Raw genomic sequence first — 57,671 nt, 5'->3', positions numbered from 1 at the left:
ATTTCCATAAGGAACATCAGTATCGCGGTGACCTGTTGCTTGCAAATAGCTGATATTAATATCAAATTCGCTCATCTCTGCTTGAAAAGCCTCAAAAGCAGATAAATGACCATTTACTGCCATTTTTTGAGCTTCGCGCATACAGTACATTTCATAGTCTGTTTTATATGAACGATGATAATGGTAAAAATCGATAATATTTTTAGGATTAATATTTTGCTGGCGAATGCCTAATGACTCCGCTCGTGCATGAGCGGAACCAATATAAGCAATATGTTCCTTAGATACATTTGCTAAAAATTCGCTAATATCATCTGCATTTTTTAAATGAATCAACTCAATTTCTTTAGTCCAAAAACTATTTGGCAAAGGTTCAACACGATGCCAATAGTCAACTGGTGAGTAAAACCATAACTTAGGTTTATTCACCCCGTCGACTAGTAACCATGAATGTGGAACATCAATTACAGGTACCCATGCTTTGAAATGAGGATTCACTTTGAAGGGATAATTACTATCATCAAGGAAAATACGTTGAGGTTCACCCGAATGAATCAGTATGGCATCTAGCTTGCTGCGTTGTAAGACTTGCTGAGTCGTTGTTTGCAAAGTTTTAATATGTTCAGCGTAGAGTGCAGTCAGTTTTTCCATTTCATTCAACCTTTCAGCTTTATTAGAAAATCCAAGCTTAACACGTTCTTTATTTTACGGGTATGCGTTCAAACAAACAACAGAATAACAATTTGATTTTTAAATAAAATACTATCCACCACCTAGATATAGCCTTTGATTGCTGTGATCAGCGTTACAGTTTTGTTATTGCTTATTTGCATTTTTTTAACATTCTAGTCACACTCAATTCATCTGGTCGTACCAGATGAGTAAATAATCATAAGGAGAGCGGCATGCTTTATCAAAGTGAAACGATCTATGTTCAATGGTTGAAAACAGGTATTGCAGAACTCGTTTTTAACTCACCTGCTTCAATAAATAAGTTGGATACTCATACCGTTACTTCACTTGATGAAGCGGTGACTGTTCTTGAACAACAATCAGAGTTGTTAGGCGTGATTTTAAGATCTGACAAACCCGCTTTTATTGTTGGCGCAGATATTAAAGAGTTTCTTTCTCTTTTTAACGCCCCAGTAGAAACTTTGCATGAATGGTTAGGTTATGCCAATAGTATTTTTAACCGTATTGAAGATTTGCCTGTTCCAACCCTCAGCGCAATTAATGGCTATGCCTTAGGGGGGGGTTGTGAATGTATCCTAGCAACTGATTTTCGTATTGCTACCCCAGATGCGCGTATCGGTTTACCTGAAACTAAACTCGGCATCATGCCTGGATTCGGTGGTACTGTTCGCTTACCAAGGTTAATAGGATTAGATAGCGCTTTAGAGATCATTACTGCCGGGAAAGATGTTAGCAGTGCTACTGCCTTAAAATTTGGCTTAATCGATGCAATTGTTGAGATAAATAAATTATCACAAGCAGCACTTGAACTTATCGAATCGGCTATCTCAGGTGCTATAAGTTGGCAAGAGAGACGTTTGCCTAAGCTACAGCAATTACAACTTAGCGCTTTAGAGCAAACTATGAGCTTCAATGTGGCTAAAGGCATGGTATATAAGGTTGCAGGAAAGCATTATCCCTCACCAATGGTTGCTGTAAATACTATTGAAAAAGCCGCGAATTGCACTCGTAATGAAGCGCTTAAACATGAAACAGAGGCATTCATTCCTCTGGCAAAGAGCGATGTAGCTCGTTCACTCGTCAGTATTTTTCTCAATGATCAGCAGATTAAATCAGCAAGTAAACAACTTTCGCGTAATGTTGAAACACCTCAATATGCTGCAGTACTTGGCGCAGGAATTATGGGTGGAGGTATTGCCTATCAATCTGCAAGTAAAGGTGTTCCAGTACTGATGAAGGATATTAATAATAGATCATTAGATTTAGGTATTGAGGAAGCGCATAAGCTATTAAATGGACAATTTGAACGAGGACGAATTAGCGCCTCAAAAATGGCTACAACACTCGCGTCAATCCGCCCTTCTCTTTCTTATTCAGGTATTGAAAATGCACAGATTATCATTGAAGCAGTCGTTGAAAACCCACAAATAAAATCAGCTGTATTGGCTGAGGTCGAGCCATTATTAAAACCAGATACTATCCTCGCATCAAATACATCAACAATTCCTATTACTTTGCTCGCTAAATTATTAAAACGTCCAGAAAATTTTTGCGGTATGCATTTTTTTAATCCAGTACACCGAATGCCGTTAGTAGAAATTATTCGTGGTGAAAAAACCTCTGAGGACACTATCGCTAAAGTGGTTGCCTATGCCAATAAAATGGGCAAAACCCCTATCGTTGTTAATGATTGTCCTGGTTTCTTTGTTAATAGAGTTCTTTTCCCTTATTTTGCAGGCTTTAATTTATTACTACAAGACGGAGCTGACTTTAGAGAAATAGATAAAATAATGGAAAAAGAGTTCGGTTGGCCTATGGGACCAGCTTACCTACTGGATGTTGTCGGTATCGATACCGCCTTTCATGCCGAACAAGTAATGGCAGAGGGCTTTCCAACCCGTATGAGTAAAAATTGCAAGAATGCTATCGATGTTATGTTTGAAGAACAACGCTTCGGCCAAAAAAATGGTAAGGGTTTTTATCAATATGAAAAAGATAAAAAAGGGAAACCTAAAAAAATTGATGACCCAGCAACAGATGAACTTTTAGCGTCGATTAGCAAAGAAAAACGAACGTTTACAAAAGAAGAGATCATTACACGAATGATGTCTCCAATGATCAATGAAGTTGTTCGTTGTTTAGAAGAAGGTATTGTTCAGAGTCCAGCAGATGCTGATATTGCTCTAGTATATGGTCTTGGCTTCCCTCCATTCCGTGGCGGTGTCTTCCATTATTTAGATACAATTGGCAGCCAATCTTATACCAAAAATACTGAAGCCTACGCTCATTTAAGTCCACTTTATCAGGTTCCTGCTGGTCTGAAAGTCAAATCAGAAATCAATGCCCGTTATTATGAACAGCCACCCGTAGTGGCTATCGATATTAAAAAAATTTCGAGAGGCTAATAGTATGGAAAATGTCGTTATTATCGATGGGATACGTACACCAATGGGTCGTTCAAAAGGTGGAGTTTTCCGCCATATTAGAGCGGAAGACCTCTCCGCACATCTCATGAATATTATTTTTGAACGTAACCCAAATGCCAGCAAAAAAGATCTAAATGATATTATCTGGGGATGTGTACAACAAACACTTGAGCAAGGGTTTAATATTGCAAAAAACGCAGCTCTACTGACAGATATTCCACATACGGTGCCCGCAATAACAGTTAATCGCTTATGCGGCTCATCTATGCAAGCGATTCATGATGCTAGCCGGCTTATTATGACCGGTGATGCAAACTCTGTATTAATAGGCGGTGTAGAACACATGGGCCATGTTCCAATGACTCATGGTATTGATTTCAATCCTAAATTGACATTACGTGTAGCCAAAGCTTCTGGAGCTATGGGGCTAACGGCGGAAATGCTCGCTAAAATGTATAAAATTAGCCGTGAAGAACAAGATGCTTTTGCATTCAGATCTCACCTACGGGCTGCTCAAGCAACTAACAATGGGCAGTTTAAGCATGAAATAGCGCCAATTGCAGGGCATGATAATAACGGTAATTTATTCGCTGTTGATTACGATGAGGTTATACGTTTAGGTGCCAGTATTGAAAGCTTAGCTTCACTACGCCCAGCCTTTGATCCAGTCAGTGGAACTGTTACGGCTGGCAACTCATCAGCCCTTTCTGATGGTGCATCAGCGATGTTGCTTACTAGCGAAACATATGCCAAAGAGCATGGTATAAAACCGCGAGCACGAGTACGCGCGATGGCTGTTGTCGGTTGTGCCCCATCAATTATGGGTTTTGGCCCAGTCCCTGCAACGGAATTAGCGCTTAAAAGAGCGGCTCTCTCATTAGCCGATATAGATATCATTGAATTAAATGAAGCCTTCGCTGCACAATCAATTGCCTGTTTGAAAGGATTAAAAATACCAGAAAGCCAAATTGATGAAAAAGTAAATCTTAATGGAGGAGCTATTGCATTAGGCCATCCTCTTGGCTGTTCAGGAGCGAGAATTACGACTTCATTATTGAATCAATTAGAGCGACAAGATAAGCAATTTGGATTAGCAACTATGTGTATTGGGTTTGGTCAAGGCATAGCTACAATCATAGAACGCATATAGATAAATTAATTCAAGAGGCATGCTGGCATTAAGTGAGGCTATCTCGATTTACACAGATAAAATATGTGATTAGGAAGCAGAACGAAGAATTATATTTACAAGACATTTCACGTAGCTTGAGTTCTGATGGGTATAACGCGTTTATTTCCATAGTTTTGTTGTATGTTGTCGTCATTCCCGCCTAGTCAGGGGCGGGCTTTTTATTTATTCAGCTTGTTTGAAAAGCTCAGATTGACTCTGTATTAAACCTTGTTGTTTATAGATAACAGTGAATATCATAAAGTAAGATATCACCATTTATAATTTAGGGGAGTTTATTCACTTATTATGTGAATCCGCGTAGTAAACATAACGCTTACGATGGAAAAGATTTTAAACAGGGAAAATCAAGTTATTCGGACTACTGAGTGCACTAAATTCACAACACCCCCCATGCAAATTTGAGTATTACGGGCATAAACCGTATTCAGTTAATGCCCTATATTCATACTTAGTTTAAATAAATTCGTAAGCATCACCAAAAAGCTGATCAGATTTTGCATTACGCTCAACACAAAAACGCTCTCGAGCAATTTTTGCCATCTCAAAACGACCTGCTATATAAATATCGTAGGAAGAAAGATCTCCAAAATCTTCCAATACAGCACTTAAAACTGTTCCCGACCGCCCTCTCCAAAGCTCATCCGGCTGCTCAACAATAGGAATAATTTTAAGGTTAGAATAACGCTCACTTAGGGCTTGAAGTTCCCCCAGATCATATAGATGCTCCAGCTGACGCCCCCCCCAATAGAAGGTGATGTCACGTGAAGGATTTTCCATTAAAGCCGCTAGTAATATGGAATGTGTATAAGAAAAACCAGTACCCCCAGCAACTAAGATCATCGGGTTTTGGCTATTTTCTCTAAACCAAGCTTTGCCATGTGGAATATCAATATTTATCCTGCGTTGATCTAAAATTCTGTCCATGACCGCCATCGCATACAGATTGATGTCTGAAGCACCAATATGAAGCTCGATTGTTTCATTATTTGCAGGCGTTGACGCCATAGAGAATGGACGTTTATCTCGCTCGTCCATTACAACCATGAGATACTGGCCCGCCTTAAAATGAAAAGGACCATCCGGCAACAAGATAACCCGATAAACTGTATCCGTTATAGACTCGACAGATGTGACTTTGCAGCTCAAAGTTGCCATGAATCCCTCTTATTTTTCAAAAATATTCAATTGTTCCCATATATCATCGATACGCGATTTTATTTTTTCATCCATAACTATTGGTTTGCCCCATTCCCTATTCGTCTCGCCGGGCCATTTATTCGTCGCATCCAGCCCCATTTTGGATCCCAAACCTGAAACAGGGGAGGCAAAATCGAGATAATCGATTGGCGTATTTTCCATCATAACAGTATCACGGGCAGGATCCATACGCGTGGTTATAGCCCAGATCACATCTTTCCAGTCGCGTGCATTAATATCATCATCACAAACAATGACAAATTTTGTATACATAAACTGACGAAGATAAGACCAGACCCCCATCATTACGCGTTTTGCGTGGCCTGCATATTGCTTTTTCATTGTTACAATAGCGAGGCGATATGAACACCCTTCTGGAGGTAAGTAAAAATCAACAATTTCAGGGAACTGCTTTTGTAAAATAGGCACCAATACTTCATTCAATGCTTCACCAAGTACAGCAGGCTCATCAGGGGGTCTACCTGTATAGGTAGAATGATAGATAGCATCACGACGTTGAGTTACATGAGTAACAGTAAATACAGGGAAGCTATCAATTTCATTATAGTAGCCAGTGTGGTCACCATATGGCCCTTCAGGGGCTAGTTCATCAGGTTCAATATATCCTTCGAGTATAATTTCCGCACCTGCTGGTACCTCAAGATCATTTGAGATACATTTTACAACTTCAGTTTTGTTACCACGCAGCAAACCTGCGAAGGCATATTCAGATAAGGTATCTGGTACTGGCGTAACAGCACCAAGAATGGTTGCTGGATCAGCGCCAAGTGCTACTGCGACAGGAAATTTTTCGCCCGGATGTTGCTGGCACCACTCTTGGAAATCGAGCGCGCCGCCACGATGTGATAGCCAACGCATGATAAGTTTATTTTTACCTAACACCTGCTGACGATAAATACCTAAATTTTGTCGCTCTTTACTTGGTCCTCTCGTGACCGTTAAGCCCCAAGTAATCAGTGGAGCAGCATCTTCTGGCCAACAATGCATCACAGGGATCTTCGTCAAATCGACATCATCGCCAGCCCAAATTTGTTCTTGGCAAGGCGCTGAGCTCAACCGTTTTACTGGCATATTCAGTACTTGCTTAAACTTAGGTAATTTATCAAATAAGTCGCGAAAACCTTTCGGAGGATCGGGTTCTTTTAAAAAGGCCAGTAACTTACCCACATCGTGTAGGGCTTTGATATCTTCTTGCCCCATCCCCATGGCAACCCGCTTAGTTGTACCAAACAAGTTGCATAAAACTGGCATGTTATAACCTTTTGGGTTTTCAAATAATAAAGCTGGGCCCCCTGCTCTAAGTGTGCGATCAGCTATTTCTGTCATTTCGAGATAAGGATCGACTTCCATCGTAATACGTTTTAGTTCGCCTTGCTTTTCAAGCTGAGCAACAAAGTCTCTTAGGTCACGGTATTTCATTATCATCTTTTACTATTACAGAGGGAGTCTCATTATAAGACGTCCGGCCAAGGTTACAAGTTACCGATAAAAACTATTGATGAACAATATATTTATATTTGTAAATATCTAATTTTACTGGCAATCAAAAGGAACAAGTTCTTTTAATGATAAAGTATCAAACTGTTCAGGAAATATTTGGTTATGCTTAAATAGTTTAAAGCCATCACCTTTACCGCTGAAATAATGCAGCTGATTGCCTTTAATTTGTAACCCACTACCTTCTCTCATAGCAACAACCACTTCATGAGGATTAATCACACAAAACTCTTGTAGTCTCTCATCTCGGGTTTCGCCCATGTGACCTGAGATATGAGCATCAATATAGTGTGGATTAATTTGTAGTGGAAACAATCCCAAAGATGGCATGATAGCGGCATTACTCACAGGCATATCATTAGTTGTACGAATACTTGGTGTTGCTACGTTACAACCCGCACTCCAACCAATATATGGCACATCCCGCTCTCTAACAGCACGTTGAATTGCAACAATAAGTCCATATTCATGTAAACACTTATTCAGCCACCAAGTATTCCCACCACTAACAAGAATACATTCCGCTTGCTCAATAGCTTCTACTGGGCTTGAAAAGTGTTCAATTGATGTCACTTTAATACCTAGCGCATCGCTAAGCTGCTCAGCTCGTTCATCATGAGAACCTCGAAGAACAGCATAAGGAACTAAAACTGCTGACTTAATATTTTTACGCTCAATCATTTCATTGATGCGAGGTAACGCATAGCTCAACCATACTGGGTTATCTGGCAGCTTACCATTACTCAATAAAAAAATTTCCATGCTGGCTCCTACATAATGAGTTGTTATACTATGATAAGCCATATATCAAATTACAATTGATTTGATATATGGCTCTGATTATCAATGATATTCTTACTTTAATGATTAGTCACATTTTTATGTATGAATTTGTTATCATAAGCATAATTTTGCTGTGTTGGATTTGAAAAATGGAAAAGTGGTATCTGCTGTATTGTAAACGTGGGCAAATTGATAGAGCTATTGAGCACTTAAATAGGCAAGATGTTACCTGCATAACCCCTATGGCTGATATAGAAAAAATTATTAGAGGAAAACGAGCAATAGTGCAAGAAGCTCTGTTTCCCAATTACCTATTTGTAAAATTTGATCATAATGAGATTCATACTACAACAATACAATCAACCCGAGGTGTAAGCCATTTTGTTCGTTTTGGCCAACTTCCTGCTGTTGTTCCCGATGAGATTATAGAATTACTACAGCAAGCTCAGCCCTTCCATATTGTTGCGCCAGAAACACCTATTCGCGGGGATAATGTGCTTATCACTGAAGGCATTTTTACAGGAATTCAAGCCATTTATAGTGAATCAAATGGTGAGGCACGCTCTATTTTATTACTTAACATTTTAAATAAAAGTGTAGCTAAAGTGCTTGATAATACACAATTTAAAAAAATAATTGAGTAACCCGATTTTAAGATAACCACATTATGGCAATATATGATTTTTCTATTAAAAAAATAATTAATAAAACTTAAAAATAATAAATACTCATTACATTTTCAAATAATTTACTTTTGAATATAAAAATATAATAAATTGAATTAAAAGGAATTTAATTTAACTAAACACATCGAAAAGTTGATTTATTTATTTTTATATCTGTATATAAGTATGGAGTGAGCAGCCTACTCTGATTACCACATAGCATCTGGCTTTATATATGTGGAGTAGATAGCAGTGGGGAGTAGACACATTCTTTTTGGAGAGTTTGGAGAAAAACATGTCCGGTTCAGTAGAACGCCCCCATTCTCGCCCAAACTATGGTAAAACTGTTCGAACCTCAGCTGAGCTCTTAGAATATTTTGGGCTTAGAATCATGCCTTCTGGTGCGACGAATCAAAGCTGGTGCCGTGCTTGCCGCTCCAAAGCGCAGAGGAAATAAATTATTTAGGACGGGTCATATTATGTAGAAAAGCCCACCTTAAGTAGGCTTTTTTCATCAACCAAGCATAAAACCTTAAGACTCTTCTTTCTCTTCATCATCTTCACGCCCACGCCTGCCTTTACCAACATAAAAGTTAGATAGAAGCACGCCGAGCTCAAAGAGTAAGTACATGGGAACTGCGAGCAAGGTTTGCGATAGAACATCTGGAGGGGTTAAGAACATCCCCACAATAAATGCGCCAACCAAAATATATGGTCGTTTACGTTTCAGTGACTCAGGTGTCGTTACACCAGTCCAGCATAGTAAAATAATGGCAATCGGAACTTCGAACGCGGCGCCAAATGCCATAAATAACGTCATGACGAAACTGAGATATTTAGTAATATCTGGGATAAAGTTAACACTCTCAGGTGTCGTTTTAACGAAAAAACCAAATGCTAGTGGGAAAACAACAAAGTAAGCGAATGCCATTCCTAAATAAAAAAGGAAACTGCTTGAAACAAGCAGAGGTAACATCAATTTACGTTCATGTTTATATAACGCTGGCGCAATAAAAGCCCAAATTTGATATAAAATCACGGGTATCGAAACGAAAACTGATACCATTAACGTTAATTTAATTGGAGTAAAAAATGTAGATGCCACATCTGTCGCACTCATTTGAGAACCAATAGGCAGCTTATCAATCAACGGTGCGGCAACTAACCGATAAATATCATTTGAAAAGTAAGCTAGAGCGGCGAAAACAATCAAAACCGTAACCAAACAGTTTAGCAGCCGCTTTCTGAGTTCGATGAGATGGCTAATCAGTGGTTGTGTATCATTTACAGCCATGTTTTATTTTTCGCTTTCTGTCTGATTAGGGTTTTTTTTCACTTTAGCGTTTTGTTGCTCGCTATCATTTTGTGCTGATGGCGTAGCAGGCTCGTCAACAATCGCGGCCATTTTAGCTGCATATTCAGGATCAGGATCTGACTCTTGCATTGGCGTTATATTACTTTGAGCATCTTTAACCGCGCTATCATAGCCTTCAGTTAACTCTTTTGCTTTTTGTAATTCACTTTCAACGCTATCTGTGGTCGATTGATAACCTGTTTTTAAAGATTGTGCGGCTTGGCGAAGCTCTTCCATAGATTGTTTGAGCTCAGGAGAAAGTGCTTCCATCCCTGCTTTTTCTTCGACTTTTTTCAAGGTATCTTGCAATTCTTGCAATTTAAGCTCTTGAGTCAATTCATTTTGCACATTCGCCGCTAAAGAGCGCATAGCACGTATCCAACCAGCAACAGTTCTCACTGCCACTGGTAGACGCTCGGGGCCTAATACCACCAGACCAATAACTGCAACAAGCAGCAGCTCACTGAAACCTATGTCAAACACGGTTTAACCCTGCTCTTTGTTTTTGCTCTCAACCGGGCTGTCTTTTTTCTCAGCAGCCTGTTGTTCTGTAATATTCTTAGTTGCAAAATCAGCATCTTGTTTTTCTTGCTCTTCTTTTGCAGCTTTGGCAGCTTCATCATCGTTCATTGCTTTTTTAAAGCCTTTCAATGACTCACCCAAATCAGAACCCAAAGAACGCAGTTTTTTGGTGCCAAAAATTAAAATAATAAGTAAGGCAATAATGATAAGTTGCCAAGGGCTACCAAATGCAGCCGTTACAATAGTTGATTCCATTATTTGTACCTCTGTGAAAGTGGGATCAATAGTTATTTATCTCATTATATACAACCTGCTTTAAATACGGAAATATTCACAGGCTTATAAACTTGTCGCAAAGCAATGTTTACTTAATTTTTTCCAGCTTTATACCAGCCAATGACCCATGATAACGCTCCTACAGCCATAAATGCTATAGCCATTCGAGTAGAATCGGAAATAAAGAATAAACTACCACAAAGAATAAATGTTGCGCCAATTCCTAATAAATATTGGGATTTGCGCTGTTTGCTACGTTGATTCTTTAATTCTTCTGCGAGCTGATCAATATTGGACTGTAAAAATTTATGTTGACGCAGAGCGCCATAAATCAGGTCTGGAATTTCAGGCATTTTCTCTGCCCAATACGGTGCTTTATCTTTAAACGATTGGATAATAGCAGGAATACCTATCTGACTCTGAACCCAATCTTCTAAAAATGGCTTAGCTGTTTTCCACAAATCAAGCTGAGGATAAAGCTGACGTCCTAAACCTTCAATGTAGAGTAACGTTTTTTGTAATAACACTAGCTGTGGTTGAACTTCCATATTGAAGCGACGAGCAGTATTAAACAAATTCAGTAAAACATGACCGAAAGAAATTTCGGCCAATGGTTTTTCAAAAATAGGTTCACAAACAGTTCTGATTGCAAACTCAAAATCCTCAACATTGGTATCTGGCGGCACCCAACCAGAGTCGACATGTAATTCAGCAACTTTGCGATAGTCACGATTAAAGAAAGCGATAAAATTTTCGGCAAGATAACGTTTATCTTCTTTATTTAATGAACCAACAATACCGCAGTCAATAGCAATATAACGTGGATCTTCTGGATGCTCATAACTAACAAAAATATTGCCCGGATGCATATCAGCATGAAAGAAACTGTCACGAAAAACTTGAGTAAAGAATACTTTTACGCCTCTTTCCGCTAAAATTTTCATATTAGTGCCCTGTGCTTTTAGAGCTGTAATATCAGAAACGGGAATTCCGTAAATACGTTCCATAACCATGACATTTTCACGGCAATAATCCGCATAAACTTCTGGGACATAGAGCATAGAACTGTTCTCAAAATTTCGGCGAAGCTGAATAGCATTCGCAGATTCACGTAAGAGATTCAATTCATCAATTAATGTTTTTTCATATTCACGAACAACTTCTTTAGGGCGTAAACGTCGCCCATCGGGTAATAAAGGCACCCAGTTAGCGAGGCGATACATCAATTTAACGTCAGCCTTGATAACAGGCAGAATGTCAGGCCGAATAACCTTTAAAACGATTTGTTTACCATTTTCTTTTAATTTTGCGGTGTGAACTTGAGCAATAGAAGCAGATGCAAGCGCATTTTCATCAAAATCATCAAACCATTGCTCTAATGGCCCACCTAATGATTCTTCAATATAGCGACGCGCTAACTTACCATCAAAACTGGCGACTTTGTCTTGCAACATCGATAGTTGATCGGCGATAGCAGGAGGGAATAGATCCCGACGAGTCGATAGCATTTGACCAAATTTTATCCAAACAGGTCCTAATTCTTGTAATGCCAAACGTAAGCGCTCGCCAACATCTTTACCTTTATGCTGGTTTTTAATCCAAAAGAAACCAAAACGGCCAATTCGTAAAGGTAACGTCAACTTAATTTTTGGGATTAATTCATCCAAACCATACGACAGGAATACCCGAATAATAAAGTAAAGACGTTTTATTTCACCGGGTGTCATTATTCTCCTCCAACTGATTAAGTCGTTTTTCTAGCTTGCTAATTGAGTCAGATACTTGCTCAACTTCATCACTAAAATAGGCGAGTTCAAGTGGGTTAGGAGCCATTTTCCACTCTTCAAGCAGAGTATCTTTAATGTAGTTTTTTTGGCGACAGACTAAATGGGAAGCAAGATTTGAGCTTTTCCGTAGTACTTGGCTGATCCCTTGTGCAGCTACATCACCTAAATAAGGTGATAAGTAATGTGCTGGATCCCAAATTGCCATATCCAATAGTGATGACCAATGTTGCACCACCTGCATATCACCTTCAATGACAATATCACCACTATTTATCAGCTGGGATAACTGCTGTTTGTCTTTTAGCTTAATTAGCGTAAAAAGCGATGTTTTTATCGTACAATCAGCAGGTTCAGACCATTGGCTTAACACATCAACATGGTTATCAGTAAAGATCAAAGTCAGTTTTTTATTGAACTCTTTAAGGTCAATAGACATGACTTTCCCCGCTAAACGAGCTCTAGCGGGTTTTAAGACTGATTCTTTAAATAACATATGATTCAAGGAGGTTTCCATGAATGCTGTCATTAAAGAATACAGTACTGTATTTTGACTTTCGGTCTGTGCTGAAGTGGCTTCCATTTTAAAATTTAAACCCTTTATGCAATGCGACAATACCACCGGTCATGTTGGTATAGGTGACTTGTTCTAGTCCTGCATTTTCCATCATCAGCTTCAGTGTTTCTTGATCTGGGTGCATACGGATAGATTCAGCGAGGTAACGATAACTATCAGGATCATTCACAATTGCCTGACCAATGCGTGGCAGAATATGGAATGAGTAAGCATCATATGCTTTGTTTAACGGCTCAAGCACAGGTTTCGAGAATTCAAGTACTAGCAAACGACCACCCGGCTTTAACACTCTAAACATAGAACGGAGCGCTTTATCTTTGTCTGTCACATTACGCAGGCCAAAAGAGATGGTGATGCAATCAAAATAGTTGTCGGGGAAAGGTAATTCTTCGGCATTAGCTTGAACATAACTTACGTTACCAACAATACCACGGTCGCGTAGTTTTTCGCGTCCCATTTTTAGCATCGAGTCATTGATATCAGCGAGAACGACTTCACCTTTTTCACCAACAAGGCGAGAAAATTTTGCAGTTAAGTCGCCGGTTCCACCAGCAAGATCAAGTACACGCTGATTACGACGCACACCACTCGCTTCGATCGTCAAACGTTTCCAAACCCGATGAATACCAAAAGACATTAAATCATTCATCAAGTCATATTTTGATGCTACAGAGTGAAAAACATTCGCCACTAGGCTGGCTTTATCGTCTTTGCCTACAGTGCGGAAACCAAAATCAATGGTTTCTTTAGATGGTTCTGTCATTTCTATTATGCCTGTTTATAATTCAAACTTTTGTGAGAAGTGTAACAGCCTTTGGTGTAAAACCCTATCAAGAAGTCTAAGAATCAGCACAATATGGCTTATCAGACTTTTCAACTAATTGAGGTGAAATTGGCTGCTTTATTTCGACCCCCATTTCTTTAAAACTTTCGGCCTGACTAATCAAATTACCACGACCTTCTGCAAGTCGTTTCATTGCAGATTGATATGCATTGTCGGCTTTATCAAGGCTAGTTCCTAAAAGCTGCATATCTTCGACAAAAAGACGCAATTTGTCATACATTTTTGCTGCTTTCGCTGCAATTTCTTGAGCATTTTGCCCTTGTCGCTCATAGCGCCATAAGTTATTGATGGTTCTTACAGCCACTAGCAAAGTGGAAGGACAAACTAACATGATATTCTGTTTAATTCCTTCATCAAGTAGCTCTGGAGATTCTTTTAAGGCTAGTAAATACGCAGGCTCAATTGGAATAAACATCAGGACATAATCCAATGAACGTAAACCCGGTAATTGATGATAATCTTTGCGGCTTAGTATCCGCATATGATTACGAATCGAAGCAACATGATTTTTAATCGCAATCGCTTGTTCATCGGGATCTTCACTATTGAAATAATGCTCATAAGCCACCAATGACATTTTTGCATCGATAACAACATCTTTGCCTTCAGGCAAGCGAATGATAACGTCTGGTTGATAACGGCTATTAAAGCTTGTGTTAATACTAACTTGCGTTTCAAACTCACTGCCTTTACGTAAACCAGAAGCTTCCAAAATACGGGTAAGAATAGTTTCCCCCCAATTACCTTGTATTTTGTTATCGCCTTTCAATGCTCGAGTGAGGTTGACGGCTTCTTTGGTCATCTGGTTATTCAGTTGCTGCAGTTGGCGTATTTCGTAGGCGAGTGTATGTCGTTCTTTCGCTTCTTCGCCGAAACTTTGCTGAACTTGTTGACGAAAACCTTCTAACTGTTCACGAAAGGGAGATAACATATTAATCAGACTTTTTTGCTGTTGTTCTGATGTACGGCGCTCATTTTGTTCAAAAATACGATTAGCAAGATTCTCAAATTGAGTCGTTAACCGCTGCTCACTATTTTGGAGCAAACGTTGCTTCTCTTCATTAGCAATTTGATTTTGCTCGAAACGCGTAGAAACTTCCCGTAATTCAGCCTCTTGTTCGCGATTGATATCTCTTTGTGTTCTCAGCTCCTGATCAAGCCGTTCATATTCGTTTTTCCACTCTGAGAGATGAATATTTTTTTCATCACTAGCAGCAAGTTGGCGACTAATTTGTTGAAAATCTTGTTCTTTTTGACTCAATTTTTGTGCAATAGAAAACCATACGGCTAAACCGCCGACTAAAACGCCGCCAAGCGCACCAATAACCCCATATAAAAGAGAGGTATCCACTGTTAAATCCTTACTTTATGAGATCGAGAGTAAAGTAATAGGATACTGTATATCTGTCCACAAGTAATTTGGCGTTCCATAATTTATTGCGAATAGCTTCGCAAATTAACCCATCCACTGTTCTAACCAGCGTATGCCAAATGCCCCAGGTGCCAATATACCAAATGCCCAAATCATTGCAGAAGCAATATTAGCGGCTTGAAAATAACGTTGAGGCATCTTACAAATACCCGCAACTAAAGGAACAACAGCACGGAATGGACCGAAGAAACGCCCAAAAAACACGCTCCAAATACCCCAACGATCAAAGAATTGTTGGCCTCGATCTATCATTTGTGGCTTACGGGAAATAGGCCACATTTTGCGTACATTGTCTTTATAATGAAAACCAAACCAATAAGAGAGCCAATCACCAAAGAATGCTCCGAGTGTTGCAGCAAGCCATATCGGCCAAAATGCCAAGCCACTTTCGCCTATTAATGCACCAAGACCCAATAAAATAACCGTCGCAGGGAGTAATAATGATAAAAAGGCTAAAGACTCACCAAAGGCGAGAAAGAAAATGATAGGTAGCGCCCATATTTCATGTTCACGAGTAAATTCGGTCACCGCAGTGACGATTTCATTAAGAGTCACAGTTATTTTTCTCTTAAAAATTAATTAGTTTAAACTCATCATACTTCAAGTTACATCACCATCGTGGCTAATTTTGTCTTGCTAACCGGATAACATAATTCTTTCTATGCTTCACAATAGATTCACTTATTGTTTAGATGCAACTCAAATTATTTTGGGCATAATGCATTATCTAATAATGCATTAAACCAATTTTAAACTAGCTGATTACTCCAGGAAATGGCTCTGTAATGAGTGACAACCGGCACTATCTAAACCAAAATCTTTAGCTAACCATTTATTAATACTACCATAATGTTTATTTATACTATTGATAGCCGTCATCAGGAATTCTTCACGCACAGAGTAAACATACTCAAATTTCTTCACCACACTTTCACTCATTGTTTTTGCATGCTCTTCCAATAAGTGTTTCCGATAAGGCGCAAGTGTTTCATTGGTGAGTAAGTAATCCTCCATTACAGTATCGAGATCTGCACCCAATGCAAATAACACTAATGCCGACCCCACTCCTGTACGGTCTTTACCCACCGCACAATGCTGAATAATTCCACCTTTCTCTGGTTGCTTTAGCATCGCCAATAGTTGGTGGTAAGCCGGATTATTCAGCGGCAACAATTCATAGAGTCGATTCATAAAGACTTGAGGATCAAAATGTTCCAACAGTTCTGGCGTTAACTTATCTAAGTCAGCGGTTACTTCTTTTGCCATTGGGTTTGCTGGAGCATTCACATAGTGAGCTCCCGCCCATATCAAATCAGGCTTTGCTTCGATTTCAACAACATCACGATAATCCAAAATTTGATAAAGATTTTGTGATTGTAAAATAGATAAATCATCTTCGGTCAAACGGTCTAATGCCCCTGAACGAAATAACAAGCCCGATTTTATTTTATTACCATTGGTGAGTTTTTTCCCACCAAGATCACGGAAGTTAATTCCACCTTTCAACGGTAGCACTGAAGGATGTAAGTAAGGTGTTTTTGTCATAATAATCCTATCTATATTCGTCATAGATCAAGTCAAATACAACTTGAATTATTTTAGTTATATAAAATTAATTACTATGAAAACCATAACAGATTATAACCAAAAAAGAATAAGAAAAAATGCCTGCGATTAAGCAGGCATTAATAAAAAAGTGATATACGTCAGGCTTTAAACTGTGGTTAACTGCATATACAGATAAGTCTTATAACTCAAATTATTTTGGTTGAGTACCCAAAATAAATAAAGAGGGATAAAACTGGCTCGCTTATTACTTATTCACAACCGAGTGAAAGCGATGGTAAGCGAGTCCGTAATTTGGAGACTAAATTAAACGACGAGCAGCTTCAACAACAATGCTTAACACATTGCCTTCTGTCTTTTTCAACAGTTCTTCGTTTGGAATTTCTTGTTGAGTACGATTGACGATAACGCCGGCAACCATACCTGCACGTAGCCCTTGAGTTGAGCACATGGTAAGTAATGTAGCGGATTCCATTTCATAGTTCATCACGCCCATTTCCTGCCACTCTTTCATCGACCCTTTAAAATGACGCAATACACGGCCAGAATAGGTGTCATAGCGTTCTTGGCCTGGGTAGAAAGTATCTGATGATGCAGTTACACCCACATGAACTGTTGCGCCTGCGTCTTTAGCGGCATCAAACAGTGCATTAGTACAAGTAAAATCAGCAACTGCTGGATATTCAAGAGGGGCAAAATGCTGGCTAGCACCATCTAATCTCACCGCGGCAGTCGTGACTAATACATCACCGACATTAATGTTGTCTTGAATAGCACCTGTTGTACCGATACGTAAGAATGTACGGATACCTAATTGCGCTAATTCTTCTACTGCGATAGAGGTTGAAGGACCACCAATACCGGTTGAGCAAACAATTACAGCTTTGCCATCAAGCTCACCACGCCAAGAAGTAAACTCACGTAAAGAAGCAAGATGTACCGGGTTATCCATCAGGCGTGCAATTTTCTCAACACGATTAGGATCACCGGGAACAATTGCAACTGTTGCACCCTGTAAGTCACTCTTTTTTAAACCTAAGTGGAATACGTCAGACATATCAAACTCCTTTACACAAAGCATCATTGAATTTATACGTTATCACTAATACTAGCGGCAAACTCATACAATTTTAGTGATGAGGGTCACTTTTACTGAAAATGTATTTATTACGCTTTCAGTAAAATGTGATTAACATCACAATAAAAGCCTATTTAGGCTTAGATATCAAATCAGTATAGACCAAGGTGGAGAAACTGACGAAAAAGGTGTCTGTAATTTCTAATCATGAGAAAAGCAATAGGTTACTCAGTTCTTGAACCAATATCTCGGTCAGATATTTCACCTTGAATTAGCCGCGAAACCTCATTCACGCCGATAATTTTTCCATTATAAATTTTGTAAAACGCTAAAACTTCCACTTTCATAGGCTGATCATCATTTTTCTTTATACGTACGATGTGGCGATCTGCCAAAGTAGACTGCGTATAAGCTGCATCCAAAACTTCAAAGTGCATTTCTTTGGTATCGCGTTTGAGGATCTGTAAGTGCTTGAGGAACTCTTCAAAATTTAGTGTCTTCCCATCAGCGACTTGGACGTAATCTGGTGAAAAACAATTTTTTACTGCTCCCTCATCCCCTAAGAGATTGTTATAAAAATTTTGCATGGCCACGCGAAGTTCACTTTCAGTTTTGAATTTCCAGTCACTATTAATTTGCATAGTCGATTTCTCTCACGGTTAACGAATGTGATCAGCATTGGTACTTTCAATATTATTGAAGCCAGTGTTGCTGAGTGTTCTTTCAATCTATGCCGATTGGGGGAAGCTCACTACCTCATTTAAGACAATGAATAGCGCATTGCAGCCATTAGATACGTTGATGTATTAAATTATCTAGGGAACAAGCAACAAATAGTCAGCAACGATGTAGCTTGAAGTATGACCGATATATTAAGAGGTGTATCTTCCAGGTGTAATCCCGAATGTCCTTTTGAATACAGCAATAAAAGCACTAATATTGTCATAGCCCAACTCTAACGAAATCGTCGTCACAGATTGCCCAAGCGCTAATTTTTCCAGTGCTTTAAGCAGGCGAATGCGTTGTCGCCATTCTGTAAACGTGAACCCAGTCTCTGTCACAAAACGTCGAGTCATACTACGTGGCGCTATGCCGACCCAGTCAGCCCATTCTTCTAAGGTGCGTTGATCAGCAGGATCACTAGACAAAGCTTGGGCGATTTTAAGTAACCTCACATCTTTAGGTAAAGATAGCCCGAGCGCTTCATGTGGAAGCCTTTGAATTTCATCTAAAATAACCTTCGCAATTCTTTGCTCAGCTGGATTCAACGGGCCAATTCCCCAAGTCAATGCCCGCAAAACAGCCTCTCGCAGCAATCCTGCTATCGAAATAATAAAAGTTTTTGATGGTATTTCAATGCAAGCGGACGGTGCGACGTAAATGCTCCAGCCTTCGAAAGATCCATAAGAACGAAACGCATGCGGCATATCTGGCGGGATCCACACAGCGTGAGTTGCGGGTACAACCCATTTATTATTGGGTGTCTCTACCGATAATAACCCCTTCATTGCGCCCAGTAACTGCCCGCGAGCGTGGCTGTGAATCCCTGTGATACGGACATCATCTTGTTGAGCGGCTACTGCAATTAACTGCCCATCCAACATTTCGGCATACTCAGGATTGATTAAGAATGAAGATGTCACTTTGGCCTCATTACGCTATTGATTGTCATCTATGCCGTAGTATAGCCTATCTAATCTATTTTATAATTCCTCTACATATTTACTATGAGGTGCAATTATGAAAGCTCAAGATCTTCTCCCTGATAATGTTAATAAAGGTCATTTCAACAATATCGAAGTGCGTAAAGGAACCGTTGGCGCATTTTTAATTAATGCAAAAGTCTGGCTGGATTCAACATCTAGTACAATCCAACGTCATGAGGCAGAACAGGACATCATAGAAGCAATCCCAGCATTGAGAGCTCTTGGGTTATTCGATATTCTTGATGTGCGTGAGCATGCGCTAAAAGCACTTATTCAATCACAGTAAAAGAACCGTTAACGCTATAACGTAGAAAAGCGCCCGTAGGCGCTTTTAATTAATGGCATAAATAAAAGAGATTTTACTATCAGAGAACTACATCAAGGACCAGGACGCCAACCAAACCAATTGCCCAGGCTATTGTTGTTGGAATAGACCAGACCATCATTTGCTGTTTAACATCCTTGATACCCATCATTCTGTTAACAACCCAGTACAGGCTGTCGTTAAAATAACCGAAGAATAGCGCCCCCATCGTAGCTGCTTGGGCAGCAACTAATAGGTTAATATCAGGGATCTGGCTGATAATTGGTGCAGAAATAGATGCTGCTGTGATCATTGCTACTGTACCAGAGCCTTGAATAACACGTACCAATGTCGCAATGATGAATGGAATTAACACCGGTGTAATTGGCAGGCTTGCTACATGCTCAGCTAAAATATTACCCGTTCCACTATCACGAAGCACCGCACCTAATGCACCACCAGCACCAGTTACTAATAAGATAATCCCAGCGGTCTGTAAGCCTTCTTCCATACGGTCGATGACTTCTTCTTTTGATGCTTTTGGCATCAGAGTATAGACAGCGATAAGAACACTAATCGATAACGCAATAATCGGTGCACCAAGGAATTCAAATGTTTGAAAATAAAAATTATTTTCCATTCCTTGGTATGATTCTGTTTTCAGAATCAGGCCATTTATCGCATTGATAAAAATTAGCAAAATTGGAACAACTATCGGTAATAACGATAATAAAAGGCTTGGTAACGGCTTGTTCGCCTTATCTTCCATATAGCGAGCGTGGATCTCTTTCAGATCTTCGCTACCTATCTCTTCAGGTATAAACTCAGGATATTTAACTGCTAGCCATTTTGCATACAGGACAATCCCGAATACACAAGGTATAGCCAGTACCATACCCGCAAGGATCATCGCACCAATATCGACACCAAAGATCCCAGCGACACCCAAAGGACCCGGTGTTGGTGGAACGGTATGGTGGGTTACCACCAAGCCACCAGCGAGAGCCACACCCAATGTCAGTAAGTTACGCTTACCATTTTTTGCTAACGCTTTTGCTAGTGGATAAAGAATGACAAATGCAGAGTCAACGAAGATAGGAATACTGACAATATAACCGGTAATTGCCAGTGCCCACTCTTCACGTTTTTTTCCTAACCAACGAATAAAGCTATAAGCTATCTGTTCAGCTGCGCCAGAAACTTCCAGCACCCTTCCCATCATTACCCCGAGACCGATAACAATACCGATACTGCCAAGCGTACTACCAAAACCTTTTGTAATTACACCCACTGTTTCTACAGCGGTTAATCCACCTGAAAGACCAGCAATTGCAGCTGCAATCAACATGGCTAATAACACATGAACACGTGTCCGTAATACCAAGAAGATCAAGACAAATATGGCCACCGCGAGGCCAATAATAGGAATATAGGACATCGCTTATCCCCTATTGCTGTGAGCCATGATGAGTGATGAATGAACGGATAGCATCATTGAATGAACCATCTGCACGAAAACCAAGACTTAATGCACGGCTGATATCAAACTTACCCGGCCAGCTTGCAACAATGCGGTTAATCGCTTCATCTGGTTCAAAGCGGATAAGATCAACTGCTTGTTGTCCTGCCACGTCACGCAAGGCATCAATCATTTCCTGAACTGTAACGGTAATCCCCGGTAAATTAACCGTGCGGGATTTACCAAATTTTGCAGCAGGAACAGTTGCTGCATGAATAAAGTTATTTACCACGGTTTCTGGACTAGAGAGCCACAGTGCTAACTCTGGTGATACAGGGCATACACTTTCGATGCCATTTAATGGCTCACGAATAATGCCACTCGCAAATGAAGATGCCGCTTTGTTAGGCACACCCGGACGAATACTGATTGTTGGTAAACGCATGACACGCCCATCAACATAGCCTTTACGTGAATAATCATTCACCATCAGCTCACACATAGCTTTTTGCGCGCCATAAGAGGATTGTGGATTGACGACACACAGATCGGTGATCACATCAGGCAGCTCGCCACCAAATACCGCCAGCGAACTAGTGAAGATAAACTTGATTGCCGGATTCTTTTCTCGAGCAGCTTCCAGCAATTTCTGGGTTGCTTCGAAATTCACTTTCATACCTAAATCAAAATCACTTTCAGCATGGCTACTCACGATAGCAGCAAGGTGATAGACAACGTCCGTTTGGGCGTCAATCAGTTTATCCGCAGCACCCGCTTGGGTTAAATCTAAGGCAACACAACTTACTCTCGCATCTTCAATCGGTGATGTAGGGCACTGAATATCAGCTAACACAAGTTGGTCAAATTTAAAGTCCTGGCTGTTTTTAAGCAAAGCAGTAGCTAGCTGTTGGCCCAGAAAACCGGCGCCACCAGTGATAATAACTTTCATTGTAGTTCTCCTTGAAATAGCCTTTTGCAGGCTATTCATCTTTAGGTAAGATTATTTCCCCTTGATACTTCAAGTTGTCGCGTATATGCAGCAAATAAAATTCTACATTTAGCGACTCGAATTATGTTGAGGATGTTTTTATTAGATGAAGTTTTATATTTTGTTCAGTTATTCGTTGCACAACATCGATAGGTAATTGATCATCACAAATGATGTCGTGTAATTGATTCAGTGGGCAGACACGAAACATGCCGTACTTACCGAATTTACTACTATCAGAGACCAGCACACAGCGCCGAGCTACATTTAATAATGTTTGTTTTATTTGTACTTTTTCTTCGTGTGGTGTTGAAACCCCATGTTGCAAATCCCAAGAGCTGGTGCTGATAAATGCTACATCGACATTTAACGTCTGTAACATCATCGCGGCAGTATTGCCGACACATGAGTGATTACGTTTATCCACCTGCCCTCCCGTGTGATACAAATTGAGCTGAGACTTAGCCATCAAATACTGCATAATTGAAAAATCATTCGTCACTATGGTTAAGTTGAAACGCTCACCAAGCACTCGAGCTATTTCAAAAGTCGTGGTACCCGCATCGAGATAAACCACTTGCCCATCTTCAACCAACGATGATGCAAATTTGCCGATATCACGCTTACTGAGATGATGTAAGCGCGCCTTTTCACTCCATGGAAGCTCTTGGCGTAATGCATCGTTTAACCTAACACCACCACTAATCGCGACGACCTTCCCTTCTTCTTCCAGCATGTGGATATCACGTCTTACCGTCATATGTGAAACATTCATTAAATCAACCAAATCACTGATCGATGCAGTTTGGTATTCATGAACATAACGGTAAATAAAATCACGACGTTCTGAAGGGATCATAGGTTCTCCTATTTATGACTGTGCTTGTTTCAACCAGCCCAAACCATCTTCTGTGCGACCCACAGGGTGGTATTCACACCCAAGCCAACCTTGGTAACCCATTTCATCTAATTGATTGAAAATCCATGGGTAGTTGACTTCTCCGCTATCAGGTTCATGGCGATATGGGACTGACGCTATCTGGATATGGCTAAATTTACCCCATAAACGCTCAATTGTTTTTAATAAATCACCTTCCATTATTTGGCAGTGATATAAATCTAACTGGATAAATACATTTTCACGTGCAATTTCAGGTAGTAACGCTTCTGCTTGTTTTTGCGTTGTCAGGAAATATCCCGGCATATCACGGGTATTGATGGGTTCAATCAGGATGCGAATACCGTGCTCTGCCATGATATCTGCTGCATATTGAATATTTTTAATAAAACAGGCTTGCTGCTGCTCTGGCGTAAAACGCACATCCAGCTTGCCTGCCATAGCATGAATTTGTTTACAACCTAATGCCTTGGCGTATTTAAGTGCTGTTTGTACACCTTGTGCGAACTCGTCTTCACGACCCGGAATTGATGCCATGCCACGTTCACCAGCTACCCAATCACCTGCTGGCATATTAAATAAGGCTTGTGTTAGGTTATATTTTGCTAATTCTGCGGCAATCGCTTCCGCTGTTTCTTCATAAGGGAACAAGTACTCAACACCAGAGAAACCTGCATTAGCTGCACGTTCAAATCGTTGAATAAAAGCAACTTCGTTAAACATCATACTGAGGTTTGCTGCAAATTTAGCCATTTTTAATTCCTCATTTCTGTGGATAACGACTTTCTAGCTCGTTAACTTGTTCTTGAGTCAATGTAGTAAAACCATGTGGTCGCAAAGTAATATATAAGCGAGCCGTATCTTCAAGTTCTTCAGCATTGAAGAAAGCTTGTCTTAATGTTTTACCGCCAACCACAGGGCCATGATTCGATAACAAAACTGCGTTATGGTTTGATGCAAGCCTTTCTATTTCCTCACCTATGCGGTCATCACCGGGTGGCAAATATTGAACTAATGGTAATTTCCCTACCCGCATCACATAGTAAGGTGTGATCGGCGGTAAGCAGTTAGTGCTATCAAGTCCGGGTAAACAGGATAGCGCAGTCAGCCAAGGCGAATGTAAATGTACAACTGCTCGGCAATCAGGACGTTGTCGGTACATTGCCATATGCATAGAAACTTCTTTCGTTGGCTTATCACCGTCAATCCAGCGACCTTCTTCATCCAACTTACTCAATTTTGCTGGGTCTAAATCACCAAAGCTTGAATTGGTTGGCGTGACAATAATGCTCCCATCGGAAAGTTTGGCACTAATATTTCCCGCACCACCGCTGCTATAACCCCGGTTAAACATTGATTTAGCCCAGTCAGCCAGCTCTTGCCGCAGCGCCTTCTCTTCACTCATTAAACATCTCCTGTGCATACTGGAAGAAATTCTCTTGGCCGAAATTACCCGATTTGAGTGCCAACCAGTGACTGCTTGTTAAATCCTGTACCCATGGAACTCCCGGTGCAATTGGCGCACCTATACTCAATTGCTGGGTTCCAAGGCTTTGAACGACTTTGCCGGATGTCTCACCACCAGCGATAATAAAGGTGTTATAGCCCTGAGCTTGCAATAGTTTCACAACTTCACCAAATACGTTTTCTACTGCGCTACTGGCGAGTTCTGCGCCATAAGTTTCTTGAATCTTTTTCAGAATTTCTGGTGGCTGAGTCGCATATAACAACGGAGCAAGGCCTGTTATTTTCTGCTGTTGAACCCAGTTAGCTAATTGCTGTGCATACTGTGGGTTATGTAAGCACTCCCCCACATCGAGCACTTTTGTAGGCGCGATTTGTTGGTAGTTTTGTACTTGCTTATTCGTCATCACCGAACAGCTACCGGATAAAATAATGGTTTTACGATCATGACCCGATGGTTTTCTACCGCGCCCCGCTCCTGCTCCCCACTCACAACCTGTATCAATATTCGCTAACGCCGCACCAAGGCCAGAACCGCCGGTTAATAGCGGCATACTCTTGACAGCGCTAGCAATAGGTAACAAATCGTCCATCGTCAATGAATCGACGATGACATAACTCACATCTTGCTCTGCTAACGTGGCTAAACGTTGCTCAATAACATCACGACCTAACTGAATATCAGCTAGCCAAATCAATCCCGCTTTTCCCTCGGATTGTTTTTCCATGACACGTAGTAGGTTAGCATCAGTCATTGGTGTTACCGGGTGATGTTGCATACCACTTTCATTCAGTAACTGACCATTAACGAATAAGTGGCCATGAACTACGGTTCTGCCATTGATTGGCAGTGCAGGACAAATCAGTGCCTTCTGAGTACCTAGCTGCTTCATGAGTGCATCGGTGACAGGTCCGATATTGCCTTTTTCAGTAGAATCAAACGTTGAGCAATACTTAAAGAAAATTTGCTCACACTTCGCTTGCTGTTTTAACCAATTGCAGGCATTAACCGATGCATTGATAGCTTCATCCACTGGGCATGAACGGCTTTTTAAGCTAATGACGATGGCATCAACATCTTGAGGCACAACGGTATTTTCATCTGGTTCATTCAATAACTGAACAACGCGCCAGCCGTTTTGTACCATAAATCCAGCGATGTCTGTCGCACCAGTAAAGTCATCGGCGATGACGCCTAATTTCACTGTCATGCTTTTTCTCCGGTAAAGAAATTCCTTTGAAGGTTTTGATCACTGCGCTGTCATCTTGAAGGCAAAATCCTTCATTGCTTGCAGAGATAAATACCTGATGAGCTGTTGCTGGGAATATCATTTTGAAAGGTTAATTTATTCCCTTAGAACCCAAACCAACAACACCGATATTCTTAACAAAATTTTTCATAACAATCCCTGATGTTGTTAATCCTTGTGATTGATGTGAATTCTTACATAACAAATTTCACAAACACATGACTATAATCACATTGCGAATAATATAAAATAGGTACGCTTTGTTATTATGTTATTGATTTTATATCATTTTTTATTTTTGATAACTCACAAATTCATTCACATCACGATGTGATAAAAAATGTGACATATGTACGACTCCTTTTTTCTTATGCTGTAACAATTAAATTTATCTGTATTTACATTCAGTTGAGAATAATTTCGTCATTTTTGATTGACGCCCTGTTGAAATTGACCAAAATAGCCGATTAATTAATTTTGATAGGTTTCTAGAGCCTCTAACAGGGATTAGATTCCACAGTAATAATCAATGAGGAGTCGTTTAATGGGTCTATTTGATCAACTGATCACCATGGTTGCCGGTGACAAAATGAGTCAATTTCAATCTGTCGTTAAATGGATTGAGCAGCAAGGCGGGCTAGTAGGCGTAGCAGATAAATTTAACCAACAAGGTTTAAGTAATATCATTCAGTCATGGATCAGCGACAGTGAAAACTTACCTATCAACGTTAATCAATTAGTTCAGGTATTTGGTAACTTAGATATCCAACAATTGGCACAAAGCGTCGGTTTTGATTCACAAGAAACGGCTGAGTTAATCGCTAAATATCTACCTAAGCTAGTTAATAAAGCCACTCCAGAAGGTGTTATTCCTGAGAATGTCGATTTAACCGCAGTCGGTATGGATATGCTGAAAGAGAAATTGTTTGGATAATTGTACAGTGTGACATGTCACGTTTTGTGACGATAAATCTTTATCGTCACTTTAAATCCTTATATGAAAATATAAAATTTTCACTATATTTCAACTAGTTATTTTTTTCCTTTGCAATTTATAATCTTATTTCATAATTCGATGCAAATAAAATGATTGGAATTATATTTATATGTCAATATTTCACATTAGACTATAAAACGAAAACGGTAAGTCAACCTATTGGCTAACCTACCGCTTTAAGTAATTTAATCTCTAATATTACTTAATTATTAAGCTTGAGATTCACTTCTCAGCTTCTTCGCTGCTTCTACCATGTTAGCTAGCGATTGACGAGTTTCTATCCAGCCTCGAGTTTTCAGACCACAGTCTGGATTGACCCATAGACGCTCAACAGGAACACGGTCTGCTGCTTTTCTCAGTAATGCCACAATCCACTCGACACTTGGCACGTTTGGTGAGTGAATATCATACACACCCGGCCCAATTCCATTTGGGTAATCAAAATCTTCGAATGCATCCAGCAGATCCATATCTGAACGAGAAGTTTCAATGGTAATAACATCCGCATCCAGTGCTGCGATTGAATCCATGATGTCATTGAACTCGCAATAACACATGTGAGTGTGGATCTGAGTATCATCTTCAGCAATAGCAGCACTTAATTTAAACGCATCAACAGCCCAGTCTAAGTATTCGGCCCACTCTTCTTTACGCAGTGGTAAGCCTTCACGTAGTGCTGGCTCATCAATTTGAATGATACCGATCCCTGCTTTTTGTAAATCGTCGACTTCATCACTCAGTGCCAATGCGATTTGCTTCGCAATAGTTTCACGGCTAACATCCTCACGAGGGAATGACCAACATAGAATAGTCACAGGCCCCGTTAACATCCCTTTGACAGGTTTTTCAGTTAAGGATTGCGCATACTTAGCCCACTCAACAGTAATCGCTTCAGGGCGGCTGATATCGCCGATAATGACAGGTGGTTTCACGCAGCGTGAACCATAGCTTTGTACCCAACCATTTTGGGTAAATACATAACCATCAAAGTGCTCACCAAAGTACTCAACCATATCGTTACGTTCAGCTTCGCCATGAACTAACACATCGATATCGAGGAGTTCTTGCTCTTTAATCGCTTGCTTAATATGTTCACTAATACTTGTACGATAATTGATTTTATCCACATTCCCTTTTTTGAAATCAAGACGTAGTGTTCTGATTTCGCTGGTTTGAGGGAAAGAACCAATGGTCGTTGTTGGCCATAAAGGCAAATTGAAACGCTCACGTTGACGCTGTGCACGAGCTGCGTATGGGCTATTACGCTCTGAATCCCCTTTACGAATTGCTCTTAAACGTTGTGCTACTGCGGCATTATTCACCCGTGTTGACGTCTTTCGAGCACGAATAGGTAGGCTGTATTTTTCTAGCTTAGTCACGTAGGCTTCTGTTGGCTCACCGAGTGCTTTTGACAATAGTGCTAACTCATCACATTTTTGTAGCGCAAAAGCAAACCAGCTTTTAACTTCTGCATCTAAACGCGTTTCATCATTCAGATCAATTGGGCTGTGCAATAATGAACAAGATGAACCCACCCACAGTGTACGTTGACCCAACAATGGCTTAACACGAGCAAATTTTTCACCTAAATCCGCTTTCCACACGTTACGACCATTTATAATTCCGAGTGATAATACCCACTCTGGCGGTAATGTTTGATGCAGTTGTTCAATATCATCATGACCCGCAACAACATCAACATGTAGGCCTTGAATAGGTAGTTGTTTTATTAAATCAAGGTGATGACTGATACCATCAAAATAAGTCGTCAGCAGTAATTTAGTTCTATCTGTCAGGGCTTGATATGCAGTTTTATAAGCTTCTTGCCACTCTTTAGGTAAATCAAGAACCAATGCTGGCTCATCAATTTGCACCCATTCAATGCCTTTCTCTGCTAAATGCGCAAGAATTTCTTGATAAACTGGCAGCAAATCATTCAGTAAAGATAAACGATCGAATGATTCACCTTTTACTTTACCTAGCCATAGATAAGTAATCGGACCGATAACTACAGGCTTGATATTATGGCCTAATGCTAATGCTTCATCGACTTCGTCGAACAGTTGTGTCCATGACAGTGAGAATTTTTGGCCCTTTTGAAATTCAGGCACAATGTAGTGATAATTGGTATTAAACCATTTTGTCATTTCACCCGCTGCCGCAGGTTGGCCTGTTGGAGCACGGCCACGAGCTACTCTAAACAGAGTATCTAAATCAATTGAACCATCTTCATTTTGATGGCGTGGTGGCACGTTACCTAACAATAAACTTGTCGTCAAAACTTGGTCATACCAAGCGAAATCACCAACAGGTAATAAATTCACTCCTGCATCTTTTTGCTGCTGCCAATGGCGAGCACGTAATTCACGTCCTGTCTCTAGAAGAGCAGCTTGGTCAATTTTGTCTGCCCAATAATCTTCTTGTGCACGTTTTAACTCTCTTTTCAGACCGATACGAGGAAACCCAAGTGTATGATTTATAACAGACATATTGACCCCTTAAAATATTTAGCCATCTAGATGTTTACACATCCATAATCAACAGGTACTGTATAAAGCACAAGCGCAAATTATTCATCTTCACCGTGAAGGTTTCTCATGATCGAATTAAAACATTTAAAAACATTGCAAGCACTCAGCCAGCACGGATCATTAGCTGCAACAGCAACATACTTGCATCAAACTCAGTCAGCTTTGTCACATCAGTTTAGTGACTTAGAACATCGTTTGGGCTTTAAGCTGTTTGTTCGTAAGAGCCAGCCATTACGCTTTACGCCACAAGGAGAAGTGCTATTACAGCTAGCACAGCAAGTACTACCAATGGTGAAAGATGCTATCCGTGTTTGCCATGAACCCGGCGTATCAGCCCTACGCATCGCTATTGAGTGCCATAGCTGTATTCAGTGGCTAACACCTGCATTGCAGCAATTTAGGCAAACGTGGTCACAAGTCTCTGTTGATTTTAAATCTGGTGTGACCTTTGAACCACAACCTGAATTGCTTTCACGTGAGCTAGATATCGTGATGACATCCGATATTTTGGCGGATCAGGAGATCCATTACACACCAATGTTTGATTATGAAGTGAAGCTGATTTTGGCAAATGATCATCCACTAGCAAAGAAACCTATCATTGAGCCACATGACCTTGCTGATGAAATTTTGATGATTTACCCAGTGCAACGCGATCGATTTGATGTTTGGCGCCATTTCTTGCAACCAGCAGGCGTTTCACCAACAGTCAAAACTGTTGATAATACGTTGATTTTAATTCAGATGGTCGCAGCTAAAATGGGCATTGCAGCATTACCACATTGGGCAGTTGATTCATTTGAAAAGCAAGGTTTGATCACGACAAAAACGTTGGGGAATGGTTTATGGAGCAGGTTGTACGCTGCATGCCGCGAAGGGGAACAGCGCCAACCTGCTATTGAAGCCTTTACAAAAACAGCGACTAATCACGCTGTAGAGAATTTGTCTTACGTGAAGCCGGTAAAAGTATCCAGTACTTATGCACCCACAGAGAAGCAACAATTAAGCTCGCTCCAATGGTAAAACTCACCCAATCAGGATGTTGTTGCCATATGGCGAAGTTAACTAATAAACCCGCTGGAACCATCATGTTATTCATAATAGCAAGGGTTCCGGCGTCTACCTTAGTTGCGCCATAGTTCCACATAAAATAGCCTATACCAGAAGCTGCGACTCCCAACCAAAGCAGGACCCCCCACTGTACATTGGTTGTCGGCAACATAGCCTTATTACCAAAGAGTAACCAGCCAATTAATGCAACTAGCGTGGCACCGATATAGAACCATGAAAAAGCTTGATGCTGTGGAATCGGGTGTATTTCCATCAAGCGTTTATAACCTACCTGCCCCACGGCAAAGAAGATATTCGCCAATTGAACGAACATCAATCCTACCCAGAAAGACTCACTCAAATGATCATACCGAATGATTGCTGCGCCGATGACGGCAAGCAACGAACTGAATAAATACCCCATTCGCAACCGTTGACGCTCTAACAAGTCATAAATCAATGTTACATAAAGTGGAGTTAATACAGTGAATAACAAAAATTCAGCGACTGTCAAATATTGATATGCTTGAAAAACAAACAAATACATAATACCTAGTTGGCATGCGCCGACTAACATATACAGCATAATAACTTTTGCGCTAAACCCTCGCCAACGCAAAAAAGGTAAAAACACCAATGCAGCCAAAGACACCCGAATTAAAACGGATAACCAGCTGTCAACTTGACCTGCAAGGTATTCACCTATCAGACTAAAAGACGCTGCCCAAAGCAGCGTCGTAATAACAAGTAACCACATTATTTGATTATCTCAGTTAATGATCTTTTTCAATCAATACAGCTTCCAATAAATCGAGATCAAGGAGTAAGGATTGCAGCGTTTCATTACTGATTTTACGCGTTGCACGGAGGTGATAAAGTTCTCCACGCTCAGCACGTAAAGCCGTTAACCTGAAACGTCTCTCAAGATCTTCAATCTGTAAATTATGTTCAATCTCATCCTGAGCAACAGTACGTCGCCTCAAGTGCCCTATGACCCTTGATGCCACCTCACTGATATCTTCTTGATCCAATTTTTCATCTACATCAGCAGATAACCGCTCTTCCATCTTGTTCAAGCTGACAATCGCAACTTCTGCCATAGCCGCTTTTGCCATACGTATTTCATTAATATCAGCTTCTTTATCACCTACTTTAAAGTTGCGTAACAACAGTGGTAGAGCAATAACACCAGCGAATATTGAGAATAAAATCACCCCTGCGGCAATAAAAACCAATTGATAACGTGCGGGGAATGGTGAGCCATCTGTTAAAAATAGTGGTACTGAAAGTACACCAGCGAGTGTAATTGTACCGCGTACCCCCGCAAAAGAAGCTAACCAAAGCTCTCGCACTGTATAATTAGCAAACTGTAAGGGTTTTTTCTTTAAAAATAGACGGCTGAACCTTTTCATCAGCCACAACCAACAAAAACGAAGAAACAGTAAGGCAATATAAATAACACCAACTGCCGCAAACAGCATCCAAGTTTCAACACTCGGATCCAATTCGGCTTGAATAACGGTCGTTTCCCAAATACCCGGTAATTGCAGACCAAGCATGATAAACACTAATCCGTTGAAAACAAATTCCAACATCGACCACACACTATCAGCTCGTAACCTCATAGCAAGTGGCGCATTGCGCATAACGCCAGATTTGGTGATAGTCATACCCGAGGCAACGGCCGCTAAAATACCTGAGAAGCCAATATGTTCGGCAATCATGTAGGAGGCAAATGGTAACAGCAACATAAATACGATCTGAGTTGCGGGATCATCCCCTGTCCAACGGCTCATCAAGCGTAATGATTTGCTATACACCCAAGTAACTGCAATACCTGATAATAAGCCCCCCACCGCCACGGTAAAGAACTCAACGGCAACACCAGATACAGAGAACACCATCGTGCCCATTGCAATTGCAACTGCAAATTTTAACGCAACAAGGCCGGAAGCATCATTCATCAATGCTTCACCTTCTAACACGCTCATCATTCGTTTAGGAATACGCCCTTTGCCCACTATAGAAGAAAGCGCAACCGCATCGGTTGGTGATAAAACCGCAGCAAGTGCAAATGCTGCAATCAAAGGGATCCCCGGCATCAACCAATAGATTAAATAGCCAATCCCAACAACTGTCACCAATACCAACACTAATACAAGAATAAAGATTTCTCGTCCGTTTTGAAAAAATTCACGGGTTGGCGTTTTCCATCCATCAGCAAATAACAACGGAGGGATCAATAACACCATAAATAATTCAGGATCAAACGAAACATGCAGCCCGAACTGCGGCCATGCAAGTAATGCACCAATAGCAATTTGAATTAAGGGTAATGGAATACGAATAGGAATGACTTTTGTCACTACCCCAGAAACTGAGACTGCTAAAATTAAGATGAGAATCGTAAAGAAAATTTCCATGTTGCCCTTACTGATTAACTAGACGAACCAAACACAAACATGGCCAGTCGCAGCAGAGTAAGAGTTAGCACGTCAGGCCATGAAATTTTTTTCAGTAAAGCCAGCAACTCGTGAAAACCCATAGGTTTCACTTCATTTACCGCCTTTTTTATCCTAAATAATTCAAGATGCATGCAAGAAATTAATAAAGCTATTGCCACAAAAAATACTTAGAGCCACAATCAACACTGTGGTTCTAGTCTCAAATTTCGATTGTATGCGCAGCCAATGACATCTTGAAATATGATGGATAGATATATTCTATCCCTAACTAACTACTAGACGGGAAAATAATTCAAACTTTAAGATTAATCGCGATAATTTATTAAAGGGGGGGATCAATACCCCCCCTTATAGAGTTATCGTTTTTAGATGGCTAATCCAGAAGCATAAAACGCCACCAGAAGGACAGCAATAATCACGGTACCAATATTCAGTTTACGCCATTCACCCGCAAAAATACGCCCAATGACTAATGCCGCGAAGCCCAACATAATACCGGTAACAATATTACAAGTCAGAACAATAAACACCGCACACAGTAAGCCTGACATTGAATCAACAAGATCATCAAAATTTAATTTAGAAACATTGCTCAACATCAGAAGACCAACATACATCAGTGCAGGTGCAGTAGCATAAGCAGGTACTAAGTATGATAGCGGTGATAAGAACAGAATAAATAAGAACAATACGCCAACAATCACCGCAGTTAAGCCAGTACGACCACCAGTAGCAGTCCCAGCAGCAGACTCAATATAAACTGCGGCTGGTGAGGCACCAATTGCTCCCGCAAAAATACTACTCACAGAGTCGGCTGTTAGCGCCTTGCCTCCATCAATAATTTGCCCGTCTTTATCGAGTAAATTAGCTTGCCCAGCAACAGCACGAATAGTGCCCGTTGCATCAAATACCGCCGTCATAACCAATGCGAGTAAGCTTGGCAAAATAACGGGCTGTAAAGCGCCCATAATATCCATATTGAACATTAAAGATAAACCATCTTCACCGAGTGAAGGTAGTTTAAAGAAACCTTGGTATTTAACTTCTGGGTCGAAAATCAAGCCAATGATTGAAATAGCGATTATCACCAACAATACGCCACCTGGGAAGCGACGTTTTTCTAAGCCAAAAATAACTGCAAGGCCAGCTAATGACATTAAAACAGGAAAAGAGGTAAATTCACCCAGCGTGACAGGTAGACCTGCATTTGGGTTTTTAATCACTAAACCAACGCCACTTGCAGCAATAAGCAGTAAAAATAAACCAATACCAATACCTGTACCGTGGGCGATCCCCATTGGCATGTTACGGAGAATCCAACTGCGGATCCCTGTTATTGAAATAATGGTAAATAAGCACCCCATTAAGAAAACAGCACCCAATGCGACAGGAATACTGATTTGCTGCCCAAGAACTAAGCTAAATGCAGTAAATGCCGTTAATGAAATAGCACAACCAATCGCCATTGGCAGATTAGCCCACAATCCCATTAATAATGAGCCGAAACCAGCCACTAAACAGGTAGCGATAAATACTGCTGTTGGGGGAAAACCAGCTTGCCCTAACATTCCAGGTACGACGATAACGGAATAGACCATCGCCAAAAATGTTGTTAATCCTGCAATAATTTCGCGACGAACGGATGAGCCACGTGCTGAAATTTTAAAGTATTTATCCAATTTACAATTGGTTGAAGCCTGCTGGCCAGACATGGAGTTACCCCTGCTAAACATGACTAAAAGCAACCAACTCCACTAACGAAAACGATTACGTTTTTAAAAATCTTGAAATTATTAAGTCATTTCCTTAATTAACATTAATAACGCAATCGTTTGGCTTTGATGGTGGAGAATGGCACATGATGAAGCGCGCAATTATCAGTCAAAATAGGCGAATTGATCAAGTGTTTTTAAATGAGGTCAATTCACAGACTATTTCCAATCAAGCTTAATTTAAATTTCAGTGATATTCTTCTTTAAAAATAGCGAAAATCGCCAGTAATTTGCTTGATACCTCTATTCTTAACATAAGTTAAATTACATACAAACATTGAGCGAGGACACCTTAGTAAGCATAGATAAATACAGTGATTCAAATTACTCAATTATAGCAAGTCGATCTCATTAAAATAATTTTACATATAAAGATACTTATTTTTGTTTAGTCACAGTTAATAAATAGTTTGCTAAAATTAAATCTTATCTAATTAAGAGAAATATAAATAAGGTAACTTAAGTTATTAATACTTGGATTATATTTACTTTACTTAGAACAAACTTATCATTAAATGTTAAAGCAGAACTTAACAAATCACCAATACAATGATTTAAAAGAAAAAAACAGAACTAATTTAATTAAATTAAACGTTTTATAAAAAACAAACTCGCTGACATATATTAATATGAAAAAAATACATAGTAAATTAACACCTACAGAAAATAATTTATTTATTCTATTTATAGGTTTTTTAATTATCTATCTTTTACCCGGAATATATGGGCACACACCGTGGAAGCAAGATGAAAATTATAGTTTTGGCATTATTCAAACCATGTTTGAGAGTGGAAATTGGTTAATACCCACTAATGCAGGTGAGCCATTTATGGAAAAACCGCCACTGTATTACTGGGTAGCGACTATCATGTCACATTTATTTTCTGATGTAATGCCGCTCTATGATGCAGCGCGTTGTGCTACGTTGTTTTTTTCTATTATTAATTTTTTGTTTTTCCTGCTATTAGCCCGCCGTGCTTTTAACGCAACTAGCTTTGAGGATAAACGTATCTGGATAGCACTCGCTCTCTATGCTTGTTCACCCGGTATTTTGCGGCACAGCCATGATATGTTTACTGATGTGGCACTTATGGCAGGGGCAACCATTGGCTTGTATGGCATTCTAGGGTTAATACAACAACAACAAATTAGAATGTCAGCGCTGTGGTTAGCACTGGGTACAGTGATCACCATGTTATCTAAAGGCGCTTTTGTTCCGGGTGTATTGTGGATTAGCTTACTACTAACCCCTATTTTCCACCCTCAGTGTCGTCAGAAAACTTTTTGGTTCCCAATAATAATGGCCGGCTCCGCCGCTCTCATTTTGATCTTACCTTGGCCAATCCTGCTCTATCACCAACAACCTGAACTCTTTATGGCTTGGCTTTGGGAAAATAATATTGGTCGCTTTTCAGGTTTTTCTGTAGAGAAACTTGGGGCTAAAGCTAACTTAACGCGTATTCCAGCCGCTGTTATCTTTTTTGCCTTACCTTCAGGTATATTGGCGGTAATCTATTTCCTCAAAAAACCATTACAAACACTTCATAGCACTAATGAATATTTACTAGTTATGTTCCCGCTACTCGCTATTATAATTTTGCAAATTTCAGCTACTGGCCGTGCACTCTATTTACTTCCTTTTATTGCTCCGTTCGCCATATTAGGTACACAAACGCTACTCAGTATTCCCGAAAAATCATTACGGTTGTTTTCAAGCTTCGCCACAGTTTTTTGGTCAATATTGATTATATTCCTTTGGGTTTGTTATTTTATCGCGCTTTCAGGCTATACCGAGACTTGGCTTTTCCCTTTTAGCCGCTGGCTACCTATGAACTATCAAATGCCATTTTCTGTTATTGCAATAACCTGTGCCGCTGCTCTAACTATAATCTGGTTTTTACGGAACCGATTATTGAGTACACAAATAGCTGTGCATGCAATACAAAATTGGGCGTTAGGTATGTGTATCGTATGGGGCATTATGTCAACTCTATTCTTAAGTTGGATCGATTACACAAAAGGATTTGAAAGTGTTTTTGTGGATTTAAACAAACAACTTGATGGGCTTTATCATGCAAATGACTGTATGGCATCATACGATATCGGTGAGTCTGAAGCGCCAATGTTGTATTATTACACAAAAATTCTGCATCAACGGCAAAAGTATTTTGCAAAACCACAACAATGTCGCTGGTTGATAGTGTTATCTAAACAAATAGAGCCAGCGCCACAAGGAATGGCATTATTTTGGACAAATCATCGCCCTCTACAGCTCAATGAAAACTTAGTGGTTTATAAAAATATTGAATAAAAAACTTGTCGTTCTGTGCCAGTTAATATTACTGGCACAGAACTTTTTTATGCTTGCCGCATAATTTGAGCGCTAAATTTATTACGGGTAAACCACAGAAATACAGCGGCAACTAAAATAAGTAACACTGGTAATCCAGTTGGTGAAATCGAGGTTGCAATCCCTGCTAATAAAGGCCCTGAAAGGTTACCAATCCCCCATAACATGGCAGCAGCAGCGTTTGCAATAATCAAATCATTACCTCGAAAATATTGGCCAATCTGCACTAGAGCAATTGTATAAATAGCGCCAGCTGTGGCCCCTAACACAAACAACAATATCCAGATAAAAATATGATGCGTGATCATGAAAGGTAATAGGCAACTCACTCCAAGCGTCAAAATACCACAGATGCGATACAATTTTTCACGATTCATATGGTCAGCTAGCCAACCAAATGGCATTTGCATTATTGCATCACCCGCTAAAATAGCGCTAATCATCATCGCAGCGATAGCTTCTGTGTGTCCCATTCCCATTCCATAAATCGGAAATATCGACAAAATGGTGCCATCAAAAAAAGCAAAAAAGAGAATTCCGGCACAAATCCCAGGCGCTACTTTAACAAATTGAATAATCGAGAAGCGAGACTCACTTGCCGTATCAGAAATACGATCACCTACTTTTTGATCCATCACTAAAAATAGCATTACAGAAATTAAGTGGATCAGTGTACAAATAAGTAGAGGCGATTTGTCTTCAACGCCGTAATAAGCAATAAAAGAAGGTCCGAGCAATTGGCTAACCGTAAAAACTGTCGTATAAATGGCTAAAATTCGACCTCGTCGATTTTCAGGACAAAGTTCATTAATCCATGTCTCACCTAAACAAATAAGCACACCACTCGCTAGCCCCGTGATTAAGCGAACTGGAAATAATAACCATAGTGGTAATGAACTAAGCAATGGGAGTAAGCTAATAGCAGAAATAATGGTTGCGATTAACATTGCTTGTCGTTTGCCACACCAATGCACAATACGCCGTACAACAGGGGCAATTAAAAACATTCCTAAAGCAGGCGCAGCAGAAATAACGCCAATATATAATTCACTAATGCCCGCGTTATTTAATCGGAGTGCAACCATGGGAATGCTTAAACCAATAACAATACCAATCACCGCAATGCTGGTGGTAATGGTAAAAATAGCGAAGGATGGAGTACGACGAAGATGTTGTAAACGCTGATTCTCAGAGCTCATTTTGATATTAATTTGCTTTCATACATGAAAGCATCCATTTTAAAATTTATTCAGTAAGGTGGTAGATACCGTTAATAATTAGAATTTTATCTAGGCGATAAGCAAACACATCCCAAAGAGCATAGATAACACTGACTCTGGATATTGAGTGCAAATCAACAATAATGCTTCTTAAAGTATAGCCCGCCTAAAATAAAAGCCTAACGCCACTCAAGATAACCTAAGATGACGAAAGGCGATTGTATCATATTTTATATATTCACTATTAATTGGTTATTTATAAAACAAAAAAATAGCGGTATAGCAAGCCGAGGCCTGAAATAAAAATAACGATATTGATAATTTTTAAAAAAGTTTCGCGCGATATTCTCAATGTAATATGACGACCACCCCAGATCCCCAACAGCATAGCTGGTGAAAAAGCTAGTGCTATCAATAGAATATCTAGATTGACGTAAACCCCCATGACAAGAAATATAATCACACGAGTTAGTGTACTAAAGCCAATCAAAGTCATCTGAGTGATACGGAATTGCTGTTTATCGGCAATACGGCTTGAAAGGTACATGGCATAAATAAAACCACCACTCCCAAATAAGGCACTAAAAATACCGCCAATTAAACTAAAAGGAACAACTAAGATTTTTGAAAAATATGATTGCCCTTTTTTTGAAAAAAAAGAGTGCAACACATAACAAATCACAAAGATACCGAGAAGCAAAACCAGAATATCTGGACGCGTTTTTAGCAGAATGGCAGCACCAATTAAACTTCCAACAACCATTAATGGAATAATCCATTTTATTTCCTGATAATCTGCCTTTTTACCATCTTTAACCAGATTAATTAGTGAAGCGGTTAAATCTATTAGCGCTAAAATAGGTACTATCATATTTAAAGGAAGATACATAGCCAACACAGGGGTAGCTATCAAGGCAGAACCAAAACCAGCCATGCCAAATACTAAGTAAGCAAAAAATAACGTAACAATACAGATAGCCATCTCTAGCGAAAACAAGTCGAACGGCATAATAAAGCCCTTTTAGGGAAGATTTCGCTCACTATAAATTTTTCTCAAAAAATAAAATAGTCCTGTTATTTGTATTTGCAAATTCAGCTTTCCCTATCAAATAAGGTATTTTTAGTAATTTGATTTATCTTCCAAAATATTATGCCTGCCTTGGCTCATTTCTGACATTTCATTGTTATGATGATAGAATTAATAGCATATTTTATTTTTTAGAGATGCCAGATTATGGATAAGAAAATCAACACTAAGATTGGTCAAAAAGTGCGTCTATTAAGGCAAGCTAGACATTTATCATTAAACGAATTAGCACGTTTATCTGGGATCTCAAAAGCTGCGTTGTCTAAATTAGAGTCTGGTGATTCAAACCCTCGTATCGACACATTAGAATCCATTGCGATTGCCCTGCGTTTTCCTTTAAGCGATCTTTTCACTCGCCAACACGAAGCTTATCCCTATTTAGTAAAATCAGAACCACAACAAGGTGATTATTCACAACAGTTTAAGTTTCGCATCAATATGGGCAATATTTCAGAAATTTGGCAGCTCAATATGAAACGAGGAGCAATCATTAATAGCCCTGCTCACATGAATGGTACACGTGAACACATTATGCTACACACTGGCTCATTGATGTTACGGTTAAAAGATAAGCAAACTGTATTATTAGAAGAAGGGGATTTTTATGCTTTTAGTGGTGATGTTCCCCACTCCTATCTCTGCATGGAAGGGGAATTAAATGCCACCGTCGTTATGACCTATTCACATTTAAGTGATGGGATATAACTTCTCACCACTCTCATCGAGTAATGAATTTACACTGAAATAGTTAAATATCGACATGCTTAGCATCATAGCTAATCCGCAATACCCCTTTTTTGTACTTCATCGACTTAATCGAAAATTGGCAAATCTTTCCTAGTGAATTAACATGCGTGCCACCACATGGCACCTCATCACCTTCTGAAACGCTACAAAGACGTAAATCACCTCTTTGCCCTATCGTTACAGGATAATCACTGCTTATACTTTGATTGACCAAGCGTTCAATTTCTTTGTCATCTAATTGCTCAATAGACATTGCATCGTCACTAATTGCACCGAACTCAACACGCGACTCATCAGGAAAATGGTGTCCTTTTTGCCCTTTCCAGCCAAAACGCCCCATTTCCCAGCTTAATAAATGCCCTGTCGTATGTAATGCTGAATAATACTGACGTTGTTGTTTATCAATTTTAGCATTTACGATGCTACCAATATTAAACTCAATATCGTTAATCAAATAAGCTATAACCAAACCGCCTGAGTGTTTCTTAATACGAACAGGCTCATCATTTATCCATCCTGAATCTGCCGGTTGCCCTCCACCTTGTGGATGAAAAATATTGTCAGTTAATGCAATCCATTTTCCCTCTTCATCACTGCCTTTTTCAAGCACGGTAGTTGCGAGTTCATAAAGATAAGTATCAGTTAGATATATATTATTTTGCATAAAAGAACCTGCCTATTGATTCATACTTTGCGATACAGTATTGATTAACATCACTACAAGTAACAAACTACATAAAATGTATTATTTGTTATACCACCGCTGTTCGGTTTAAGAAACAATTTAAACACAAAAACAAACAAATGTTTTTTAATTATTTCATTTTTTCCAATAAAAAATTCAACCTACAAGATGAATGTAGATTGAATTTAAATTCAATGTTAGTTCAAAGTTATTGCAAGTAATTTTGCATAGTTTCGAACAGAGTTAGATCATCACTAAAACGAACTTGTCTGACATCCTCAAGCTTTTCAACCTGATTAATCATTTGCGATAAACGCTCATCTTTTTGAACTAATAACCAAATCCGGCTCTCATCCTTATCTTTTATCGGCATACATAAGATACCATCAACGTTAAATGCCCTGCGTGCAAATAAGCCACAAATATGTGACATAACGCCAGGATGGTTGCGGACAATAAGTTCTAATGCGATAGCATTATGTTCAAAAATCATAATTACGCTCCGATCATATCAATATTTGCGGCACCTGGCGGAACCATTGGGTAAACCTTTTGATTCACATCGATCAAGGCATGTATTAAACAAGGACCTTTACTATTCATAATGGCTTCTAATGCCATTTCAGGATCAGCCTCTGTATTTAAATCACAGGTTTGTAAGCCAAACCCCGCAGCAATTTTTATAAAATCGGTTTGGTATGGGTAAGCCGCCGCATAAATACGATTTTCAAAAAACAATTCTTGTTGTTGATGAACCATTCCCAAAGCTTGGTTGTTCATCAATACAATTTTAATATTCAGTTGATGTTCAACTGCTGTTGCTAGCTCCTGAATATTCATCATTAAGCTACCATCACCAGAAAAGCATACAATTGTTCGTTCTGGCTCTGCTAATGCTGCACCAATCGCAGCCGGAAGGCCAAAACCCATCGTGCCTAAACCACCTGAGGTTAACCACTGACGAGGACGTGATAATGGATAAACTTGTGCAGCCCACATCTGGTGCTGACCAACATCCGTGGTTACAATTGCTTCTTCACCCGCCGCACGTGCTGACGCTAACACTAAACCATAATGGGTTAATGGATTATCCGCTTCACTCAAGTTTAATGGGTAATCTTGCTTCAACTGATTAACTCTTATTATCCAATCTTCACGTTGATTCTTTTCAACTAATGGCAACAATAACTCAAGGATTTGCCCTGCATCTGCATTGATCGCAATATCTGGGCGTTTAATTTTGCTGATCTCAGCTTTATCGATATCCACATGAATAATTTTGGCATTAGGACAAAATTTTTCTGCTCGGCCAATTGCACGATCGTCAAAACGCGCACCAATAACAATTAATAGATCAGATTCTTCCATTACCATATTTGTGCTACGTGCTGCATGCATTCCTAACATACCCAAATATAGAGGATCACGTATTGGTATAGTCCCCAATGCCATCAGTGTCATGGTAGTTGGCAATGTCGCTTTTTTAGCAAAGGCAATCGCTGTTTCTGTCGACTCTGAACTAATTACACCACCTCCTAAATAGAGCACAGGGCGTTTTGCCTGATTAATCATTTCTGCTGCTTGAATCACCTTCTCCATTTCGAAGCTGGGTGCTTTATCTTTTGGTTGAATATCAGGTAAACAAGCTAATTCAATGGTTGCTGTCTGCACATCTTTTGGGATATCAATCCAAACAGGCCCTGGTCGGCCTGATTCTGCAATACGAAATGCATCACAAATGACTCGTGGTAATTCATTGATATCACGAACTAAATAATTATGTTTGGTGACGGGAATTGAGATCCCATAAGTATCAACTTCTTGAAAAGCATCAGTACCAATCATTGAGGAAGGCACTTGTCCCGTAATACAAACAAGTGGAATGGAATCAAGCTTCGCATCAGCAATTGCGGTCACTAAGTTAGTTGCTCCGGGACCACTTGATGAAATACATACCGCCGCTTTTCCTGTTGTTCGAGCAATACCTTGCGCAATAAAACCAGCACCTTGCTCATGACGTGCGAGAATATGACGTATTTTCTTACTCTGGCTTAAAGCGTCATAGAAAGGAAGTGCTGCGCCTCCTGGGATACCAGAAACAATGGTAATACCATGCTTTTCTAACAAATGAACGATTAATTCTGCGCCTGTATAACAGGTTTTATTTGATGATGTTGTGCCCGACTCACTCATAGTTTTATCCTTCACACTAGCCGGTGGATTCAGGCGGAGAGTCATAAAAAAACCCCGCCCGGTTTGCGCCGGCGGGGTTCTAAATCTGCGTTGATTCGACCCGTTACGGCGCTAAGCCCACGACCACCACCACACGCACGACCACCGCGGCACGTGGCGCGGTTAGTAGTAGGTTTGAGTGATGAAGAGTCATGTTCACGGTGTCTTCCTGTAGATTCTAGGGGGTTAAATTATTAATCATTATTTATCCTAACTGCATTTAAGAAAACACATATTATTCATAATAACAATCATTTTTTCCGTTTTTACCCAGCATAAAGCCAAAATGAGACTAATATCACACTACGAAATAATAGAGTATTTATCTGAAATCAGCATACAAACCAGTTAAAATATCCAGATTAAAATATCAGCAATATTTAAATACCTCTATTAACACTCACCCTCTTGACTTCAAGTTAACTTGAAGTTGTAGAATCCTTACAACTAAAAGCTATCAACAATAAATATTTAAGCGATGGCATTTAATTTGGACGTAATTTTTAATTTATTTTTGTTATTATAGAGGGTGTTATGCCAAAAACTGTTTGGTGGTTAACCATAGCTCTGGCACTATTCACGACTGGAAATGCAATTGTACTTTCTGTCGCCGTCGTAATTGGAGAGGCGCTTTCCAGTGATCCAACTTATTCAACTATTCCGTTATTAAGTCAATATATAGGCCTAATTATGGCAACCATTCCAATTGCGCATTTAATGCAGAAATACTCACGAAGGTTCGGTTTTATTCTGGGAAATATCAGTGGAATGGTTGGAGCGATTTTATCGATTGTCGGCATTATTTATCATGATTTAATTTATTTCTCAATTGGCTTATTTTTTACTGGAATAGCAATTGGTACCGCCCAGCAATTTCGTTTTGCGACATTAGAGGAATCGCCTAAATATTTACAGGCAAAAGCTATTGGTCTCGTGATGAGTGGTGGGATTGCAGCAGCTTTAATCGGGCCAACACTTGCAGTCACAACACAACGATTTTTTACTGAATATCCGTTTGCAGGGCCTTTTAGCACATTAGTCGGGATCTATTTTATCGCCTTTATTTTATTATTATTAGTGCCATTAAAGAAAATTCCTAAACAACAGCAAGATACCACAAAGATCAAACGCAGTTATAAGCAATTGTATTCACAACCGATACTAAAATTAATTGTCGTGGTAAGTGCTATTGGTTATGCTTTAGTCGTTTTTACCTTTGCATCAATTCCATTATCAATGAAACAACATGATTTTCCATTTTCATCTATAGCAATTGTCTTTCAGTTCCATGTGCTTGGCATGTTCGCTCCATCATTTTTTACAGGGCACTTAATGCACCGCATCGGCGCTAAAAAGATTATTTTTGCAGGTATTCTGTTATTGATTTTATCAGCAATAATGAATCTATTCGGAACGAATTTTTATAATTATCTACTGTCAGGAATATTTGTTGGCGTAGCGTGGAATTTAATTCTTATCAGTACAACTAACTTATTACCTAATAGCTATGAAGCTCATGAAAGAGCAAAAGTGCAAGGAATGACAGACTTTATGATTTATTCGTTTGGTGCATTAGGAAGTCTTGGTGCTGGTATATTATTTTTCACCCTCGGCTGGCAATTAATGAATACGATTTCTATTGCCATCGCTGCCGTTATTCTTATCACTTACTTATCATTAAAAAAACATATTCCACAGTGAATTTTAGCATCTGGGAGGCATTAAGCGCTATATGAGCGCTTAATGCCTATCAACGCAAAATTTTTCAATGATGCTTGAAGGGGGGATTTTATCTAATCACAAAGTGAACATTCCTTATATAATAAAGCCAAGTTTAACATTCAGTTTAAATGAAAATCATTTAATTTAGATTAAATTAATATCACACTATAAACAAAAAACAACAGTATAACTTATAATAATTTAAATGTTATTAAATTAACAATCAACCTCAAATAAAAAAACAATTTAACAAACATCTTGCACAGTAATGAATATTGATCTATTTTTACATTCACAAAACAACTGTAGACTAAAACCAATTAATAAAAATAAAAAATATAAACAGATGCACTTCTGTTTAATCACCCCATGAAAATATGCTTTTTATTATTTTTATAATAAGGAAAATTATGATTAGTGACAAAATAATAGGAAAACCCACATCACAACGTAAATATTTAACTAATACAATAAAGCCCAAACAAAGTTGGAAAAATCATAAAAATCATTTCGAAAGTGCAATCTTTGATCCATGGTATAAATCAATAACTAAAATACATTCTCTTATTTCAGCTAAAACAAGCGATTTTTTTAATTCCAGAGGGTTATTTCCAGTACTTTTACCAGTCACTACAGGCTCTATATCGAGTCCGATGGGGCTTGGTTCGGACTCAATACCTGTAAAAATTAATCTCGGGGGTGTAGATACTTATTTAGCTGACTCAATGCAATTTTTACTTGAATACGCTCTAAGACTAAATGACAAAGGAGTATACTACCTCATGCCTACCTTCAGGGGTGAAGAACAAGACAAGCGTCATTTAAATCAATTCTATCATGCAGAAAGTGAAATCATCGGTAGCCTTGATGACATTATTGAGCTAGCAAGTTCGTATGTGATATACCTCTGTGATTATTTCTTAGAAAATGAAAAATCTATATTATCGCAATTTACTGATAACTTAGAACATCTTAAAAAACTTTCTGCACTTAAAAATAATATACCACGATTAAAATTTAAAGATGCAATAGAATTATTAAATAATGATTCACTATATATTATTAAACATGATTCTGGATTTAAAAAAATAACTAATAAAGGTGAAGAGAAATTAATTGAACTATTTGATGGTGCAGTTTGGTTAACTCATTTTCCAAGTCTATCAGTACCTTTCTATCAAGCAGATTCATCTGAGCAAGGATACTCACTTACAGCAGATTTATTGATGGGAATAGGTGAAACATTAGGTGCGGGAGAAAGAAATACATATGCTGAAGATGTCATAAATAACTTAAATGATAGAAATGTATCCAGAGAAGAGTATGAGTGGTATATAAGAATGAGAGAGTTAATGCCACTGAGGACATCAGGATTTGGGATGGGAGTTGAAAGGTTTATTCTATGGTTAATTAATCATGATGATATTCGAGATTGTCAGTTGCTCCCCCGTATTCACGGAGAAAATATCTTACCATAATCATTTAATCTTCAGACCTAATTTTAAAAATCCACTATTTATCACTATATTATTTTATATCCAAGGTCAAAAATGAAAAAATTAACTTTAGAATCAATTCCAACGATTAAATATTTCCCCATGATCGGTATTGTTAAAGAAACTAATCGGCCACCTGGAGGAATGAGTAGTATAAGAAAAATAGCCCAGAACGCATTTTTGAATAGTAACAAAAAAGTATTAGAAGTAGGTACTGCTACAGGTATAACTGCAATCGAGCTAGCGAAGCTTACTGGCTGTAAAGTAACGGCAATTGATATTGATGAAAACAATCTTTCAGTCGCTTATAGTCAAGCAATCAGGGAAAATGTTTCGGAATTAATCTCTTTTGAACAAATAGATGCTATTAATACACCGTATCTAGATAAAACTTTTGATATGGTTTTCTGTGGTAATGTAATTTCATACTTTGATGACAAAATAAAAGCTATCAAAGAATATGATCGCATATTAAAAGATAATGGGCTCATTGCCGCAATCCCAATGTACTATATCAAAAAACCACAAGAGTCACTTGTAGATGAAGTTTCAAACGCTATCGACGTCAAAATCAAGCCTTTATACAAAAAAGATTGGATTGAATTCTTCAGCTTACCAAACTACGAGATTATTTATTGTGAGAATTTTTCTTTCGATGATATCTCCGATGAAAAAGTGACAGAATATATTAATACTATTTTTAGCCAACAGCACTTAGAAGAACTCCCCCTTGAAATTTATGATGCGCTATATAAAAGATATAGCTATTTCATGAAGCTATTTAGAACTAATTTATCACATATGGGTTTTTCTTTAATTCTTATTAGAAAAGTGACATGTTCTACTGAACCTGAGTTGTTTACCGCTAGTCCAGTACTCGACTAATACAAAAATATTTAGTCATTTATAATAAACTCTGAAACAATTATATTTATATCAAAATTACAGGTGATAAATGGCTAAAATCACTATTGTTGCACCTGCCAATACTATGCGAAATTTAGATACAAAAATGATAAATATTGGCATAAAAAATCTATCAAATCTTGGGCATACCATTTCAATTAACAAAGAATCGTTTTTTGACATAGACAATATTGGAGGTACTATTACTCAACGAGCATCTAGCGTAAATAGTGCAATATTAAATAAAAATACAGATATAATTATGGCAGCCTTTGGCGGCTATAATTGTAACGACTTAATTGAACATATTGATTTTGTAGAACTTTATCGCACTAAAAAATCATTAATTGGATATAGTGACATTACAACCTTACTTAATGCTTATTATACAATTACTGGTGGAATTAGTTTTCATGGACCTGGATTTGGAACCTTTTGCGACCCCAATTTACCCAAAGATACGATTAATGGCTTTATCAAAGCTCTAAATTTAAAAAATAGCGAAGAAAGAATTATACAACCTAACGTAACTGCCAGTGACCTATGGTTTTTAAAAAATGATTTTACTCCTCGTGAATGGAAACCCCATCCTAAATGGAGGGCTATTAACGAAGGAGAAACCAAAGGTACACTAATAGGAGGGAATATTGAGTCTTTGTTAAATCTTATAGGAACGAAATATTGTCCGGATTTTAATAATAAAGTTCTATTACTTGAATCAAGTTTTAACACTAATCCGAATCAATTTAGGATGTGGGTATCTCACCTTCAAGCATGTGGAGTATTTAATAAAATATCAGGTTTATTAATAGGAAATTTCACCGAATGCTCTATAAAAAAATTTAGTGATTCATATTTAGATATTTTAATTTCAGAGTTTGTTCCAAGAACTATTCCTATACTTGCTAATTTCTCATCTTCGCATACAGACCCAATATTAACCGTACCAATCGGAGGTGTTATTCATATGAAGCTAAGTGATAATAAAATTGAAATTTATATGTCTTTAACATAACCAATTAAATAATAATGTAACTTGCAATCATAGCGCATCAATTTCTGTCGTTATTAAAAAATTAATTTCTAAAGGAAACATATGAATAATAGCTTAATTGTAGATCCAAACAAGTTTATTTCCTATTTACGAGATAAAGGATACTTGCAAGGTTCAATACCCAAAACAGTAATTATCATTTTTTTGAAAAGCCTAATGGAAGATTGCAAAAAAAATTACAGATTAAATAAAACCGAAGGATTTGATGCTGGAGAACTTTATATTCTATCTGACTATAAATCTATAGGAATTTTTTACTGTAGAGGAATAGGTGCTCCTGTCGCAGTTATAAATTTGGAAGAGTTAATTGCTTTTGGAGTACAAAATTTTATTGTCATTGGTACTTCCGGAGCATTAAGCCTGAATCTTTCAATAGCAGATATTATTCTATGTAATAGTGCTCTCAGAGAAGAAGGAACTTCAAGACACTACATTTCTGATGGGTATATATTTTCACCAACGGAAAAGTGGCATAACGACCTTAAAACATTTTTGAATACGAATATACCTTTGATTACAGAAGGCAGAACTTGGACTACTGATGCACCGTATCGGGAGACCAAATCAAAAGTAATGAGCTTACAGCAACAAGGGGTTTTATGCGTTGAAATGGAAGCATCCGCGCTATTTGCTGTAGCTGAATTCCATAAAGTCAATATCGCATCAGTATTTGTAATCAGCGATTCATTGGCAGACTTAACGTGGAAACCGCATTTTTTTTCAGAAAAAGTAACTAAGTCACTTATTCAAACTATTAATTATGCAGTAAAATTCTCCGATAATATAAAGGACTAATTATGTTAGAGATAGTAGAGTTTGGCCATATTAATATTGTTGTAGAGGATATTGATGAAGCCACAAATTTTTATCAATCTCTATTTGGTTTTGAACTAATTCAATCATTTCCGCATTTTAAAAATGCAGGTTTTGCGAAAGGTGCTGGATTTTTGGACGGATCTGAGCAAGTAGTTGTGTCTATAAATTTCCTTAAGATCCCTAATACTACCATTTTTTTAGAAATTATTAGCTATATTAATCCCAAATCAATTAATCCACCTAAAAAATTCTTACCGAATGAATTAGGCGGACCTAGGCATATAGCATTACGAGTGAAAAATATTCATAATGCATTTAATAAAATTAAGTCTTTCCCTGGTGTTTTTCCCATTAACCTCAGTTCAGATTATAAACCTCATCAATTAGACTCCGTATATCCCGATGATTTTTTCTTCGCAAATGCAAGCTTAGAATCAAATTTAAATATAAAATTAAAATCATCAATAATTTCAAGTTCAATTAGTTTTGTATATTTTACTGATAAATTTGGCGTGACATGGGAATTAGAAGAGGAGCCAACAGCTGCTGATGACCCTGCATTATCTGAATAACTAACACTTCCTGGGAAGGATTATATATGCGTATTGCACACATAATGCTAAGGGTTTCTAATCTTACCCGATCCATTAAATTTTATACTGAAATACTTAATATGGATTTGCTTATATGTAAAGATTTTCCGAATGGTAAATTCACCATTGCTTATGTTGGGTATGGCGGAGAATTTGATGGTGCATTGATTGAATTGACTCATAATTGGGAAATTACTGAATACGAAATCGGGAATGGATTTGGTCATATAGCCATATATACTGAAGATGTATTTGCTATATGCGACAAAATAATTTTAAATGGCGGGAACGTAGTGCGAATGCCCGGCCCTAAAAAATATGGGGAAACAATAATTGCGTTTGCAACGGATCCTGATGGTTATCAAATTGAATTTGTAGAATACAAAAAAACTCACTCCATCAATAGATTAAATAATTAAATAATTAAATAATTAAATAATTAAATAATTAAATAATTAAATAATTAAATAATTAAATAATTAAATAATTAAATAATTAAATAATTAAATAATTAAATAATAGGTGATACTTAAATTTATGTCCATAGAAACAAATGAAATCTACAACGCTAAAGATATCGAATATGAAGCACAATCATACTGGTTGTTAGAAAAAACTTTTCTTGCGGATGAGAATAACTCCGGCGAAAAATTCTATTCACTTTGTATGTTCCCTTATCCTAGTGGCAATATTCATATGGGTCATGTTAGAAACTACTCCATAGGCGATGCTATTATTCGTTATAAAAAAATGTGTGGAAAAAACATATTTCAACCCATGGGATGGGATGCTTTTGGGTTACCAGCCGAAAATGCAGCTATTAAAAATAAAACTCATCCTGCCTCTTGGACATACACAAATATAAACAACATGCGAAAGCAACTAAAACAAATGGGGTATGGATACGATTGGTCTAGAGAGATATCTACCTGTTCTCCTGATTACTACAAATGGGAACAGTGGCTTTTTTTAAGATTATATGAAAGAGGACTCGCATATAAGAAAAAATCAATCGTTAATTGGGATCCTGTAGACGAAACGGTTCTTGCCAATGAACAAGTTATAAATGGACGCGGGTGGCGTTCAGATGCTTTAGTAGAGAAAAGAGAAATCTCTCAATGGTTTTTAAAAATTACAGATTATGCAGAAGAATTACTCGATGGCTTAGATCATTTGGAAGAATGGCCTGTTCAAGTTAAAGCAATGCAAAAAAATTGGATTGGAAAATCTGTAGGCGCCCAGATTAAATTCAAGATCAAAGACACTGAAGAGATAGTTGAAGTCTTTACATCCAGACCCGATACAATTTTTGGTTGCAGTTTTATCGCACTAGCTTCAGATCACATTTTTGTACGAAAGTTAGCGGAGCAAAGATCTAACATAAAACTTTTTACCGATAAATGTAGGCAAATGTCTACGGCTGAATCTGATTTAGCAACACTAATAAAGAAAGGTATTCACACGGGCTTTACCGCTATCAATCCGTTAAACGGAGAAGAAATACCAATATGGATAGCTAATTATATTTTGTCTGACTATGGGACTGGAGCAATAATGGGGGTTCCAGCACATGATGAACGTGATCACGAGTTTGCTAGCCTCTATAACTTACCCATCAAGCAAGTCATAAAATCTATTGATGAACAAAATACCAATATTGAGAATTTGTTTATCGGAAAAGGAGTTTTAATAAACTCAGGTCAATTTAATGGGCTATCAAGTGAAGAAGCTATTAATAAAATCATTCAACAGCTAAATAAAAAAGGAGCTGCAACGCTAGAGACGAAATATAGACTTCGAGATTGGGGAGTTTCTCGCCAACGCTATTGGGGAGCTCCAATACCAATCATCTATTGTGCTGATTGTGGAACTGTGCCGGTACCTGAAGACGATCTTCCTGTTGTACTCCCAGAACAGTTTGAATTCACAGATAAATCAAATGTGCTTAAAAATATACCTGAATTTTATCACGTGAATTGCCCTTCTTGTGGAAAAAATGCCGTTAGAGAAACGGATACTTTTGATACTTTTGTCGAATCATCTTGGTATTATGCTCGGTTTACATGTGCTGACCAACAGAACATGATGTTAGATAAAAGAACTAATTATTGGGCTCCCGTCGATTTATACATTGGAGGAATAGAGCATGCTATTTTACACTTACTGTATGCAAGATTTATTCATAAAGTAATGCGTGATGAAGGATTACTAACATCGAACGAGCCGTTTACCCGTTTATTTACCCAAGGAATGGTGCTTAAAGACGGCACAAAAATGTCTAAATCAAAAGGAAATGTAGTAAATCCTCAAGATTATATTGATAAATATGGAGCTGATACCTTACGTCTCTTTATCATGTTTAGCGCCCCTCCTGATCAGCGGCTTGAATGGTCAGATGCTGGAGTTGATGGCTCTTATAAGTTTATTAATAAACTATGGAATACAGTACATCGCTATACCAATAGTAACTTAACCAAACAGTTTCACTCAAATAAAGCTATTACTATTGAACAGACAAGCTTAAGAAGAAAACTCCATGAAACCTTAGAGAAAGTCACTGATGTTATGGAGACAAGACTAAGCTTCAATACTGCAATTGCTGCTGTAATGGAGTTGATGAACACATATAATAAATTTGTGATAAATAGCCAGGAAGACAAAACAGTAGCGCAAGAAGTATTAGATTGCATCGTTATTATGTTATCTCCTATTATTCCTCATGTTACACATGTTCTATGGCGTATCCTAGGGCATGACAATGCGCTTATTACTGAAAAATGGCCTAAAGTAGATGAATTAGCTATTATTCAAGATACCGTCACTATTGCAGTTCAAATAAACGGAAAATTGCGTGCTCAGCACCTTATCTGTATCGATGCTTCAGAACAAATGGTAAAAGATGAATTATTTTCCCTAAGAGAAGTTCAAAAATATATTACAGGAAAGAATATAAATCGAATCATCATTGTTCCTAATAAGCTCGTGAATATAGTAACGAATTAAATCATTAAAAAAATAACGCACATTTAATGATACTATTATCCTAGTGGAAATAACTCTTATTAAATTAGAGTTATTTCTTTTTCTAACATAAAAATAATATGCCAAATTAATTCGATATGCATGATAGTAACAAGAGAAGATTTTGCTAGACGTACAATTATCTATGTAGTTAAGATAATTGAGAGTAATAAATAATCATGTAGCTAGAAGTATTAATGGTATAGATTATATTGAGTGTTCACATGAAATTAACCAAACAACTATTCATTGAAAAGTATCGCTTACCTACAATTTTAGCTCAAAATTCAACTATATCTTTATTAAACTCTGGACCTTTTTATCAAATTATAGAAAAAGGAATACCTATATTCTTACCTATTGGTAATAAAATATTAACTGCGATTGAGCATTGCTGTATTCAAGAAGCTGAAAAATTCGAATTTAATCATATGGATATAACCCAATTAATCCCGACTGATATTTTATCATTGGGTGAACAATTCCATAACGGTTTTCTTGAACAATTTATTTTTCTAAAAGGAAAAATGGCACGCTACCATTTGCTATCAACACCTGAGCCACTATTATTACATATCCTTAAAGAAGGACTTCAAAGTTATAGGCAGCTACCAATAAAAATAATGCTTTCAACTAAATTTTATCGCCAACTTAGCCAAGTTCAAAGTATTCTAAAAACAAGAGAGTTTAAAATGCTTGCTGGTGCTTGTTTATATGAAGATATATCTAAGAAAGAATTAACCATTATATTATTTCATAGATACACCTTACATTTAGCTAATTTTTTCTGTATACCTATTGAGTATACTTATAATAAAGAACGAAATTTTTACGAATATTTTTATATTCATAATGATGGAGAAGAGCGTTTTAATGGTGTTTCTGCTATAAGTTTAGCAATGGCATATGAATATGGAAAAGATAAAAAAGTAGCAGCTCGCTATTGTAACACTTCAAATAAAAATATGAATGCAAAGTTCGTCACTTATGGCTTAGGACTCCAACGACTATTTTTTATTATTTTTGACTATTATCGCGATTGCAAAGGATTCAATCTACCCCAAAAAATACGCCCATTTGATATTGCAATAATCCCCTTTAATAATAAAGATATATGTAAATGCATGAATTTTATAAATCATTTAAACATTCCGGAAAGTCGGATATTGATAGATGATCGCCGGAAAATTAAACGAATCGAAAAAGAACATTTTTCTGATTATCTTGGAATTCCTCATAAATTAATTATTCACAATCAAGAAATAGTCATTAAGAGCAGAGACAACAATAAATACTTAGATGAACCTCACCTATCATCAATTATAAAAAAAGATGCATATAGATACTTCAACATTAAAACTGATTAAAAATTAATTTTTATAATTACCAATCAATAAATTAAAGATAAATTTAAGACATTAATTCCTAGTTAATGAGTCTAAAAGGAAAAATAATGATAAAGAAAATACTAGGAGCAGCCATAGTTTATATAGGGTTACCATCCAATATCTATTTCATCGCCATAGCAAGACTCATTCTTGGCTTAGGTAATTTTATTTTACCTTTTATGTTGCTACTGCTGACTGAGCGATTCAATTACTCAGCAACAATTGCAACCTCTTTGACTATGGGGGTTACGGGGGCATATTTTATCGGTAGTATGTTAGGAGGCAAGTTATCAGATAAGATCGGTCATAAACACGTTTTCGTATACGGAGAGCTTGCCGGTGCTGTTGTTTTACTCGCATGTGGGTTTTTCTTAAGTACTCCTATCGTTATCCCTTTCTTATTATTCGGGGCCTATTTATTTTTTGGTTTAGCACTCCCTGCAAGTAATGCATTAGTAGCTGATTTATCAAATCCTAAGAATCGAGATGCAATAATGTCCTTAAGTTACCTAGCATTTAATTTAGGCTCATCCGTCGGTCCTCTTGTTGCAGGATATCTATTTTGGGATCATACCCATTGGATATTTTGGGGGAATGGTTTAACGTCTCTGATAGGAGCACTAATCGTTTTATTTGGTGTGACATCTATTTATAAAGAAAAAATAACAACTCAAAAAGTATTATCGAACGTAGAATTTGAGCAACCTATTGCAGGTACTATCTGGACGATACTATCTGAAAGACCAAGAATTATTATTTTTTCATTTCTATGTTCTTTAATGTGGGTGGTTATGACTCAAATGACTGTAGCTAACCCACTGTATTTGAATTTTATGTTTGATAGCTATGGTCCTGTTCTATTTGGGCAACTCTGTACTTTCTCCTGTTTAGCTATTGTTTTAATAACGCCTATATTAATAACGTTAACTTCAAAAAAATCGGATATTATTACTCTTGCCTATTCGGGTATTTTTTTCTCAGTTGGCTATTTACTTGTTATGTCAGGAAAAATGATACCAACACAGTTTATTGCGTGGTTTTTCTTATCAGCAGGTGAAATTCTACTTTATACGAAAGAAGGGATCTATTTAGCAAACCAATCTCCAATAAGTCATAGAGGACGAATCCAAAGTTTTTCAATCTCTATACGATATATTTTCCTTATGCCAAGTTTTATATTGATTGGTTTCGCCATTGATAATTTTGGATATCAATATACATGGATGCTCATCATACTTATCGCCGTATTGCCTACATTTGGATTTATTATCATGGACAAATTTTTAAGAAAAAATAATTTAATCGATAACGCTAACAAAACACATTCAGAGAATATCAGAGATTAAAATAACGCTGCCCGCAAGCTGCCACTGATAGCCGCTCTTCATCCGCGATGGCTTTACTATTTTGACTCCACTTTAAACTATTTTTATCACCTATGAATGCATAAAATCACTCCGGCTTCTTTTTCGTATCCGTTGCTGGATGCAAACGCATCAGCAATATCATCGCCACAAAACAAGCGATCCCAGCACACAGCATCGCAAGATGAAAACCACTCTCCATGGCTATCGTATAGCGAACGATAAAATCAGTCACAGCCGACGAAGGCAGATGTCGCATCACCGCAAGCTTAGCAATCTGCGCTGCATCATCAATACCGCTAGCGCCAAGGGAACTGGTGAGTGTACGAATCGCCTGCCCACTCATTAACGTACCGAGTAATGCAATACCGATAGTCATTCCTGCTTGACGCAGTGCATTCATCAAGGCCGAAACCGACCCTGCTTGCTCTGAGGGAGCCATGGCCATCACCAACATACTAATGCCCGGCACCTATCCCCAGCAGAGCAAATAATCCCCCGACTAGCCAGTAAGATGTCTGAGCATGCAGTAGCACCATAGCGGTCATCGACAGCCCTGACACTGCGAAACCGGTAACTATTAATCCACGCATTGGTAGCCTTGCACTGATACGACCAAAGAGCAGTGATACCAAACCAGTGACAGCGAACAATGGTAACATACGCCAACCCGCATCTGCTGGCGCCCAGCCCTGAACCTGTTGCAGAAAAATCGAGAAGAAGAACAAACAGCTGTAATAAGAAAAGCCAAGAATAAATGATGCTACATTTAAGCTGACAAATGCCTGTTTACGTAACAATTTCAACGGCAGTAGCGGTCGTGAGGTTCGTTTCTCTACCAGAGCGAAAAGGATAAAACCTACCACGGCGAAAGTAAGAATAGTCAGCGGTAATATGCCACTAAAACCGTAATTACCTGCCTCAATCATTCCCCATGCCAGCGCCCCCAAAGATAAAATCCCCAGCAGCTGTCCCACAGTATCCAGAGCTGCATGATTGGGATATTTACGCTCAGGTATTCCCCAACCCCCTACAACAAATGCCACTAAACACAATGGAATATTAACCAAAAAAATACTCTGCCAACCCAGCCATTCAAGCAGAATTCCTCCTAACAGCGGGCCAAGAATAAGCGACAACGCGCTAAAAGCAGACCATCCACCTATAACATGTGCACGCTGGCGAGCATCGGGAAAAGCGTGACTCAAGATAGGCATTGCTCCTGAAATGAGTAATGCCGCGGACCCCCCTTGGATCGCTCGTCCAGTCAACAGCACCACTAAGTTAGGTGCCATACCACATAGTACTGATCCCGAGGTAAACAACACCAAGCCACACAACCAAGCTCGCTTATGACCATATCGGTCAGCAAGTGGTCCAGCGCAAAGCATAAAAGCAGACAGGCAAATAGCGTAGGCATTAATCACCCACTGTAAGCCGGCAATATTAGTATGTAGTGCGCTCTGCATTGTCGGTAAAGCTACGTTAACGATACTGATATCCAGTGAGGCAAGAAAAGTCCCCAGATAGGCTGCTGCCAGTGCTGCATGATGACGGCTTAAACGCATGATAATCTCTGATGTGATGAGCTTGTTATACTCAACCTTACCAACTGACCGTCGGTCGGTCAATTGGTGGTTAATACACTGATCAATCCGTAAATCAGCATAGGTTCTCCTGTCCTTACAAGGCGCTGTTGACCTTTGAAGGCCAATTTTCATTCGAATTAAAGATCTTTCTTAAGGTAACAAGAGGCAAGGCGAGAGAGCTGCCGCTTAGTAAACTAAGTAAGCTCCTCTTAACATAGAATAAAATGAGTGAAACGTTCTTTAATCGAGCACTAAGGGATTTTTATTAGAAATTTAGATTTATGATGATGTTTTTTTAATCGGCTTAATACTTAGCATGATGAGATTGCTGCTGTTTTGATCATTTGACACAGTAAAAATAAGCAGTAAAGATCGACAGCCCTAGGGGCTGTTGATCTTTGTGTAAAAATTGCTCATCAGTGTTTTGGTAACCACATCATAATCAATGATAATGCGACCATCGATGAGTAATTTATCGCCAATTTGTCATATCGACTTGATATCGCTCTAAAATGTTTAATCCGAGCAAATGCATTTTCAACAAAATGTCGGAGCTTATAAAGCTCCCAATCCATATGATCATTATTTAAAAGATTCACTTTTCGCCCT

General features: G+C 38.5%; 53 protein-coding genes and 1 pseudogene (1 of these 54 only partly in view). 19 read left to right on the top strand and 35 right to left on the bottom strand.

Going from position 1 to position 57,671, the window contains the following annotated elements; genetic code table 11:
• A protein-coding gene (gene pepQ / locus OOA_RS19355) for a Xaa-Pro dipeptidase (protein ID WP_008913870.1) crosses the window boundary here: on the bottom strand, nt 1-651 show its start. Its footprint begins 684 nt before the window's first position; only the first 651 of its 1,335 coding nucleotides appear in the window; the start codon lies at nt 649-651; the stop codon falls past the left edge of the window.
• 254 nt (nt 652-905) lie between these two features.
• Here pepQ and fadB point away from each other — a divergent pair, with 254 nt between their 5' ends.
• Both fadB and fadA read left to right on the top strand, forming a co-directional pair.
• Nucleotides 906-3,098, top strand: a complete 2,193-nt coding sequence (gene fadB, locus OOA_RS19350; RefSeq protein ID WP_008913869.1) for a fatty acid oxidation complex subunit alpha FadB — start codon at nt 906-908, stop codon at nt 3,096-3,098.
• 4 nt (nt 3,099-3,102) lie between these two features.
• Nucleotides 3,103-4,269: an acetyl-CoA C-acyltransferase FadA gene (gene fadA / locus OOA_RS19345; protein WP_008913868.1), complete on the top strand. Its 1,167-nt coding sequence runs from the start codon at nt 3,103-3,105 to the stop codon at nt 4,267-4,269.
• 495 nt (nt 4,270-4,764) lie between these two features.
• Here the strand turns inward: fadA and fre are convergent, their stop codons facing one another.
• The 3 genes from fre to pepE form a co-directional block, all read right to left on the bottom strand.
• Nucleotides 4,765-5,466, bottom strand: a complete 702-nt coding sequence (gene fre / locus OOA_RS19340; protein WP_008913867.1) for an NAD(P)H-flavin reductase — start codon at nt 5,464-5,466, stop codon at nt 4,765-4,767.
• A 9-nt stretch (nt 5,467-5,475) separates the two neighbouring features.
• On the bottom strand, nt 5,476-6,948 hold the full coding sequence (gene ubiD, locus OOA_RS19335) for a 4-hydroxy-3-polyprenylbenzoate decarboxylase (protein ID WP_008913866.1): 1,473 nt from the start codon (nt 6,946-6,948) through the stop codon (nt 5,476-5,478).
• A gap of 114 nt (nt 6,949-7,062) precedes the next feature.
• On the bottom strand, nt 7,063-7,788 hold the full coding sequence (gene pepE / locus OOA_RS19330; RefSeq protein ID WP_008913865.1) for a dipeptidase PepE: 726 nt from the start codon (nt 7,786-7,788) through the stop codon (nt 7,063-7,065).
• A 170-nt stretch (nt 7,789-7,958) separates the two neighbouring features.
• Between pepE and rfaH the strand changes: the two genes are divergently transcribed.
• Complete coding sequence (gene rfaH, locus OOA_RS19325; protein ID WP_008913864.1) at nt 7,959-8,453, top strand: transcription/translation regulatory transformer protein RfaH; 495 nt, start codon at nt 7,959-7,961, stop codon at nt 8,451-8,453.
• A 316-nt stretch (nt 8,454-8,769) separates the two neighbouring features.
• On the top strand, nt 8,770-8,931 hold the full coding sequence (locus tag OOA_RS20680; protein WP_158467581.1) for a hypothetical protein: 162 nt from the start codon (nt 8,770-8,772) through the stop codon (nt 8,929-8,931).
• 75 nt (nt 8,932-9,006) lie between these two features.
• On the opposite strand, the gene tatC is transcribed toward OOA_RS20680, so the two are convergent.
• The 12 genes from tatC to OOA_RS19265 all read right to left on the bottom strand — a co-directional run bounded on the left by tatC (nt 9,007) and on the right by OOA_RS19265 (nt 19,550).
• Nucleotides 9,007-9,768, bottom strand: coding sequence for a Sec-independent protein translocase subunit TatC (gene tatC, locus OOA_RS19320; RefSeq protein ID WP_008913863.1), 762 nt, complete (start codon nt 9,766-9,768; stop codon nt 9,007-9,009).
• A 3-nt stretch (nt 9,769-9,771) separates the two neighbouring features.
• Complete coding sequence (gene tatB, locus OOA_RS19315) at nt 9,772-10,311, bottom strand: Sec-independent protein translocase protein TatB (RefSeq protein ID WP_008913862.1); 540 nt, start codon at nt 10,309-10,311, stop codon at nt 9,772-9,774.
• 3 nt (nt 10,312-10,314) lie between these two features.
• Complete coding sequence (gene tatA / locus OOA_RS19310; protein WP_008913861.1) at nt 10,315-10,605, bottom strand: twin-arginine translocase TatA/TatE family subunit; 291 nt, start codon at nt 10,603-10,605, stop codon at nt 10,315-10,317.
• A 113-nt stretch (nt 10,606-10,718) separates the two neighbouring features.
• Nucleotides 10,719-12,353: a ubiquinone biosynthesis regulatory protein kinase UbiB gene (gene ubiB / locus OOA_RS19305; RefSeq protein ID WP_008913860.1), complete on the bottom strand. Its 1,635-nt coding sequence runs from the start codon at nt 12,351-12,353 to the stop codon at nt 10,719-10,721.
• Nucleotides 12,340-12,993, bottom strand: coding sequence for a ubiquinone biosynthesis accessory factor UbiJ (locus tag OOA_RS19300; protein WP_008913859.1), 654 nt, complete (start codon nt 12,991-12,993; stop codon nt 12,340-12,342). Before OOA_RS19300 ends, ubiB begins: the two co-directional genes overlap by 14 nt.
• A gap of 1 nt (nt 12,994) precedes the next feature.
• The gene (ubiE, locus tag OOA_RS19295) at nt 12,995-13,750 is read right to left on the bottom strand and encodes a bifunctional demethylmenaquinone methyltransferase/2-methoxy-6-polyprenyl-1,4-benzoquinol methylase UbiE (protein ID WP_008913858.1); all 756 of its coding nucleotides are present in this window, start codon (nt 13,748-13,750) and stop codon (nt 12,995-12,997) included.
• Nucleotides 13,751-13,826: 76 nt separating this feature from the next.
• The gene (gene rmuC, locus OOA_RS19290) at nt 13,827-15,182 is read right to left on the bottom strand and encodes a DNA recombination protein RmuC (protein ID WP_008913857.1); all 1,356 of its coding nucleotides are present in this window, start codon (nt 15,180-15,182) and stop codon (nt 13,827-13,829) included.
• Nucleotides 15,183-15,287: 105 nt separating this feature from the next.
• Nucleotides 15,288-15,818, bottom strand: a complete 531-nt coding sequence (locus OOA_RS19285) for a DedA family protein (protein ID WP_008913856.1) — start codon at nt 15,816-15,818, stop codon at nt 15,288-15,290.
• 207 nt (nt 15,819-16,025) lie between these two features.
• Nucleotides 16,026-16,808: a tyrosine-protein phosphatase gene (locus OOA_RS19280; RefSeq protein WP_008913855.1), complete on the bottom strand. Its 783-nt coding sequence runs from the start codon at nt 16,806-16,808 to the stop codon at nt 16,026-16,028.
• A gap of 322 nt (nt 16,809-17,130) precedes the next feature.
• The gene (gene udp, locus OOA_RS19275; RefSeq protein ID WP_008913854.1) at nt 17,131-17,886 is read right to left on the bottom strand and encodes a uridine phosphorylase; all 756 of its coding nucleotides are present in this window, start codon (nt 17,884-17,886) and stop codon (nt 17,131-17,133) included.
• A 245-nt stretch (nt 17,887-18,131) separates the two neighbouring features.
• The gene (locus tag OOA_RS19270) at nt 18,132-18,548 is read right to left on the bottom strand and encodes a nuclear transport factor 2 family protein (protein WP_008913853.1); all 417 of its coding nucleotides are present in this window, start codon (nt 18,546-18,548) and stop codon (nt 18,132-18,134) included.
• Between the two features lie 231 nt (nt 18,549-18,779).
• Nucleotides 18,780-19,550: an AraC family transcriptional regulator gene (locus OOA_RS19265; protein ID WP_008913852.1), complete on the bottom strand. Its 771-nt coding sequence runs from the start codon at nt 19,548-19,550 to the stop codon at nt 18,780-18,782.
• Nucleotides 19,551-19,647: 97 nt separating this feature from the next.
• Between OOA_RS19265 and OOA_RS19260 the strand changes: the two genes are divergently transcribed.
• Entirely contained in the window at nt 19,648-19,899 is a 252-nt protein-coding gene (locus tag OOA_RS19260; protein ID WP_008913851.1) for a hypothetical protein, read from the top strand.
• 79 nt (nt 19,900-19,978) lie between these two features.
• Here OOA_RS19260 and OOA_RS19255 read toward each other — a convergent pair whose 3' ends face one another.
• The 6 genes from OOA_RS19255 to otnK all read right to left on the bottom strand — a co-directional run bounded on the left by OOA_RS19255 (nt 19,979) and on the right by otnK (nt 25,937).
• Nucleotides 19,979-21,355: a GntP family permease gene (locus OOA_RS19255; protein WP_008913850.1), complete on the bottom strand. Its 1,377-nt coding sequence runs from the start codon at nt 21,353-21,355 to the stop codon at nt 19,979-19,981.
• A gap of 10 nt (nt 21,356-21,365) precedes the next feature.
• Entirely contained in the window at nt 21,366-22,325 is a 960-nt protein-coding gene (gene denD / locus OOA_RS19250) for a D-erythronate dehydrogenase (protein WP_008913849.1), read from the bottom strand.
• Nucleotides 22,326-22,446: 121 nt separating this feature from the next.
• A complete protein-coding gene (locus OOA_RS19245; protein WP_008913848.1) occupies nt 22,447-23,223 on the bottom strand; it encodes a DeoR/GlpR family DNA-binding transcription regulator in 777 nt (258 codons plus the stop codon).
• Nucleotides 23,224-23,235: 12 nt separating this feature from the next.
• Nucleotides 23,236-24,015 (bottom strand): 2-oxo-tetronate isomerase, encoded by a 780-nt coding sequence (gene otnI, locus OOA_RS19240; RefSeq protein ID WP_008913847.1) that lies wholly within the window; start codon nt 24,013-24,015, stop codon nt 23,236-23,238.
• Between the two features lie 10 nt (nt 24,016-24,025).
• Nucleotides 24,026-24,667, bottom strand: a complete 642-nt coding sequence (gene otnC / locus OOA_RS19235; RefSeq protein WP_008913846.1) for a 3-oxo-tetronate 4-phosphate decarboxylase — start codon at nt 24,665-24,667, stop codon at nt 24,026-24,028.
• The gene (gene otnK, locus OOA_RS19230) at nt 24,660-25,937 is read right to left on the bottom strand and encodes a 3-oxo-tetronate kinase (protein ID WP_008913845.1); all 1,278 of its coding nucleotides are present in this window, start codon (nt 25,935-25,937) and stop codon (nt 24,660-24,662) included. The genes otnC and otnK overlap by 8 nt, the downstream gene beginning before the upstream one ends.
• A 583-nt stretch (nt 25,938-26,520) precedes the next feature.
• On the opposite strand from otnK, the gene OOA_RS19225 reads away from it, so the two are divergent.
• A complete protein-coding gene (locus OOA_RS19225) occupies nt 26,521-26,910 on the top strand; it encodes a YidB family protein (protein ID WP_008913844.1) in 390 nt (129 codons plus the stop codon).
• A gap of 272 nt (nt 26,911-27,182) precedes the next feature.
• On the opposite strand, the gene metE is transcribed toward OOA_RS19225, so the two are convergent.
• The gene (metE, locus tag OOA_RS19220) at nt 27,183-29,462 is read right to left on the bottom strand and encodes a 5-methyltetrahydropteroyltriglutamate--homocysteine S-methyltransferase (RefSeq protein ID WP_008913843.1); all 2,280 of its coding nucleotides are present in this window, start codon (nt 29,460-29,462) and stop codon (nt 27,183-27,185) included.
• A 108-nt stretch (nt 29,463-29,570) separates the two neighbouring features.
• Here metE and metR point away from each other — a divergent pair, with 108 nt between their 5' ends.
• On the top strand, nt 29,571-30,527 hold the full coding sequence (gene metR / locus OOA_RS19215) for an HTH-type transcriptional regulator MetR (RefSeq protein ID WP_008913842.1): 957 nt from the start codon (nt 29,571-29,573) through the stop codon (nt 30,525-30,527).
• Here metR and OOA_RS19210 read toward each other — a convergent pair.
• The 3 genes from OOA_RS19210 to OOA_RS19200 form a co-directional block, all read right to left on the bottom strand.
• A complete protein-coding gene (locus OOA_RS19210; protein ID WP_008913841.1) occupies nt 30,427-31,311 on the bottom strand; it encodes a carboxylate/amino acid/amine transporter in 885 nt (294 codons plus the stop codon). The two genes, metR and OOA_RS19210, sit on opposite strands and share 101 nt — an antisense overlap.
• 16 nt (nt 31,312-31,327) lie before the next feature.
• Nucleotides 31,328-32,977: a Na+/H+ antiporter gene (locus OOA_RS19205; RefSeq protein WP_008913840.1), complete on the bottom strand. Its 1,650-nt coding sequence runs from the start codon at nt 32,975-32,977 to the stop codon at nt 31,328-31,330.
• Nucleotides 32,978-33,384: 407 nt separating this feature from the next.
• Entirely contained in the window at nt 33,385-34,731 is a 1,347-nt protein-coding gene (locus OOA_RS19200) for an NCS2 family permease (RefSeq protein WP_008913839.1), read from the bottom strand.
• 689 nt (nt 34,732-35,420) lie between these two features.
• Between OOA_RS19200 and OOA_RS19195 the strand changes: the two genes are divergently transcribed.
• Nucleotides 35,421-37,103 (top strand): ArnT family glycosyltransferase, encoded by a 1,683-nt coding sequence (locus OOA_RS19195; protein WP_008913838.1) that lies wholly within the window; start codon nt 35,421-35,423, stop codon nt 37,101-37,103.
• 47 nt (nt 37,104-37,150) lie between these two features.
• Here the strand turns inward: OOA_RS19195 and OOA_RS19190 are convergent, their stop codons facing one another.
• Both OOA_RS19190 and OOA_RS19185 read right to left on the bottom strand, forming a co-directional pair.
• Complete coding sequence (locus OOA_RS19190; protein ID WP_008913837.1) at nt 37,151-38,341, bottom strand: MFS transporter; 1,191 nt, start codon at nt 38,339-38,341, stop codon at nt 37,151-37,153.
• Nucleotides 38,342-38,618: 277 nt separating this feature from the next.
• Nucleotides 38,619-39,371, bottom strand: coding sequence for a sulfite exporter TauE/SafE family protein (locus OOA_RS19185; RefSeq protein ID WP_008913836.1), 753 nt, complete (start codon nt 39,369-39,371; stop codon nt 38,619-38,621).
• A 225-nt stretch (nt 39,372-39,596) separates the two neighbouring features.
• Between OOA_RS19185 and OOA_RS19180 the strand changes: the two genes are divergently transcribed.
• Entirely contained in the window at nt 39,597-40,154 is a 558-nt protein-coding gene (locus OOA_RS19180; RefSeq protein WP_008913835.1) for a helix-turn-helix domain-containing protein, read from the top strand.
• Nucleotides 40,155-40,197: 43 nt separating this feature from the next.
• Here the strand turns inward: OOA_RS19180 and OOA_RS19175 are convergent, their stop codons facing one another.
• The 4 genes from OOA_RS19175 to ivbL form a co-directional block, all read right to left on the bottom strand.
• Nucleotides 40,198-40,860: an alanyl-tRNA editing protein gene (locus OOA_RS19175; protein ID WP_008913834.1), complete on the bottom strand. Its 663-nt coding sequence runs from the start codon at nt 40,858-40,860 to the stop codon at nt 40,198-40,200.
• Nucleotides 40,861-41,089: 229 nt separating this feature from the next.
• Nucleotides 41,090-41,374 (bottom strand): acetolactate synthase small subunit, encoded by a 285-nt coding sequence (ilvN, locus tag OOA_RS19170; RefSeq protein ID WP_008913833.1) that lies wholly within the window; start codon nt 41,372-41,374, stop codon nt 41,090-41,092.
• Between the two features lie 2 nt (nt 41,375-41,376).
• Nucleotides 41,377-43,074: an acetolactate synthase large subunit gene (ilvB, locus tag OOA_RS19165; RefSeq protein ID WP_008913832.1), complete on the bottom strand. Its 1,698-nt coding sequence runs from the start codon at nt 43,072-43,074 to the stop codon at nt 41,377-41,379.
• 103 nt (nt 43,075-43,177) lie between these two features.
• Nucleotides 43,178-43,267, bottom strand: coding sequence for an ilvB operon leader peptide IvbL (ivbL, locus tag OOA_RS20535; RefSeq protein ID WP_154598840.1), 90 nt, complete (start codon nt 43,265-43,267; stop codon nt 43,178-43,180).
• Nucleotides 43,268-43,647: 380 nt separating this feature from the next.
• Between ivbL and OOA_RS19160 the strand changes: the two genes are divergently transcribed.
• The 10 genes from OOA_RS19160 (at nt 43,648) to OOA_RS19115 (ending at nt 55,455) form a co-directional block, all read left to right on the top strand.
• The gene (locus tag OOA_RS19160; RefSeq protein WP_008913831.1) at nt 43,648-44,814 is read left to right on the top strand and encodes an MFS transporter; all 1,167 of its coding nucleotides are present in this window, start codon (nt 43,648-43,650) and stop codon (nt 44,812-44,814) included.
• A 431-nt stretch (nt 44,815-45,245) separates the two neighbouring features.
• On the top strand, nt 45,246-46,313 hold the full coding sequence (locus OOA_RS19155) for an asparagine synthetase A (RefSeq protein WP_008913830.1): 1,068 nt from the start codon (nt 45,246-45,248) through the stop codon (nt 46,311-46,313).
• Between the two features lie 72 nt (nt 46,314-46,385).
• On the top strand, nt 46,386-47,216 hold the full coding sequence (locus OOA_RS19150) for a class I SAM-dependent methyltransferase (protein WP_008913829.1): 831 nt from the start codon (nt 46,386-46,388) through the stop codon (nt 47,214-47,216).
• 70 nt (nt 47,217-47,286) lie between these two features.
• Nucleotides 47,287-48,252, top strand: coding sequence for an LD-carboxypeptidase (locus OOA_RS19145; protein WP_008913828.1), 966 nt, complete (start codon nt 47,287-47,289; stop codon nt 48,250-48,252).
• Between the two features lie 81 nt (nt 48,253-48,333).
• Entirely contained in the window at nt 48,334-49,086 is a 753-nt protein-coding gene (locus OOA_RS19140) for a nucleoside phosphorylase (protein WP_008913827.1), read from the top strand.
• A gap of 2 nt (nt 49,087-49,088) precedes the next feature.
• Complete coding sequence (locus tag OOA_RS19135; RefSeq protein ID WP_008913826.1) at nt 49,089-49,679, top strand: VOC family protein; 591 nt, start codon at nt 49,089-49,091, stop codon at nt 49,677-49,679.
• A gap of 26 nt (nt 49,680-49,705) precedes the next feature.
• On the top strand, nt 49,706-50,119 hold the full coding sequence (gene gloA / locus OOA_RS19130; protein ID WP_008913825.1) for a lactoylglutathione lyase: 414 nt from the start codon (nt 49,706-49,708) through the stop codon (nt 50,117-50,119).
• 118 nt (nt 50,120-50,237) lie between these two features.
• Nucleotides 50,238-52,703: a leucine--tRNA ligase gene (gene leuS, locus OOA_RS19125; RefSeq protein WP_008913824.1), complete on the top strand. Its 2,466-nt coding sequence runs from the start codon at nt 50,238-50,240 to the stop codon at nt 52,701-52,703.
• A gap of 242 nt (nt 52,704-52,945) precedes the next feature.
• Nucleotides 52,946-54,088: a class-II aminoacyl-tRNA synthetase family protein gene (locus OOA_RS19120; RefSeq protein ID WP_008913823.1), complete on the top strand. Its 1,143-nt coding sequence runs from the start codon at nt 52,946-52,948 to the stop codon at nt 54,086-54,088.
• 86 nt (nt 54,089-54,174) lie between these two features.
• The gene (locus OOA_RS19115) at nt 54,175-55,455 is read left to right on the top strand and encodes an MFS transporter (protein WP_008913822.1); all 1,281 of its coding nucleotides are present in this window, start codon (nt 54,175-54,177) and stop codon (nt 55,453-55,455) included.
• Nucleotides 55,456-55,561: 106 nt separating this feature from the next.
• Here OOA_RS19115 and OOA_RS20775 read toward each other — a convergent pair whose 3' ends face one another.
• The 3 genes and pseudogenes from OOA_RS20775 to OOA_RS20210 form a co-directional block, all read right to left on the bottom strand.
• Nucleotides 55,562-55,915: an MFS transporter gene (locus OOA_RS20775; RefSeq protein WP_201764613.1), complete on the bottom strand. Its 354-nt coding sequence runs from the start codon at nt 55,913-55,915 to the stop codon at nt 55,562-55,564.
• Nucleotides 55,916-55,931: 16 nt separating this feature from the next.
• Nucleotides 55,932-57,194, bottom strand: coding sequence for an MFS transporter (locus OOA_RS19110; RefSeq protein WP_201764612.1), 1,263 nt, complete (start codon nt 57,192-57,194; stop codon nt 55,932-55,934).
• Nucleotides 57,195-57,478: 284 nt separating this feature from the next.
• Nucleotides 57,479-57,671 (bottom strand): annotated as a pseudogene (locus tag OOA_RS20210) (IS5/IS1182 family transposase); the annotation flags it as partial.

This window comes from Providencia burhodogranariea DSM 19968 (assembly GCF_000314855.2).
Lineage (GTDB): Bacteria > Pseudomonadota > Gammaproteobacteria > Enterobacterales > Enterobacteriaceae > Providencia > Providencia burhodogranariea.
This window is presented reverse-complemented; position numbering and strand designations above follow the sequence as displayed.

Coding starts and splice junctions, on each gene's coding strand:
- fadB (WP_008913869.1), top strand. CDS start 906: ATGCTTTATCAAAGTGAAACGATCTATGTTCAATGGTTGAAAACAGGT.
- fadA (WP_008913868.1), top strand. CDS start 3,103: ATGGAAAATGTCGTTATTATCGATGGGATACGTACACCAATGGGTCGT.
- fre (WP_008913867.1), bottom strand. CDS start 5,466: ATGGCAACTTTGAGCTGCAAAGTCACATCTGTCGAGTCTATAACGGAT.
- ubiD (WP_008913866.1), bottom strand. CDS start 6,948: ATGAAATACCGTGACCTAAGAGACTTTGTTGCTCAGCTTGAAAAGCAA.
- pepE (WP_008913865.1), bottom strand. CDS start 7,788: ATGGAAATTTTTTTATTGAGTAATGGTAAGCTGCCAGATAACCCAGTA.
- rfaH (WP_008913864.1), top strand. CDS start 7,959: ATGGAAAAGTGGTATCTGCTGTATTGTAAACGTGGGCAAATTGATAGA.
- OOA_RS20680 (WP_158467581.1), top strand. CDS start 8,770: ATGTCCGGTTCAGTAGAACGCCCCCATTCTCGCCCAAACTATGGTAAA.
- tatC (WP_008913863.1), bottom strand. CDS start 9,768: ATGGCTGTAAATGATACACAACCACTGATTAGCCATCTCATCGAACTC.
- tatA (WP_008913861.1), bottom strand. CDS start 10,605: ATGGAATCAACTATTGTAACGGCTGCATTTGGTAGCCCTTGGCAACTT.
- ubiB (WP_008913860.1), bottom strand. CDS start 12,353: ATGACACCCGGTGAAATAAAACGTCTTTACTTTATTATTCGGGTATTC.
- OOA_RS19300 (WP_008913859.1), bottom strand. CDS start 12,993: ATGGAAGCCACTTCAGCACAGACCGAAAGTCAAAATACAGTACTGTAT.
- ubiE (WP_008913858.1), bottom strand. CDS start 13,750: ATGACAGAACCATCTAAAGAAACCATTGATTTTGGTTTCCGCACTGTA.
- OOA_RS19280 (WP_008913855.1), bottom strand. CDS start 16,808: ATGACAAAAACACCTTACTTACATCCTTCAGTGCTACCGTTGAAAGGT.
- udp (WP_008913854.1), bottom strand. CDS start 17,886: ATGTCTGACGTATTCCACTTAGGTTTAAAAAAGAGTGACTTACAGGGT.
- OOA_RS19270 (WP_008913853.1), bottom strand. CDS start 18,548: ATGCAAATTAATAGTGACTGGAAATTCAAAACTGAAAGTGAACTTCGC.
- OOA_RS19260 (WP_008913851.1), top strand. CDS start 19,648: ATGAAAGCTCAAGATCTTCTCCCTGATAATGTTAATAAAGGTCATTTC.
- OOA_RS19255 (WP_008913850.1), bottom strand. CDS start 21,355: ATGTCCTATATTCCTATTATTGGCCTCGCGGTGGCCATATTTGTCTTG.
- denD (WP_008913849.1), bottom strand. CDS start 22,325: ATGAAAGTTATTATCACTGGTGGCGCCGGTTTTCTGGGCCAACAGCTA.
- OOA_RS19245 (WP_008913848.1), bottom strand. CDS start 23,223: ATGATCCCTTCAGAACGTCGTGATTTTATTTACCGTTATGTTCATGAA.
- otnI (WP_008913847.1), bottom strand. CDS start 24,015: ATGGCTAAATTTGCAGCAAACCTCAGTATGATGTTTAACGAAGTTGCT.
- otnC (WP_008913846.1), bottom strand. CDS start 24,667: ATGAGTGAAGAGAAGGCGCTGCGGCAAGAGCTGGCTGACTGGGCTAAA.
- otnK (WP_008913845.1), bottom strand. CDS start 25,937: ATGACAGTGAAATTAGGCGTCATCGCCGATGACTTTACTGGTGCGACA.
- OOA_RS19225 (WP_008913844.1), top strand. CDS start 26,521: ATGGGTCTATTTGATCAACTGATCACCATGGTTGCCGGTGACAAAATG.
- metE (WP_008913843.1), bottom strand. CDS start 29,462: ATGTCTGTTATAAATCATACACTTGGGTTTCCTCGTATCGGTCTGAAA.
- metR (WP_008913842.1), top strand. CDS start 29,571: ATGATCGAATTAAAACATTTAAAAACATTGCAAGCACTCAGCCAGCAC.
- OOA_RS19210 (WP_008913841.1), bottom strand. CDS start 31,311: ATGTGGTTACTTGTTATTACGACGCTGCTTTGGGCAGCGTCTTTTAGT.
- OOA_RS19205 (WP_008913840.1), bottom strand. CDS start 32,977: ATGGAAATTTTCTTTACGATTCTCATCTTAATTTTAGCAGTCTCAGTT.
- OOA_RS19200 (WP_008913839.1), bottom strand. CDS start 34,731: ATGTCTGGCCAGCAGGCTTCAACCAATTGTAAATTGGATAAATACTTT.
- OOA_RS19195 (WP_008913838.1), top strand. CDS start 35,421: ATGAAAAAAATACATAGTAAATTAACACCTACAGAAAATAATTTATTT.
- OOA_RS19190 (WP_008913837.1), bottom strand. CDS start 38,341: ATGAGCTCTGAGAATCAGCGTTTACAACATCTTCGTCGTACTCCATCC.
- OOA_RS19185 (WP_008913836.1), bottom strand. CDS start 39,371: ATGCCGTTCGACTTGTTTTCGCTAGAGATGGCTATCTGTATTGTTACG.
- OOA_RS19180 (WP_008913835.1), top strand. CDS start 39,597: ATGGATAAGAAAATCAACACTAAGATTGGTCAAAAAGTGCGTCTATTA.
- OOA_RS19175 (WP_008913834.1), bottom strand. CDS start 40,860: ATGCAAAATAATATATATCTAACTGATACTTATCTTTATGAACTCGCA.
- ilvN (WP_008913833.1), bottom strand. CDS start 41,374: ATGATTTTTGAACATAATGCTATCGCATTAGAACTTATTGTCCGCAAC.
- ilvB (WP_008913832.1), bottom strand. CDS start 43,074: ATGAGTGAGTCGGGCACAACATCATCAAATAAAACCTGTTATACAGGC.
- ivbL (WP_154598840.1), bottom strand. CDS start 43,267: ATGACTCTTCATCACTCAAACCTACTACTAACCGCGCCACGTGCCGCG.
- OOA_RS19160 (WP_008913831.1), top strand. CDS start 43,648: ATGCCAAAAACTGTTTGGTGGTTAACCATAGCTCTGGCACTATTCACG.
- OOA_RS19155 (WP_008913830.1), top strand. CDS start 45,246: ATGATTAGTGACAAAATAATAGGAAAACCCACATCACAACGTAAATAT.
- OOA_RS19150 (WP_008913829.1), top strand. CDS start 46,386: ATGAAAAAATTAACTTTAGAATCAATTCCAACGATTAAATATTTCCCC.
- OOA_RS19145 (WP_008913828.1), top strand. CDS start 47,287: ATGGCTAAAATCACTATTGTTGCACCTGCCAATACTATGCGAAATTTA.
- OOA_RS19140 (WP_008913827.1), top strand. CDS start 48,334: ATGAATAATAGCTTAATTGTAGATCCAAACAAGTTTATTTCCTATTTA.
- OOA_RS19135 (WP_008913826.1), top strand. CDS start 49,089: ATGTTAGAGATAGTAGAGTTTGGCCATATTAATATTGTTGTAGAGGAT.
- gloA (WP_008913825.1), top strand. CDS start 49,706: ATGCGTATTGCACACATAATGCTAAGGGTTTCTAATCTTACCCGATCC.
- leuS (WP_008913824.1), top strand. CDS start 50,238: ATGTCCATAGAAACAAATGAAATCTACAACGCTAAAGATATCGAATAT.
- OOA_RS19120 (WP_008913823.1), top strand. CDS start 52,946: ATGAAATTAACCAAACAACTATTCATTGAAAAGTATCGCTTACCTACA.
- OOA_RS19115 (WP_008913822.1), top strand. CDS start 54,175: ATGATAAAGAAAATACTAGGAGCAGCCATAGTTTATATAGGGTTACCA.
- OOA_RS20775 (WP_201764613.1), bottom strand. CDS start 55,915: ATGGCTCCCTCAGAGCAAGCAGGGTCGGTTTCGGCCTTGATGAATGCA.
- OOA_RS19110 (WP_201764612.1), bottom strand. CDS start 57,194: ATGAAAATTGGCCTTCAAAGGTCAACAGCGCCTTGTAAGGACAGGAGA.